We start from the raw sequence: 56409 nt of genomic DNA on the forward strand, positions 1-56409 counted from the left end.
GGAGGAGCGGGCCGAGGACAGCTCGCGCTTCATGCGCCAGGAGATCCAGCGCTACCTCGACAAGTACTGGGGCAAGGAACACGGGAGCGGGCAGCGGTAGCGCGCTTCGGTGGTCGGCGCCGCCACTCGGCGCGGCATCGACGCCTGCCACGCCATCCATGCCGTCCTGTCCGGCAGGACCGTGCTCGCTTCCGGCAGGACAGCTGCATCAGGCGAGCCACCAGCTCCCGAACAGGATGGTGAGCACGGTGAGCGGCGCTCCGACGGCAAGATGCTCCACGAAGCCGATCACGATGCCGCGGGCGGCCGCGCGCTGCACCACGATCAGATTCGCGACCGAGCCCGGGATGGTGAGATTGCCGGCGAGGGTGGAGGCCATCGCCACGGCGAGGAGGTAGGGGACGGGATCGCGCCGGAGCCGCAGCACGAGATCGAGGACGAGCGGGGTGAGGACGAGGCAGACCGCGTCGTTGACGAGGAACGCCGAGAAGAAACCCGAGGCGAAGGTCACCGCCATGAGAAGGGCTTCCTGCCCCAGAAATCGGCCTTCCGGCCGGCCAGCATCGCCATCGGCACCATGACGCGCTGGGCGAGCACGGCGGCCGCAGCGCTGCATGCGGCCTGAATCAGAGCCACGGGCCAGAAGCCCCGGAGCAGCGGCAGGAGCAGCGAGCCACCGGTCACGAAGAGTGCCGCCGCGGCGAGGAGACCGCGTTTCCTGCGGGTGGCATCGACCAGAGTGCCGGCCGGGATCTGGGCCAGGATGCCGGCGATGCCGCCCAGCGACAGGACGACGCCGATCGCGGCCTCGTCCCAGTGCCGGATGGCGAGGAGCCAGAGCGCGAGATGGGACCCGAGCCCGTCGCGGACGTCGGCCAGAAAGAAGTTGAGCCCGTCCAGCGGGCGCTCGAGCCTGTCGGCATCCGCTACCCGGCCGCGGGAACGAGAGGAAAAGGCTGCTGCCGCCATGTCGTCCTGCGATCGTGCCGGCCCGCGACTCGGCGATAACGGGTCGTCGACGTCGTGCACCCGTCGTACCTCCTGTCCAGTGGCGATAGGCTTCCGTTCACCGGCAGTGGCCGATGACTCTCGGGGCGGTGTGGTGGTGACGCGGCGACTCCCGTCGACTGGTCCTGGCTGGGCCCGATCCGGCGCACCTCGATCACCGTTCCGAGCACGGTGCTCAGGCCCGGCCCCCTGGCGATCACCGTCCGGCCCGGGGTCAGCAGGCCGGCGAGCCGCGCCGCCTCGGAGAGCGGCAGGTGAAGCTGCGTGCCGTCCTCGAGCATGGCACCGTTCACCTCGCCGCGTGGTCCATGGAGGACGAGCTGCACCTTGTCCTGCGCCGAGAGCTCGTCGCCGGCAGCAGCGCCGCGCTCGTGTGGCGGGGGCGGCGGACCGGTGTCGACCACCGTGCGCCCGGCGGCGGCGTCGGTGACCGACACCGCCGCGACCAGCGGCAGCCCCAGCATCTTCGGCCCGTGGGCAGTGACTGCATCGCCGGGCTGCACGGCGAACACGAGCCAGGTCCCGAGATGCGGCGGCAAGTGTACTCGGGTACCGTCGCTGAGGGTCAGCCCGTCTACGTCGCCGCGTGGCATCAACGAGTAGCGGGCCACCATGTCCCTGGTGGCCGGCAGCTGGGCCGGATCCTGGACCTGGTCCGGCCGGGCGAGCGCTGTCACGCCGATGGCAAGCGTGAGCAGGCCGATGCCGAGCAGGGGTGCGCGCAGGCTGTTCCGGGTCATCGTGCGGGCTCCTCGGGCAGATCGCGTCCGGGACCCGGACGCAACCGCCGTGCCAGATGCCCGAACGCCTACCCGTCGGTGGCTTCGCCCCGACCGGAGCCGATCCCGCCTGCTGCCGTGTCCGCCTTTGCGACAGGCTCCGTCCGCTCTTCCGACGCATCCGGCGGCAGGAGGCCATAACGGCGCGCCTTGGCGTAGAGAAGCTGGCGGTGGATGCCGAGCCGGCGGGCGGCTGCGGTCCGGTTGCCGCCTGCCGCGCTCAGGGCCTCGGTGATCAGCCGGGCCTCGAGCCGGGCCACCGCCGTCGGTAGGTCGGCCGCCTCCTCTCGACCGTCATTGTCCCCGGCCGCCGGCCCGACCAGGAACCCGAGGTCCTCGGTGGTGACGAGCTCGCTGCGGCACAGCACGGCGACCCGCTCCATGGCGTTCCGCAGCTCGCGGACATTGCCGGGCCAGCTCTGCCGCTCGCGCAGGGGCGGCAGGTGGATCGGCACGACGTCGAGCCGGTAGTAGAGGTCCTCGCGGAAGCTGCCGGCGCGCATCTGTGCGGCGAGGTCGCAGTGGGTCGCAGCGAGGATGCGCGCATCGAGCCGTACCGGCCGGCCACCGACCGGCTGTACCGTGCGTTCCTGCAGCACGCGCAGGATCTTGGCCTGCATGGTCAGCGGCATGTCGCCGATCTCGTCCAGGAGCAGCGTGCCACCCTGCGCATCGCGGCAGGCGCCGGCCCGCTCGGCCGTCGCCCCGGTGAAGGCACCGCGCGCATGGCCGTAGGTCGGAAAGGCGTAAGCGAGCGGGCCGATCTCGCTTTGCCAGATGCCGCCCTCGACCCCGTCGAGGTCGCGCAAGGCCGGCCACACGGCACCGGCCAGGCTCTGGAGGAAGGCGGGATCGTGCAGGTCCGGCACCGGACCTGCCGGCGCCGTTCCGGCAAGCAGGAAGCGGTAGCGCTCGGCGATGGCATCGCAGCCGTGCACGAGCGCGGTCTCGGCGCGACGCAGGCGCTCGACCGTGGATTGCTGGTAGAGGGCCACGAGCAGGACGGCGACCACGACGGCGCCGGCGAGGAACACTCCCCAGCACAGGACGAACCAGCCTAGGATCGAGCGTGGCACGAGATGCCGCGCCAGCGCCGCTCCGATATGGCTGCGCTCCCGCGCCCATGTCGGCCGCGGGTCGGATCCGGATCTGTCGTGGGTGATCATCACAGCAAGAACATGCAAGGAACGACGAGGATGGCAACCAGGGCAGCTGCCGGCCCGGGCCGCTGCACGCCATTCGGCCGGCATCTTCTGGTCGTCGCCACCATGATCCACCATGGCGTGCGAGACGGCCGCGCGGCTGGCGGTCCGACCCGGTATCCCCTGGAACGGGGGGACGATCAGCCGCCGGGCTTCCGGCAAGTTAGCCACTGCTGAAAAGCTTGCCGTAGCCTTATCCCGGCTCGCCGTGCTCTATCCGCCCTCACTTCGATCTCCCCGCCGGGCCGCATGCGGCAGCGCGGGTGCCCTGCTTCTCGAGGTGTGGCTTGGATCGTGCAGCGAAAGCGGCGCTGGGCAGCGTCGCCATCGGCCTTCTCGTGCTGGGTCTGAAGTATGTGGCCTACCGGCTCACGGGCAGCATCGCCCTCTATTCCGATGCGCTCGAGAGCATCGTCAACGTGGTGGCCGCCGCAGCGGCGCTGCTCGCCTTGTGGATCAGCGCGAAGCCGGCCGACGCCAACCACCCTTACGGCCACCACAAGGCCGAGTATTTCTCGGCCGTGCTCGAAGGTGTCCTGATCGTGCTGGCGGCGCTCTCGATCCTGCGCGAGAGCTACCACGGCTACATGGCGCCGAGGCCGCTCGAAGCACCCTTGCCCGGGCTGGCGGTGAACGCGGTCGCGAGCGCCATCAACGGCCTGTGGTCGTGGTTCCTCATCAGCCGTGGCCGACGCTGGTGCTCGCCGGCGCTCGTCGCCGATGGCCACCATCTCCTCGCGGACGTGGTGACCTCGGCGGGCGTGCTGGTCGGCGTCGGCCTCGTCGCCGTCACCGGCTGGCTCGTGCTCGACCCGCTCCTGGCCGCGCTCGTGGCGGTCAACATTCTGTGGTCGGGCTGGCGGATGGTGCGCGAGTCCGTGGGCGGGCTCATGGACGAGGCCGCCTCGCCCGAGGTCCTCGCCCGGATCAAGGCGCTCATTTCCGAGTATGCCGACGGTGCCCTGGAGGCTCACGACCTCCGCACCCGCCATGCCGGGCGCACGACCTTCATCGACTTCCATCTCGTGGTGCCGGCCGACATGCGGGTGGCCGAGGCGCACGAGATCTGCGACCGGGTCGAGACGGCGCTCAAGCAGGACGTCGAGGGGGCGGTCGTCATCATCCACGTCGAGCCCGAGGAGAAGGCCAAGCACAAGGGCGTGCTCGTTCTCTGAGCCCTCGGGTCGGCCCGCTCGTCGACGATCGGCCCCGGCTCAGGCGGACGACGTGATGGCTGCGGCCCACGACGCGCCGGCGCGGGATCAATCCGCGACCGCCGCATGCGCGGCGGCGCCACCCCGGCCGACCCGCCGCATGAGCAGCAGAAGCGGCAAGGACGCCAGTGTCAGCATCATCATCAGCTCGTAATCGTCGGCATAGGCGATGATCTGCGCCTGCTCGGTCACGACCGCGTTCAGCGCGGCCTGACCCATGGCCGTCCAGGCGTTCCAGTAGTGGTGGATCGCGGGCGCGTAGAGCTCGGCGTTGAACGGCGTCACGTGAGCCGCGATCGTGGCATGGTTCACCTGCGTGTTGCTCGAGAGCAGGCTCATCACGATCGAGATGCCGATCGAGCTGCCGATGTTGCGCATCAGGCTGAACAGACCGGTGGCCTCGGTGCGCCATTCCGCCGGCAGCGTGGCGAAGGTGACCGTGCTGAGCGGCACGAAGATCAGGCCGAAGCCCAGGCCCTGCGTGAAGCCGGTGCGGACGATCTCCCCTTGCGGGACGTCGGGCGTGAAGCCGCTCATCTCGTGGAGCGAGCCCGCGGTGATCAGAAGGCCCGTGCCGATGATGAGGCGCGGATCGATCCGGCCGATCAGGCGGCCGACCACGAACATCATCAGCATGGTGCCCATGCCGCGCGGTGCCAGCACCATCCCGGCCGTGAGCACCGGGTAGTCCATCAGATTCTGCAGGTAAGGGGTGAGCAGCGCCAGCGTGGCGAGCAGGATGACGCCGACCACGAAGATGAACACGAGCCCGACCGAGAAATTCCGGTCCGTGAAGATCCTCGGATTCACGAACGGCCGCTCGGCGGTGAAGGTGTGGGCGAGGAAGAGGTAGAACGCGACCGCGGCCACGATGGCCTCGGTCACGATCTCGGTCGAGCCGAACCAGTTGAGCTGCTCGCCGCGATCGAGCATGAGCTGGAGCGAGCCGATGGCGACGCTGAGCGTGACGAACCCGAACCAGTCGAACGGAATCCGTCGCCGCTCGGTCTCACCCAGGAACGTCACGAGCCCCAGGATCGTGAGCACGCCCACGGGCACGTTGACATAGAACACCCAGCGCCAGCTGTAGCTGTTGGTGAGCCAGCCGCCGAGGGTAGGCCCCAGGATCGGGCCCACCATGACGCCGACCCCCCAGAGCGCCATCGCCGAGCCGTGCTTCTCGCGCGGCCAGGTGTCGAGCAGCACCGCCTGCGAGAGCGGAACGAGCGCAGCTCCGCACATGCCCTGCAGCAGGCGGAACAGCACCATCTCCGTGAGCGACTGCGCAGCGCCGCACAGGACCGAGGCGATGGTGAAGCCCGCCACCTGGAAGATGAACAGCCGCTTGCGCCCGAAGCGGGCCGCGAGCCAGCCCGTGGGCGGGGTCATGATCGCTGCCGCCACGATGTAGGAGGTGAGCACCCAGTTGGCCTGATCGAGCGTCGCCGAGAGACTGCCCTGCATGTAGGGCAGTGCCACGTTGGCGATCGTCGTGTCCAGCGCCTGCATGATGGTGGCGAGCATCACGCAGATCGTGATCGGCCAGTAATGCGCTTCGGGCTCGGTTGCGGTCGCGCTCATGAATTAGGCCTCACAGCCACGCGAGCAGATCGCGCAGGTGGCGCTGGTGGCCAGTGTCGATCTCGATCTCGGCGCTCATCCCGGCCCGGAGCTGCGGCTCGCCGGGTCTGGTCCTCACCTGGATCCTGATCGGGATCCGCTGCACGACCTTGACCCAGTTGCCGCTCGTGTTCTGGGCCGGCAGCAGCGAGAACTGGGCCTGGCTCGCCGGACTCAGGCTCGCCACCGTGCCCTCCCAGACATGGCCGGGGTAAGTGTCGACCGTCACGGTGGCCGGCTGACCGGGCCGGACAAAGGTGAGATCGGTCTCCTTCGGGTTCGCCTCGACCCAGACATGGTCGGTCGCGACCAGCGCGAACGCCGCCTGGCCCGCCTGCAGGTACTCGCCGGGCTGGAGCGAGGCCACCTGCGCGGTGATCCCGTCCATCGGCGCCCGCACGATCGTGTGGTCGAGGTTCCTTGCCGCCTGATCGTGCGCCGCGAGCGCTGCCTGGTAGCGTGGATGCCGTTCGACCGGTGCATCGGCATCGCCGCCGAGCTGGGCGGCGATGCCGGCGAGCTGCTGCTTCAAGGCTGCGAGCTGGTTGCGCGCTGCTGCAAGATCATGCTGGGCGGCGTCGAGCTGCGACTGCGGCGCCACGCGACGGTTCACGAGATCGAGCTGACGCTGGTATTCCTTCTCGTAGAAGGTGACATCCGCCTCGGCCTTGGCGATCGCGGCCCTGTTCTGCGCGTAGCTCGCTTTCAGCGCCTCGAGATCGGTGCGGGCGAGCGCCAGGTTGGCTTCGGCCGAGGCCAGTGCGTTGCGGTAGGTCGAATCGTCGAGCGTGAACAGGACGTCGCCTTTGCGGACCTCCTGATTGTCGTGGACCTGGATGGTCTTGACGAGACCTGCGACGTCGGTGGCGACGTTCACGAGGTCGGCCTGGACATAGGCATTGTCGGTCGAGACGTAGCGTCCCCCTGTGAGCCAGAACCAGCCGATCCCGAGGACCACGAGCAAGGGCCCGAGGATCAGGAGCGACCAGCGCACGATCTGTCGCCGACTCTTCCGGTCCAGCCTGGCGCGGCTGCGTCCCGGCGCCGCCTCGCCGCGGCCCTCGCGGGCGGTCTCGTCCTTGCGCAGCGCGGTGACGTTCGCCCTTCCGGCGGTCTCAGCCATGCTCACGTTCCCGCCCGTCCTCACCGAGGGACGAGCTCCTCTGGAGATTGGTCTTGATGACGGAGAGTGTGGCCATGAGCCGCTCCCGCTCCGCTTGGTCGATCCCGGTCAGGGCCTCCTCGCGGACCTCCGCGCCGAGAGCCCGGATGCGCGCGAGCTCGGGCCGCGCCTTCTCGGTCAGGAACAGGTTGCGCTGGCGACGGTCCCGCGGATCGGACCGGCGCTCCACGAATCCCATCGCCTCGAGGCGGTCGATCAGCCGCACCAGGGTGATGGGCTCGATCTCGAGGAGCTGGGCCAGCGCTGTCTGGTTCAGCCCCTCGCTCCGCGCGAGATAAGCCAGGACCTGCCATTGCGCCCGGGTGAGGCCGATACCGGCGGCGCGTGCCCGCTGCTCGAGCCGCTTGCGCAGAAGGCGGGCCACGTCGTGGACCAGGAAGCCGAGAGTCGGTTCGTTCCAGTCCGACTGATCGGAGGACATGCCAAAGCTACCTTATCATAAGCTAGCTTACATATCTCGCGCTGCCCGCTGCGATGAGAAGACGGGCTCCGGCATGGCTCTCTTGCGCAAAGCAATGAGCTCGAGAGCAAAATATCGCTTCTCGCTGGAACTCCGGCCGCTCGCGAGCATCGGCGGACCCTGATCGAAGCTGGTCAGCATGCGCGGATCCGGTGATGGAAAGACGGCATGCCGCCCGTGGAGATGCGTTTCGGCGGCTGGATCGCCTTGCCGGAGGCGTTCCGTCGCAGGCTTCATTTGGCGACGGGCGCCGAGTTCGAGACCCCGGCTCAGGTGAGGGGGGCGGCCCTGCCGTTCAGGAGGCGCAGGGCATCCCCGGGCGCGAGTTCGATCTGCACGCCCCGCTGCCCGCCATTGACGAAGACCCGCTTGTGGGCGAGCGCGGCCTCGTCCATGACCACCGGTACCGCCTTCCTCTGGCCGAACGGGCTGATCCCGCCGACATGGTAGCCCGTGAAGCGCTCCGCATCCCTAGGGCGCATCATCTGCGCCGCTTTGCCGCCGCAAGCGGCGGCGAGCTTCTTCATGCTGACCTCGCGATCGGCAGGCACCAGCACGCAGACCGCCTTGCCGTCGACCCGGGCCATGAGCGTCTTCAGCACCCTGCCGGGCGGAACGCCGAGGCTTTCTGCCGCCTGCAGGCCGATCCGCTCCGCGTGCGGGTCGTAGTCGTAGGTGCGCACGGCATAGGCGATGCCGGCCTTGTCGAGCGTCAGGGTGGCACGGGTGGTCTTCGACATGGCGGTCGTCACCGGGCCCGATCGAGCGGGCAGGCATGCTTCGAGCCACGAGCACGGCGCCGCGCGCGCCCATCGAGCCGGCGCCCGCCCATCAGCGGCCGATCAGCGTTTCCAGACATAGAGCGCGGTGACGACATAGTTCCAGACCGCGCCGACCGCGACCCCGGCCAGGGCCGACAGCAGCCAGGGGGTGCGCTCGGCATGGAGCTGCGCCGCCACGCCGACATTGGCGAGCGCGCCGATCCCGCAGGCGAGCACGAACGAGCCCCAGCCCTCGAGCCAGCGCCAGCCCCGCAGCCGCCGGTCGCGGTAGGTGAGCTCGTTGTTGAGGGCGTAGTTGAAGCTCATCGCCACGAGCGTCGCTGCCGCCTGTCCGGCGACGAACGGCTCGCCCAGGAACCGGAACACGAAGCCGAGCACGGCGAGGTGGACGACGAGGCCGGCGGCACCCACCACGGCAAAGAGGACGAAGCGCGCCGGGATCAGACCGCCCGTGAGCTTGTCGAGGAGCATCAGGGCGAAATCGACCGCGACGCGCGTGTCGAGCTTGCTCGCGCCGACCTCGCGCGGGCGGAAGCTGTAGGCAAGCTCCTTCACCCGGAGCGGCGTCGGGGCGCTCACGAGGATGTCGAGGAGCAGCTTGAAGCCGATACCGGAGAGGCGGCGAACGACCGCTTCGAACGCCTCGCGCCGGAGCATGAAGAAGCCGCTCATGGGATCGCTCAGCTCGACCCCGAGCAGCTTCTGGCCGAGCCTCGTGGCGAAGCGGCTCAGCAGCCACCGACGTTCGTCCCACCCCGGAACCAGGGCGGACTCGGCGTAGCGGCTGCCGACAACGAGGTCGGCCTCGCCGCGGCGCAGAAGCTCGAGCATGCGCGGGAGCAGCGTCTCGTCGTGCTGCAGGTCGGCGTCGATCACGGCGAGGCAGGGTGCCGAGGTGGCGAGCATGCCCTCGATGCAGGCCGAGGACAGGCCGCGGCGGCCGATCCGTTGCAGGCAGCGCACCCATGGGCGGCTCTGGGCGATCGCGCGCACGGCCGCAGCGGTCCGGTCGGGCGAGTCGTCGTCGACGACGATGATCTCGAACGCGGCGACGCCGACGAGGCAGCGCTCGAGCCGCTCGAGGAGCCGGCCGATATTGTCGCGCTCGTTGTAGGTCGGGACGACGACGCAGAGCTCGACGGGCACGACCGGATCGGTCGCCGGTGGGAACAGGAGGCGGGCTTCCTGCGTGGTCATCGCACCGTTCGGGCAGCACGGCTGCTATCCTCTGCACCGAGCTCCGCGACGAGGAGCGGATCCGTGGCGCTGCCAGGTCTCGGCGAGCAGCAGGCTCGGCAGATGGTAGAGATAGCGGCTGATCTGAAACGCACTGCAGTTGTTGAACCATTAGCTCTCGGGATAGTCGGTGAAGCCTGGGATGTCGAGACGGTCCGGCTTGCCGCCGAGCCTCGGGACGAGATGCCCGTTCGGCCGACATGGATTTTCCATAAGAAAGATTAGACGATATACATGCCCGCAACCGGCCCGAGGCCGTGCGTGTCAGAGCCGTCGAGGAGTGCTCCTCACGCGCTGCGCCGGGCCACCTTCCCTCTCTCGGCTGTCCCTCTCCTTGGGTGCCTCTCGTGCCGGCTCAGCAGGCGAGCAGCCGGTCGAGCTCGTCGTAGAGAGCCTGGCTGTGAACGTAGAGTCGGTCGAAGACCGGCTGCATGCGGGCGTAGCGCTCGGTCCAGATCGGGTTCGGCAAGATCTCGGCGCCATAGCGGACATAGGCCGCGATCGCGTCTTCGATCCGGCCGAACCGGCCCGTCGCGGTCGCCGCCATGGCGGCACAGCCGACGACGCCGCACTCGGGCTCTGCCGGCACGACGATCGGGATGCCGTAGATGCTGGCCTTGATCTCGAGCCAGAGCAAGGTCTTGGCACCGCCGCCCGACGCGATCACGCGCTCGACCTTGTGGCCCGCGGCCTCCTCCATGATCCGCAGGTGCCGGGCCGTCGCGAACGCCACGCCTTCCATAACCGCCCGATGCAGGTGTGCCAGCCCGTGCGCGGCGCCGAGGCCGAAAAACTGCGCTCGCGCGTTGCGGTGCGCGCCCAGGCGCTCGCCGGTGAGATAGGGCATGAAGAACAGACCGTCGGCGCCGGCCGGGGCCCCGGCGGCCCTGGTGACGATGGCCTCGTAGCTCAGCGCCTTCTCGTGGAAGGCCCGGCGCGCCCAGCGCATCGCGTCGCCGCCGCTCTCGAGCAGGACGAACGGCCCCCAATGGCCCTCGACCGTGGCGACGTTGCAGATTTCGGGATCGAGCAGCGGTGCTTCGGTGATCAGGGTCAGGATGCAGGACGTGCCGGTGACGTCGGAAGCGAGGCCCGGACGGCAGGCGCCCGAGCCCAGGACGGCGACGGGGTAGTCGGCGCCACCGACGAGGACGGGCGTTCCTTCCATCAGCCCGGTCGCGGCCGCGGCCTCGCGCGTGACGGCGCCCAAGATCTCGAGCGGCTCGCGGATCGACGGCAGCTTTGCCGTGTCGATGCCGAGCCGCTCGATCATGGTGCCCGACCAGGTGCGCGTTCCGGGGTTCATCAGGAAGCTGCAGGACGCGTCCCCGGAGTCCATCGCGATCTCGCCGGTCAGGCGGAGGTTGACGAAGTCCTTGGGCATGAGGACGGCGGCCGCAGCATCGTACGCGGCCGGGTCGTGCTCGCGCAGCCAGGCGAGCTTGAAGCCCGGCCAAGCCGGTGTCGGCGGGTTGCCGGTCTCGGCGAGGTAGCCGGCGGGATCGTTCGCACGCTCGAAGGCGGCGACGAGGTCCGCCGCGCGCTTGTCGTTCCACAAGGGCACCGTAGCGCGGGTCGGCCGGCCCGCCGCATCGACGAGCACCGTGCCGTGCATCTGACCGCAGGCGCAGACCGCGGCGATCCGCGCAGGTGCTCCTTCGACCGCGGCGAGCACGGCCCGGATCGCCTGCACGACGCCGGCCCACCACTCTTCCGGCCGCTGCTCCGCCCAGCCGAACCGCGACACGATCTGGTCGTGCTCGCGGGCAGCGATCTTCAGGACGGTGCCGGTGCGGTCGACCAGGGCCGCGCGCACGCTGCCGGTGCCGACGTCGATCGAGAGGGTGAGGTCGCGGGCCATGTTTTGTAGCGTAGGTACATCCCAGTGTTCGCGTCAAGCGAGCCGGCGCCATGACCATCGAGAGCCGTAGGCTTTCGATGGCCGAGCAGGCACGAGCGATCGCATGGCCGCGCTGGCAAAGATGTAGCATTGCTACAGGTCGGGGCCTAAACTGATGCCACGATCCGCAAGGTCTGTGAGGACGAGGATGGAGCTGCGCGAGCCGGGAGTCTGCACGGTCGACGTCGCGAGTGGCGAGCTGCGCGGGGCGACCGGCCGCTACATGAAGACCTTGCGCGACCTCGAGGGGCTCTACGAAGACCGGGCCGCCTATGCGGCACTGGTGCGCGTCATGGGCGATACGGTCGTCTACGCGGTGAGCGACTATCGGCCGTCGGCCGATGCGGGCGACATGATCGTCGGCGTGACCCGGATGCGGCCGGGCAAGGTCGGCCGCGAGTTCTTCATGACCCGTGGCCACATCCACGCCAGAGCCGACCGGCCCGAGATCTATTACGGCGAGAGCGGCCGCGGCGTGATGCTCCTGGAATCGCCCGCGGGCGAGATCCGGACCGTCGAGATCCGACCGCGCACGCTGTGCTACGTGCCGCCCTACTGGATCCATCGCTCGGTCAATGTCGGCCCGGACGAGCTGGTCATGACCTTCGCCTACCCGGCCGATGCCGGGCAGGACTACGCCATCATCGAAGCGGCCGGCGGGATGCGCTGCCGCATCGTCGACGACGGCAGGGGCGGCTGGGCCACGGTCGACAACGCGGACTACCGCCCTCGCCCGGCCGATCTCGTCGCGCGCATCATGGGCCGGACCGAACGAGCCGGCGCGGAGCGGCAGCCGTGACGCGCTACGTCCCGACCCTTCGGCCGACGCTCTGGTTCATCGGCGTCACGACGGGCAAGAGCTCGATCATGCAGGTCTTTCCGGCCTGGGCCGAGCTTCTGGGCCTGGGAGATGCCGCCATCGCCGGCATCGACTTCCCGCTGCACGCCGAACCCGCCGCCTACCGCGAGGCCGTCTCGTTCATCCGGAACGATCCTCTCTCGCGGGGTGCTCTCGTCACGACGCACAAGATCGACCTGTTCAAGGCGGCACGCGATCTTTTCGACGAGATCGACCCCTTCGCGCGGCTGATGCACGAGACGAGCTGCCTTGCCAAGCGGGACGAGCGGCTCGCGTGCCATGCCAAGGACCCGATCTCCTCGGGCCTCGCCATGGACGGCTTCCTGCCGCCCGGCCACTTCGCGCGGACGGGTGCCGAGCTGTTCGCGATCGGGGCCGGCGGCTCCGCGATCGCGCTCACCTGGCACGTGATGCGCGCCGAGCGCGGACCCGACCGGCCGTCGCGGATCGTCGTCTCGGACAAGAGCCCGGAACGGCTCGACGAGATCCGGCGCGTCCACCGCGAGATCGGTGCTGCGGTTCCGGTCGAGTACGTGCTCGCCGGCGAGCCCGCCGCCAACGACGCGGTCACGGCGCACCTGAAGCCGGGCTCGCTCGTCGTCAACGCGACGGGCCTCGGCAAGGACGCGCCGGGCTCGCCCCTCAGCGAGAGGGCGATTTTCCCGGAAGGCGGCATCGCCTGGGATCTCAACTATCGGGGTGATCTCGTCTTCCTCGAGCAGGCGCGCGCTCAGGCCGGAGCGCGCGGCCTCCGGGTCGAGGATGGCTGGACGTACTTCATCCACGGCTGGACGCAGGTGATCGCCGAGGTGTTCGGGATCGAGATCCCGACCGCGGGGCCACGATTCGAGGCGCTCGCGGCGGTCGCGGCGCGCATCGCCAGGAGCTGACGTGGCTCGGGAGAACGTCCTCGAGCTGGTCCGCAGCCGCAGGCCGGAGCTGCGCCGGTCGGAGCGCAAGGTGGCCGATCTCGTGCTGGCCGATCCCGGCCGCGTCCTGCACGCGACCTTGGCCGAGGTGGCGCGGAGCGCCAGGGTGAGCCAGCCGACCGTCGTCCGTTTCTGCGGTGCGGTCGGTTGCAGCGGGTTCCAGGACTTCCGGCTGCGGCTTGCCCACAGCCTGGCACTCGGCACGCCCGCGACACACTCGGTCCTGCTCGGCACCGACCCGCCCGAGGCCGTCGTCGAGAAGATCTTCGACTATACCATCACGAGCCTCGACTGGGCGCGCCAGCGCCTGGACAGAGCCGCGCTGCGCGAGGCGGTGGCGATCCTCGAGGCCGCGACGGCGATCGAGTTCTTCGGCTTCGGCGCCTCGGCCGTCGTGGCGCGCGACGCGCAGCAGAAGTTCCCGCTGTTCGGCGTGCCGTGCGGGGCCGAGAGCGATTCGCACCAGCAGCTCATGCGGGCCTCGATGCTGCAGCCGGGCGAGGTCGCCGTAGTGATCTCGAACACCGGCCGGACGCGCTCGATCCTCGACCTCGCCGCGATCGCGCGCGCGAGCGGAGCCAGGGTCATCGCCATCACGGGAACACGCTCGCCGCTCGTCCGGCACTGCGACGTGGCGCTGGTCGTCGAGACGCTCGACAACACGGACATCTACACGCCGACCATCTCGCGGATCGCAGCGCTCGTGGTCGTGGACATCCTGTCGACGGCGGTGGCGCTGCGGCGTGGCGACGAGCACTCCCGGCGCTTCCGGGCGATGAAGGACCGGCTGAACGGCCTTCGCGTGAGCGACGACGGGTGAGAGTCCGCCCCGGTTCCGGCAACCGCTCCCTTCCCTCCTCTCTCAGCCGGAACGCCGGCCGGAGGCGTTCGCCTCGGTCGGCGGCGGCGACCGGAACTCGAACGTGCCGCGCACCTGCTCCCAGGCGATCTGCAGATGGCGCCGGAGCGCCGCTTCCGCCTCGTCGGGATCGCGCGCGGCGATCGCCTCGAAGATCGCGACGTGGCCGGCATGGTTGAGCCGGTCGATGTCGGCAGCACGCTCCATCCGTCCCCAGTGGCGCATCAGCCATTCCACGTAGGCCTTGTGCACGGCCGGGTAGATCGGGTTGCGCGGGATCCGGTAGAGGACGCCGTGGAACGCGACGTCCGTGGCGTAGAAGGCGCGCGGGTCGCCGATGGCCGCCCGGTTGCGTGCGAGCGTCTCGCGCAGCTCGGCGAGGTCGTCCCGCTTGGCATGGGCAGCGGCATGGCGCGCCAGTGCCGCCTCGAGGAAGATCCGGCTCTCGAAGAGCGCTCGCATGCCCTCCTCGTCGTGCATGAGATGGCCGACGAGCTGACCCAGGGCGCCGATGGCGGTCTCGTAGCTGGGCTTTTGCACCACGGGCCGGAAGCCCGGACGTGTGAGCAGCAGGCCGCGGCTCGCGAGGCTCGTGATCGCCTCGCGGACCACGGTCCGGCTCACCCCGAACCGCTGCATGAGCTCGCGCTCGGGCGGCAGGCGCGAGCCGCTCGTGAGCTCGCCGCTCAGGATCATCGCGGACAATCGCTCGCCGAGCTGATCGGAGGCGCGGCCGCCACCGCGCTTGGCGGTACCTCGGCCGGCGGGCTCGCTCATGGCATCTTCCACGGTTTCCCAAAAGGACGGCTCCTTCTAGCGCCTCGCTGCCGTGGCGGGAAGGAAGCGCTGCTGCGGCACGTCCGCAAGCCCGTGGCATTCACTACTGCTGCTTGCTTTCGGCCGAGGCGATCTTACCTGAAAAACGAAAGCGTCGCGCTGGACCGCCTCGATTCCGTTATCCGGGCTTCTTCGATACCGAGCGGCTGCAAGCGGCGGCGGCGGAGCTCACCTGCGGATGCCCATCCCTTTCCGGCTCGCTGCTCGAGCCGGTGCCTTCGTTCGCGAGGAGGAACGCCATGATCGAGACGGGAGAGTCGAACCGTGCGCTGCAGGAGCCACTCGACGAGGCGGCGCTGAGGATCATTCTGGAACGGCATCGCACGTGGCTCGAGAGCGGCGGAAAGGAAGGTGCGCGCGCCCGCCTCGTGAACGGCTGCCTGACGGGCCGCTCGCTGTGGCGCGTGGATCTGCGTCGGGCCGAGCTCGATGGTGCGGATCTGCGTCGGGCGAACCTCGATCACGCCCGGCTCGCCGGCGCCTCGCTCGAGCGGGCCCGCCTCGAGGGAGCCTCGCTCTGGGAGGCGGATCTCGCCGGCTGCGATCTGCGCAAGGCGAATCTGCGGGACGCCAATCTCGACCATGCGGTTCTGGAGGACGCCGACCTGCGCGAGGCCGATCTCACCGGCGCTTCGCTCTGGGGCGCCCGTCTCGAGCGGGCCGATCTCCGCGGCACGGCGGGTCCGTCGTCGGTTGCCCGGCCAGAGACCGCCGCTCTCGTGCCGCCGCCCGCTTCCCGGCAGGAAATTCGCATCGGCGCGGTCTATGCGGATGCGCGAAGGCCGCGTCACCGCTGGCGCGTCACCGAGCTCTTGGGCCAGCTCTGTCGGGTCGAGCGGGTGGACAACCCGAACGTGGTCCGCTTTCCGGCGGCCAAGGTTCTGCAGGATGCGACCCGCTACACGGCCGAATGCTGAGCAGGAAGGATTCCACCACCGCGCGGAGCCGGCTGCCGCTGCCGCGGGCGGTGCCCGTGTTTCCACGGTACAGCCCGCGCGAGCGGCATGCCGATGCGCTGGTCCATGCAGTGGGACTCATCGGCGGCAGCGCGGCCTGCCTCGTTCTGGCCGCGCTGTCGGTCGAGGGTACCGATCCGCGACGCCTCGTCAGCCTCGGGCTCTACGCGACCGGGCTGATGGCGATGCTCATCTGCTCGGCGCTCTACAACCTGAGCGTGGACGGGCCGCGCAAGGCTCTGTTCCAGCGGCTCGACCACGCCGCCATCTTCATGATGATCGCCGGTACCTACACGCCCTTCACCCTGGTCGCGATCGGCGGTGCCTGGGGGACCGGCCTCTGCGCCTTCGTCTGGATGGTGGCGGTCATGGGCATGGCGGTCGAGATCCTGGGCCTGTCGCGATCCGACAACCTCCTGGTCGCCGCTTACCTGCTTCTGGGCTGGGTCATCGTCATCGCGCTCGGGCCGCTCGCGGCCGCCCTGTCTCCGGCCGGCATGACGCTGCTGGTGGCGGGAGGCGTTCTCTACACCGTGGGCGTGGTGTTTCATCTGTGGACCCGCCTGCCCTACCAGAACGCCATTTGGCACGGTTTCGTCCTGCTGGCGGCGTCCAGCCATTATGCGGCCGTCCTCCTCGAGATCGCCGCCTGATCCGGCAGCGCCGCTCGGGCCGCATGTCGATCAGCCCTCCTCGCCTTCGGATTCCAGCAGGGCCCGGCGGCTGCGATAGAGCAGCTCCAGGCGCTCCTCGGCGACGCGCAGCATGGCGCCGGCACGGCCCAAGCCTTTCCCGGCATCCTTCCTGTCCTGGACGTCGAGCAGGCATCGATCCCGCATCCGCTCGGCCCGATCGATCACCGCATCGAGCTCGGTGAGCGCACGGCGCCGGCGGTGCTGGACGGGCATAGAAGGCGAGAGGGTGGACATGACGGACTCCCGAGGAAGAAGCCCGCCAGCATAAACGGACCTTGGATAAAAGCCACAGTCAATTCGCAGCCGCCTTTCGGCACCACGGCTGCGATCGGCAGGTGATGTCGCTTTCGTTCAAGCGACCCGCCGCCCAGCTTCTCGCTGCGAGAAGCCCTTTCGACGAACATGCGGGCATCATCGCGGTAGGATCGCACCCGACATGCAGAAGTTCTCCGGACTGGCGCTCCTGCGCCAAGGCCTCGGCGGCCACCTCGGGTGGCAGCCGCAGTGGCGCAACCCCGAGCCGAAGCCCGCCTACGACGTCGTCATCGTCGGCGCTGGCGGCCACGGCCTCGCCACCGCCTACTATCTCGCGAAGGAGCACGGCATCCGCAACGTCGCCGTGCTCGAGAAGGGGTGGCTCGGCGGCGGCAACACGGGCCGCAACACCACGATCATCCGCTCGAACTACCTGTTCGACGAGAGTGCCGCGCTCTACGACCACGCGGTGAAGCTCTGGGAAGGCCTGACCCAGGAGCTCAACTACAACATCATGTTCTCGCAGCGCGGGGTCATGATGCTCGCCCACACCGTGCACGACGTGCAGGTGTTCAAGCGGCACGTGCACGCGAACCGCTTGAACGGGGTCGACAACGAGTGGCTGACCCCGGAGCAGGCGAAGGAGTTCTGCCCGCCGCTCAACATCGCCGCCAACATGCGCTACCCGATCCTGGGTGCCGCTCTCCAGCGTCGCGGCGGCACTGCCCGGCACGACGCGGTTGCCTGGGGCTATGCGCGGGCGGCCGACGCTATGGGGGTCGACATCATCCAGAACTGCGAGGTCAAGGCCATCCGCCGCAACGCACAAGGCGCGGTGGAGGCGCTCGAGACCTCGCGCGGCACGATCCGGGCGAAGAAGGTCGGCGTGGTCGTGGCCGGCAGCACCAGCGTGGTCATGGGCATGGCCGGCGTGCGCATGCCGCTCGAGAGCTACCCGCTCCAGGCCCTCGTGTCCGAGCCGGTGAAACCGGTCTTCCCGTGTGTGGTCATGTCGAACACGATCCACGCCTATATCAGCCAGTCCGACAAGGGCGAGCTCGTGATCGGTGCCGGCACCGACGCCTACACCTCCTACACCCAGCGTGGCGGTCTCCACATCACGACGCACACGCTGGATGCGATCTGCGAGCTGTTCCCGATGTTCCGGCGCATGAGGATGCTCAGGAACTGGGGCGGCATCGTCGACGTGACGCCGGACCGCTCGCCGATCATCGGCAAGACGCCGGTACCCGGACTCTACGTCAACTGCGGCTGGGGCACGGGCGGGTTCAAGGCCACGCCTGGCTCGGGCCACGTCTTCGCCCACACCATCGCGAAGGACGAGCCGCACCCCATCGCCGCACCCTTCAACCTGGACCGGTTCAAGGCCGGCTACCTGATCGACGAGGCGGCAGCCGCCGCCGTGGCACACTGAGGCCAAGCCCATGCTGCTGATTCACTGCCCCTATTGCGGGCCGCGGCCCGAGCTCGAGTTCCGCTACGGCGGCGAGGCGCACATCGTGCGCGCTGAAGACCCGTCCCAGAAGAGCGACGCGGAGTGGGCGGACTTCCTCTATTTCCGCACCAACCCGCGCGGGCTCCACGTCGAGCGCTGGCGGCACGTCCACGGCTGCGCCCGCTTCTTCAACGCCGTGCGCGACACGACCTCGGACTTCATCCTGACCACCTACCGCATCGGCGAGCCCAAGCCCGACCTCGAGGCTCTGGCCGCGAAGAGAGGTGCGCAATGAGCGGGCCGTTCCGTCTTGCGACCGGCGGTCGGGTCGACCGCAAAAGCCGCGTGCGCTTCACCTTCGACGGGCATTCTTACGAGGGCTTCGCCGGCGACACGCTGGCTTCGGCACTGCTCGCGAACGGCATCCACCTCGTCGGCCGCTCGTTCAAGTACCACCGGCCGCGCGGCATTCTCGCCGCCGGCGCGGACGAGCCCAACGCGCTCGTGGGCGTGGGCCGCGACGAGGCGCACTACACGCCGAACCTGCGTGCCACCCAGGTCGAGCTCTACGACGGGCTCGTCGCCGAGAGCCAGAACCGCTGGCCATCGCTCGCGTTCGACGCCGGTGCGGTCAACGATCTCCTCACCCCCTTCATCCCGGCCGGGTTCTACTACAAGACCTTCATGTGGCCGGCGGGGGCCTGGAAGCGCTTCTACGAGCCCAAGATCCGCGCCGCGGCCGGGCTCGGTCGCGCGCCCACGGCAGCCGATGCCGACCGCTACGCCCATCGCTTCGCGCACTGCGACGTGCTGGTGGTGGGTGCGGGGCCGGCCGGTCTCGCGGCGGCCCTGGCCGCGGCCGAGAGCGGGGCGAAGGTGATCTTGTGCGACGAGCAGGCCGAGCCCGGCGGCTCGCTCCTCGCCGACGGCGAGACCACCATCGACGGCAAGCCCGGTGCGGCCTGGGTCGAGGAGATGGTGACGGCCCTCGCCCAGCGGTCGAACGTGCGGTTGCTCACCCGCACCACCGCCTTCGGCTATTTCCCGCACAACCTGATCGGGCTCGCCGAGCGGGTGACCGATCATCTGGCCTCTCCTCCGCCGCATCTGCCGCGCGAGCGGTTATGGCAGGTGCGGGCCAAGGAGGTGGTGCTGGCGGCGGGTTCCATCGAGCGTCCGCTCGTGTTCCCGGAGAACGACCGGCCCGGCATCATGCTGGCCTCCGCCGCACGGACCTACGTCAACCGCTACGCCGTGCGGCTCGGCGGCCGTGCGGTCGTGTTCACCGCGCACGACGAGGCCTACCGCGCGGCGCTCGACCTCGCGCGCGCCGGCATCGAGATCGTGGCCATCGTCGATCTCAGGACCGCGGCCGACGGGCCGCTGCCGACGGCGGCGCGCGCGGCCGGCCTGCCGATCCGGCTCGGCGCCACCGTCACCGGCACCAAGGGTCGCCTGCGCGTGGCCGAGGTCGGGATCGCGCAGGTGGGGACCGATGGGAAGGTCTCGGGTGTCGAGACGGTGGGCTGCGATCTCGTCCTGATGTCGGGCGGGTTCACGCCCAGCGTGCACCTGTTCTCGCAGTCGCGTGGCAAGCTGACCTGGGACGAGGCTCTGCAGGCCTACGTCCCCGGCGTCTCCGTCGAGCGCGAGCGTTCGGCCGGTGCCTGCCGCGGTGTGATGGCTCTCGGGGCCGCGATCGCCGACGGCTGGGCCAAGGGTGCGGAAGCCGCCGAAGCTGCGGGCTTCGCCGGGGTGCCGGCGCGCCGGTTCGCAGTCGAGACCTTGGATGCCGCGCCGGGTGGCTTCGTCGGTGCCACGCCGCATCACCGCGATGCCGCGAAGGTCAAGGCCTTCGTCGACTTCCAGAACGACGTCACCGCCAAGGACCTGAAGCTCGCGGTCCGCGAAGGCTTCCAGTCGATCGAGCACATCAAGCGCTACACGACGACGGGCATGGCGACGGACCAGGGCAAGACGTCGAACATGAACGCGCTCGGGATCGTCTCGGACACGCTGAAGAAGCCGGTTCCGCAGATCGGCCTCACCACGTTCCGCATGCCCTACACGCCCGTGACCTTCGGCACGATCGCGGGCCATTCCCGCGGCGAGCTGTTCGATCCGGTCCGCACCACGTCGATCCACGACTGGGCCGCGGAGCGGGGTGCGGTGTTCGAAGACGTAGGCCTGTGGAAGCGCGCCCGCTACTTCCCGAAGCCCGGCGAGGACATGCATGCGGCCGTGGCGCGCGAGTGCAGGGCCGTGCGCAGCTCGGTCGGCATCTTCGACGCCTCCACGCTCGGCAAGATCGAGGTCGTGGGTCCGGATGCGGCCGAGTTCATGAACCGCATGTACACGAACGCCTGGACCAAGCTCGAGCCCGGTCGCTGCCGCTACGGCGTCATGCTGCGCGAGGACGGCTTCGTCATGGACGACGGCGTGGTGGCGCGCCTCGCTCCCGACCGGTTCCACGTCACCACGACTACGGGCGGAGCGCCCCGCGTGCTCCACATGATGGAGGACTATCTCCAGACCGAGTGGCCCGAGCTCGACGTCTGGCTCACCTCCACGACCGAGGAATGGGCGGTGATCGCCGTGCAGGGGCCGAACGCGCGCAAGGTGCTCGAGCCCCTGGTCGAGGGCATCGATCTCTCGCCCAAGGCCATGCCGCACATGAGCGTGCAGGTCGGCCGCATCTGCGGCGTGCCCACGCGACTCATGCGGGTGAGCTTCACGGGCGAGCTCGGCTTCGAGGTCAACGTGCCGGCCGATTACGGCCGCGCCGTCTGGGAAGCGATCTTCGCGGCCGGCGAGCCTTACGGCATCACGCCTTATGGCACGGAGACCATGCACGTGCTCCGCGCCGAGAAGGGCTACATCATCGTCGGCCAGGAGACCGACGGCACGGCCACACCGGACGATGTCGGCCTCGGCTGGGCGGTCGGCAAGGCGAAGAAGGACTTCGTCGGCAAGCGGGCGCTCGCGCGCGCCGCCATGGCCGATGCCAACCGGAAGCAGCTCGTGGGCCTTCTGACCGAAGAGCCCGAGACCGTGCTCGAGGAAGGTGCCCAGATCGTGGCCGACCCGAACCAGCCCGTGCCCATGAAGATGCTGGGCCACGTCACCTCGGCCTATTGGAGCGAGGTCTTGGGCAAGTCGATAGCGCTCGCCATGGTTGCCGGCGGCCGGTCGCGGATCGGCGAGACGCTCTACGTGCCCATGCCCGACCGGACCATCAAGGTGAGCGTGGTCGCCCCGATCTTCTACGACGCCGAAGGAGCCCGTCTCGATGCGTGACCTTCAGGATCAGCGGCGGAGCCCCTTCGCGGGGCTCACCGCCATCCCTGCTCCCACCGCGGCCCTGGCCCCGCTGCCGCCCATGGCGCGGTTCGTGTTCCGCGGCCGGCCAGCGGCCGTGGAGCTGGCCGGCAAGGCCTTCGGGGTGGCGCTGCCGACCACGGCCTGCCGTGCCGCCGTGGCCGACAGCCGTGCGGCTTTGTGGCTCGGGCCCGACGAGTGGCTGCTGCTCGCGGCCGAAAGCGAGGCGGCTGCGATCGAGCAGGCGTTCGCGACCGCGCTCGGCGACCTGCCGCATTCGCTGGTCGCGGTCGGCCATCGCAACACGGCGCTGGAGCTCGTCGGTCCCGATGCGGCGCGCGTGCTGAACGCCGGCTGCCCGCTCGATCTGTCGCCGGACGCCTTTCCGGTCGACGGCTGCACCCGCACCGTCCTCGGCAAGGCCGAGATCGTGCTCTGGCGCACCGATCCCGACCGGTTCCACATCGAGGTCTGGCGCTCCTTCGCCCGCTATGTCTGGCAGTTCCTCGAGGAGGCGCGGCGCGAGCTCGCGGCCGAGGCGGCGCTGCGCCAGGAGCGGGGGGTGGAGGCCGGGGCGGGCCCGCGCCACGTGCCCGAGCTCGTGGCCGGCTGAACGGTCGAGGAAGGCTATGACACTCTTCGCCCGGGATCTGCTAAGGGAGTGCCAGAGGTGGCCTGCCATGCGCTCCCAGACCATGCCCGGGCGAGGGGCCGACGAGACGGCTCCGGCCGAAGCGCCGGTGCTCTCGGTCGGCTTCGTGCTGGCGGAGAACTTCACGCTCTCCGCCTTTTCGCTGTTCGTCGACCAGCTCCGGCTCGCCGCCGACGAGGGCGACCGCAGCCGGCCGATCCGCTGCCGCTGGTCGATCATGGGCAGCCGGGCGGAGCCAGTCCGGGCGAGCTGCGGGGTCACGGTGAGCCGCACCAGCGGTTTCGTCGACCCGCGCCGGTTCGATTACATCGTCGTCGTAGGCGGCGTGCTGCATCGCGGGCCGCAGGTCGACGCGGCCACCGTCGATTACCTCAAGGCGGCGGCGGCGGCGGGCGTGCCGCTCGTCGGCATCTGCACCGGCAGCTTCGTCCTGTGCCGTGCCGGGCTGATGACCGGCCGGCGCTGCTGCGTGAGCTGGTACCACCACCAGGATTTCCTCGCCGAGTTCCCGCACCACAAGCCGGTCTCGGATCGCCTGTTCGTGATCGACGGCGATCGGATCACCTGCTCGGGTGGCGGCGGGGTGGCCGATCTCGCCACCCTTCTGATCGAGCGTCATCTCGGCCGGGCGGTGGCGCAGAAAAGCCGCCACGTGCTCCTGCTCGACCGGGCACGCGCCGAGACCGAGGCACAGCCTCATCCGCCCCTCGTGGCGGAAGTGGCCGACGAGCGTGTGCGGCGCGCCATGCTGCTCATGGAGCAGCATCTGGCCGATCCCTTGCCGATCGGCGACATTGCGGTTCGGCTCAAGCTCTCGACCCGGCAGATCGAGCGGCTGTTCCAGTCGGCCACCGGCATGAAGCCGGCCGAGTTCTACCGCCGCCTGCGGCTGCGCTACGCCCGCTGGCTGCTCGAGAACACCGAGCGTTCGGTCACGGAGATCGCCCTCGAGGCAGGCTTCGCCGACTGCGCCCATTTCTCGCGCCACTTCAAGGCCGTGCACGGCCTGACGCCGTCCGAAGCGCGCGCGCAGGGTGCTGCCGGCTGGCGCGATGCGCCGGCCGGCGAGGAGCGCACCGCGATGGCGGGGCCCCGCCTCTTCGGCTGAACCGGTCGCCATACGCTCTGTCGGCTGGAGAAAAATGGACGGCGGCTGGAGCGAAGCGCGCTGGCAGCCCGCCTGTCATACCCGGCGCCACGAGGTCCACCGCCGAGCCGTTCCGCTCGCGGGCAAGCCCATCCCGGAAAATTCGTCAGGTCGGCGCGAGCCCACGCGCCGGGGAGCATTGTCGATGTCGGATTCGGTTCCCGTGTCCCTGTCGGCGCTGATTCGCCGGCGCAAGCCCGGCTACAGCCTGGAAGCGCCGTTCTATACGAGCTCGAAGATCTTCGAGCGCGACCTCGAGATCATCTTCGGGCGGCACTGGATCTATGTCGGTGTCGAGCCCGACGTGCCCGAGCCCGGCGACTGCATGGTGGTCGACATCGGCCGGATCTCCGTCGTCGTCGTCCGCGACGATTCGATGGCGATCCGGGCCTACCACAATGTCTGCCGGCACCGCGGCGCCCGGCTCGTCCACGAACCGAAGACGACGGTCGGCAACCTGGTCTGCCGCTACCACCAATGGACCTACGGGCTTGACGGCAACCTGATGTTCGCCGAGCACATGGGCAAGGGCTTCGACACGAGCTGCCACAACCTGAAGCCGGTCCACCTGCGCTCGCTCGAAGGACTCCTCTTCATCTGCCTCGCCGACGAGCCGCCTTCCGACTTCGACGGGATGGCAGCCGCGCTCGGCCCCTACATCGCTCCTCACGACGTGCGCAACACCAAGGTCGTGAAGGAGGTCGACCTGATCGAGCCCGGCAACTGGAAGCTCACGATGGAGAACAACCGCGAGTGCTATCACTGCGGCGGCAACCATCCCGAGCTCACCATCCCGCTCTTCGCCTACGGCTTCGGCTACGCGCCCGAGGAGATGGACGAGGTCCAGCGCGAGCAGGCCGGCCGCTATGCCTGCATGGTGCGCGACTACTCGGCCGCGTGGGAGGCCATGGGCCTGCCGTCGCGCGAGATCGAGCATCTCGACGATCGGATCACGGGCTTTCGCGCCCAGCGCCTGCCGATCGACGGCGAGGGCGAATCGCAAACCATGGACACGAAGGTCGCCTGCCGCAAGCTCCTGGGCCATCTCACCAACCCGAAGCTCGGCGGGCTCACGGTGTGGACGCAGCCCAACTCCTGGCACCACTTCATGAGCGACCACATCGTCACCTTCTCGGTGATCCCGCTCTCGCCCGAGAAGACGCTGCTCCGGACGAAGTGGCTCGTCCACAAGGACGCGGTGGAGGGTGTCGACTACGACCTCGAGCGGCTCACCGAGGTCTGGATCGCGACCAACGCGCAGGACAGCGAGCTCGTCGGCTACACCCAGGAAGGTGTCAGGAGCCCGGCCTACGAGCCCGGCCCCTACTCGCCCTACACCGAGATGCTGGTCGAGAAGTTCTGCAACTGGTATCTGGCACGGCTCGCCGCGCATCTCGACGACCGGCACGCGGTCTGAAGGAGGCTTTGGTCATGCTACAAGCCGAAGCCCTGATGAGCGACCACCTCGCCGAGGGCCTTCCGACCTGGGATCCGGAGCACGACGACGTCCTGATCTGCCGGCAGGTCCGGCAGGAGACGCACGACGTCAAGACGTTCGTCCTCGAGCCGCGCACAGCTTCGCTCTTCCGCTTCAAGCCGGGGCAGTTTCTGACCTTCGACTTCGAGATCGGCGGCGAGCGCATCAACCGCAGCTACACGATCTCCTCTTCTCCCACCCGGCCGCACCTCGTCGCGATCACGGTGAAGCGCGTGCCGGGCGGGCCGGTGTCGAACTGGCTGCACGACCAGATGCGCCCGGGGATGCAGCTCAGGGCGGTGGGTCCCTTGGGCGAGTTCACCTCGCTCGACCGTCCGGCCGCGAAGTACCTCTTCCTCTCGGGCGGCAGCGGCATCACGCCTCTGATGTCGATGGCGCGCAGCTATCACGATCTGGCACTCGACCGCGACATCGTCTTCGTCCACAACGCGAGGACGCCGGCCGACATCATCTTCCGCCACGAGCTCGAGCTGATCGCACGCAACCTGCCGGGCTTCTGCTTCGTGCCGGTCTGCGACAGCGAGGGGGCGAGCGAGCGCTGGGGCGGCTATCGGGGCCGGATCTCCCGGCCGATGCTGGAGATGATCGCGCCCGATCTCCTGGAGCGCGAGGTGTTCGCCTGCGGACCCGCGCCCTACATGGCGGCCGTGCGCGCGATCCTCGCCGAGATCGGCTTCGATGTCGCCCGCTACCACGAGGAGAGCTTCGACTACACCACGCTCGTGGGCGAGAGCGAGGAGACCGTGCGGCAGGCCGCGGCCGCCGAGACCCCGACCTTCCGCGTCGAGTTCACGAAAAGCCGGCGCGTCGTCGAGTGCGACGCCGGCACCACCGTGCTGAACGCCGCCCGCGCCGCTGGGATGCGCCTGCCTTCCTCCTGCGCCAAGGGCTTGTGCGGCACCTGCAAGAGCAGGCTGGTCTCGGGCAAGGTCGAGATGAAGCACGCGGGCGGCATTCGCCAGCGCGAGATCGATCAGGGTTGGGTGCTGCTCTGCTGCGCGAAGCCGCAAGGGGATCTCGTGGTCGAGCGCTGAGGCATCGCCCCATGTCGGGGGGTGGAGGCAGGCAGGGCCGGAAGGTCGATCTCGCGACACTCCGGCGATTCGTCTTCCTCACCCTTCCGAACTACTCGATGATCGCCTGCTCGAACGCGCTCGAGGCTTGCCGGATGGCGAACTACGTCGCCGGCCGGCGGCTCTATGCCTGGCAGGTGGCGACCCTCGACGGCAGGCCCAGCGTGGCGAGCAACGGCCTCAGCCTGCAGCCGACGGTGGCCCTCGCCGAGGCCGGGCCGGCGGATGCCGTATTCGTCTGCGGCGGCGTCGACGTGCGCCAGAGTGTGGGCCGGCCGCTTGAGAAGGCCCTGCGGCGGCTGGCGCAGGACGGCATCGTCTTGGGCGCCATCTGCACCGGCAGCTTCGTCCTGGCCGAGGCCGGGCTCCTCGACGGCTATCGCTGCGCGATCCACTGGGAGAACCTCGCCGCCATCCGCGAGGAATTCCCCTTGACGAGCTTCGTCGAGGATCTGTTCGTGGTGGATGGCGACCGCCTCACCTGCACGGGCGGCGTGGCCCCGCTCGACATGATGCTGTTCCTGATCGAGGCTCGGCTCGGCCGCGACCTCGCCGCGCGCGTCTCCGACCAGTTCGTGCTCGAGCGCATCCGGCGCGCGGACGATCCCCAGCACATTCCGCTCCGCGCCCGGATCGGCCCGGGCCATCTCGCGGTGACGCGGGTGGCGAGGGCCATGGAGAAGAACATCGAGCGGCCGCTCGCGATTGCGGTACTCGCCGCCCGCGTCGGCATGTCGGAGCGGCAGATCGAGCGGCTGTTCCGGCAGCACGTCGGCATGAAGCCGAGCGAATACTACATGACGATCCGGCTCGACCGGGCACGCGAGCTCTTGAGGCTCTCCGATCTCTCGATCACCGACGTCGCGGTCGCCACCGGCTTCACCTCGCCGTCCCACTTCAGCACGGCCTACCGTCGCCGGTTCGGCCACGCGCCACGCGAGGAGCGCAAGACCAGCCCGCCCGATCTGCCGATGGGCGCCGCGTAGGAGGTGCCCCTATCTCGCCCCCGCGCCGTTCGCCCATCGGGTGGATTGGATTCTAGCAATGCGTCCGTGCGTGCCTGCGCCATCGTCCTCTCCCGGTGCTGGCAGGCCCCGCCTTAGCCAAGTGTCCTGCCAGCCGGGGCAGGCTCAATTGGGTTCAGCGGATGCCCTTGGCCGTCAGGTCGATCACCCGTTCGGCGTTCTCCTTGGTGACGAAGGCCGGGCCCGTTCGCACCGTGCCGCTCGGCAGCACGCCGTACTTCGCGTGCTCGGTCAGAAACACGATGGGCAGGTAGCCCTGCAGGTAGGGCTGCTGATCGATGGCGAAGTCCATCTTGCCGTCGTGAACGGCCTTGAGCACGTCCGGCGACAGGTCGAACGTGCCGAACACCACTTTACCGAGCGCTCCGGCGCCGTCGAGGGCCTCCAGGGTCGCCTCGGCCGTGCTCGGGGCCAGGGTGAGCACCCCGCCGATGTCGGCGCCGGCCATGAACCGCGACGCCACGCCGTTGCGGGTCTCGGTCGGGTCGAGTGTCACGGCGAGCACCTCGGCCTTCCCGCCCAGACCATCCGCCAGACCCTTGCAGCGCAGGTCGAGGGCGACGTTGCCGACTTCCGGATTGACGCAGAGCGCCTTGGTCACGCCCTTCGCGGCCATGCGCCTGCCCGCACCGAGCCCGGCCTCGTACTCGGTCTGCCCGACATGGGCGCCGACCCCGAGCTTCTCGAAGACGTCGGATCCGGAGTTCAGCGACACTACCGGAATGCCGCTGGCGACGGCCGAGGTGATCGAATCGCCCAAGGCGTCGGCGTCCGGGATCGACACGGCCAGGCCATCCGGATGGCTCGCGACCGCGGCGTCGATGAGCTGACTCATCTGGACCATGTCGAACGTGTTGGGTGCACGGTATTCGACGGTGACACCCATGTCCTTGGCCGCTTCGTCGACGCCTCTCTTGACCACCGACCAGAACGGGTTCGCCGCCTGACCATGGGTCACGACGACGATCCGGATGGAGCCCTGGGCCATGGCGGCCGAAGAGAGCCCTGCGGCCAGGAGAGCGCACGCGGCCGTGGCCGCGATGGCGAGATGTCGCATCGCATGTTCCTTTCGCGGTGTGGAAAGCGCCGAAGAGCGGCGGGTCCGGGCGCTATTCCGGATAGGCCCCCGGAACGTTCTGGTCGTAGTCGATGAGAGCACCGGTCATGACACCGGCATCGGGGCTCAGGAGGTAGCTCGCGAGCCCCGCGAGCTGATGCGGCTTGCAGAGCTGCCCCATCGGCTGCGCGGCTTCTGCCCGTTCCAGCCAGCCATCGGTCGCCCCGTGGTAGCGGCGCTGGGTCGCGTCCTCGCCGGGCGTGTCCATCCAGCCCGGCAGGATCGCGTTGCAGCGGATGCGATCAAAGCGGTAGGCGTTGGCCACGTTCTTCGTCAGCGTCGCCAGGGCGCCCTTCGAGGCCGAATAGGCCGAGAGGTAGGACTGGCCGCAATGGACGCATTGCGAGAGGATGTTGACGATGGCGCCGCCGCCGCCCTGCGTCAGGCGATGCTTCACGAAGCCCTGCATCAGGAAGAACGGTGCCCGGACATTGGTGGCGAACATCTCGTCCCAGAGCTCGGGCGACGTGTCCAGGAGCGTGCCGCGCGCCCCCAGGGCCGCCGCGTTCACGAGCGCATCGACCGTGCCGAGCTCGACCACGGCCTTCTCGATCAGGCCGAGGCAGGCATCGACGTCCTGGAGATCGAGCGGGACGAAGCGCACCTTGCCGCCGAGCTCGGCAAGCTCGGCCACCGCGCGGGCGCCCTTCTCCGCATCGCGACCAGCGAGGACGAGACGCCGGCAGCCCTCGGCGACGAGCTGGTGCGCGATGGCGAGGCCGACACCCTGAGCGCCGCCGGTGATGACGGCGGCCGTGCTCGCATGGCGCTTGTTCAGGTCAGACATCGCCGAACTCCTGGTCGGGGCCGGTCAGGTGGATGGTTCTTCCCTGCTTGCAGGATGCGGTTGCGGCTTCGGCGAGATAGGCCGCCATCAGCCCGTCCCGGGCGTTGACCGGCATCTCCCTGCCGTCTCGCACGCATTCGAGGAACAGACGGATCTCGGCGGCGTAGCTGTCGCCGTAGCGTTCCATGAAGAATTCGAGGATCGGCGCCGGCGTGCCGGGATGATCGGCAGTGAAGCGTTTCAGCCCCGACTGCCGCGGGTTGTCGGAGAGGACCATCCCGGCCGAGCCGAACGCCTCGATCCGCTGGTCGAAGCCGAAGGCGCAGCGCCGGGCGTTGAGGATCGTGACGATCGCCCCGTCCGCGGCGAGCATGGTGACGCTCGCGTTGTCGATGTCGCCCAGCCGCCCGATCTCGGGATCGATGATGGAGGAGCCGTGCGCGGTCACGCTCACGAACTCCTGGCGGAGGATGGCGCGCGCCATGTCGAAATCGTGGATCATCATGTCCCGGAACAGCCCGCCCGAGCGGGGCACGTACGCGAGCGGCGGCGGGAAGGGGTCACGGCTGGTGATGATCAACTGCTCGAGCCGGCCGATCTGTCCGCCGTGCACCGCCGCGCGCAGGCTCGCATGCCCGCGGTCGAAGCGACGGTTGAAGCCGAGGAAGACCTTGCGCGCCGCCGCCTCGCCGATGGTGGCGATGCAGCGGCGGGCATCCGCGAGGCTGCTGGCCAGCGGCTTCTCGCAGAGCACCGGCTTGCCCGTCCGCACGGCTTCGATCACGAGATCCACATGCGTATCCGAGGAGGTGGCGATCACCACGGCGTCGGCCTGCGCATCGGCCATGGCGTCGGCAGCGGTCGGTGCCACCTTCGCACCGATGCGCGCCGCGAGCGCCTCGGCGGCCGGGGTCACGGGGTCGTAGATCACCGCCAGCCGGGCCCCGGCCGCCTGAATCGCGGCCGCGTGGACCTGCCCCATGCGGCCGGCGCCGAGAAGGGCCATTCCCGTCATCGAGGCTCCCTTCCGATCGTCACGCGCGCGCCGGTCTCGGCGGAACGCTCCATGGCGGCGATGATGCGCTGGTTCTCGAGGCCGAAGCGGAAGTCGGGGAAGCAGTCCCCCTCCCCGGCGATGCCGCGGATCAGATCAAAGACCTCGATCACCTTGACGTCGAAGTAGCCGAGGCCGCCGCCGGCGAAATCGAAGCCGAAGAAGGCGGAGAACTGCGGTACCTGCGATCCCGCCAGGAGGGTCTTGAAGCCCCGGTCGTGCTTGGCATCGCGATAGCTGGCGACCTTGAGCTCGTTGAACCGCTCGCCGTCCATGACGATGGTGCCCTCGGTGCCCGACACCTCCCAGACGATGCCGAAGATCTTGCCCGCCGCGATGCGCGACGCCTCGATGGTGCCGCCCGCCCCGTTCTCGAAGCGGACGAGTGCCTGGAACTGGTCCTCGTTCTCGACCGCGAGGCGGGCACCACTCGCGTCGGCGCTCGCGGCATAGCCCGAGCCGCCGCCAGGTGCCGGGCGCGTGGCGAAGAAGATCTGCTCCTGGCCCACGACGCTCTCGACCGCACCCATCAGGAACTGCGCCACGCTGACGACGTGGGAGCCCAGATCGCCGAGCGCACCCGAGCCCGCCTGCTCGCGCGAGCAGCGCCAGCTCCAGGGCATGTCGGGGTCGTTGAAGAAGCCCTGATCGAACCAGCCGCGGAAACGGGTGGGCGTGCCGATGTCGCCCCGCTCGATCAGTCGCTTCGCCAGAAGTGCCGCGGGCGTTTTGATGTTGTTGAAGGCCACCATGGTCTTGACGCCCGCGCGCTCGGCGGCCTCGACCAGAGCCTGCGCATCCGTGAGCGTCACCGTCAGCGGCTTCTCGCAGTAGACGTGCTTGCCGGCCCGGATCGCCGCCATCGCCATCTCGAAATGCAGGCTGTTGGGCGTGGTGATGTCGACGACGTCGATCTCGGGGTCCTCGACCATGGCGCGCCAGTCCGCCGTGGCATGGGCGAAGCCGAAGCGGCTCGCGGCGGCCTGCGCCAGCTCCTGGTTGGCCTCGGCCAGCGTGTGCAGGACCGGCACCAGCGGCAGATCCCGGTAGAGCAGCGCGGCGCGACGATAGGCATCGGCATGCGCCTGCCCCATGAAGCCCGAGCCGATCAGGCCGATGTTGAGCGTCTTGCGTGTCATTCAGTCTCCTCCCGCCAGACCCGCGCGGCTGGCCGACTGCAGGATCCGTTCGGCGACGAAGCCATGGGCACGGGCGACGGTGGCGGCGGGCGGGGCCTTCATCGGGTCCTGCTCGGCCTCGACCACCAGCCAGCCGGCATAGCGCCCTTCGCCGAGGAAGCGTGCCAAGGGGCCGAAATCGATCGCACCGTCGCCGGGCACGGTGAACATCCCGGCACGGACGGCGTCGTTGAAGCTCAGATCGCGCGCGCGCACCTCGGCCAGCACGTCCGCACGCACGTCCTTGAGGTGGATGTGGTTGATCCGTGGGCCGAACGCCTCGATCAGGCGGGCATGGTCGAACCCGGCGGCCGCCGCGTGTCCGGTATCGAGCAGGAGCCCGACCGCAGGTCCGGTGGCTGCCATCACGGCACGGATCTCCTCGAACGTCTCGGCCACCATCATCAGGTGGTGGTGGTAGGCGAGCGCCAGGCCGAACACATCGCGCAGCGCCTCGGCGAACCGGGTCAGCCGGTCGCCATAGGCGGCCACCTCCTCCGGAGCGAGCCGCAGGCGGGCCGACATGGGTACGTCGAGCGCGTTCTCGGCCATGCGACCGCACTCGCCGTAGACCATGACCTCGACGCCGCAGGCCCGCAGCAGGCCGGCATGCGCGCGGACGGCCTCGAGTTCCGCCTCGACCTCGCGATCCGCGAGGAAACCGCTGTACCAGCCCGAAGCCAGGCGCAGGCCATGCGCGGACAGCAGGCGGGACAGAGCCGCGGGCTCGCGCGGGAAGATCCGGCTCAGCTCGACGCCCGCATAACCTGCGGCTGCCGCCTCCGACAGGCAGGTCGCCGCCGTGGTGCCGCGCCCGAGCTCCTCGAGCACCTCGTTGACCCAGGACAGCGGACTGACTCCGAGCCGCAAGGCGTCCGACGGCGCCTTTCCTCCCTGCATGTTCGCCTCCCCGAATTCGACCTCCTGCCCTATACCTGACGTGTTTCCTGCAGGCCACTTGACGTTTGAAGGTAAACCTTCAAATTGCCCCCATGAGCCGAAAGACCACCTTGATCCAAGTCGCCGAAGCGGCGGGTGTGAGCCTCAGCACCGTCGACCGGGTCGTGAACCGGCGCGGCGGGGTTTCCCCGAAAGCCGAGGCGAAGGTTCTGGAGTGGGCGCGCCGGTTGAATCTCGACCGGCGCATCGACCGCAGCTACCTCAAGACCCTGCGCATCGCGGTGCTGATGCAGTCGCCCCAGAACCCGTTCTATCGTGCCTTGCGCGACGCCTTCGGCGACCTCAGGGCGACGATGGCGGACATGAAGATCGGCTGCTTCATCCACGACATCGACGTCACGGACGTCGCGGGCACCGCGCAGAAGATCGGGGAAGTCTCGAAGTCTTACGACGGCCTGATCGTCACCTGTCCCGACGATCCGAGGCTGTCGGACGCGCTCCGCCTCGCCGCACGGCGCGTACCGATCGTGACGCTGGCGACCGACCTACCGGGCAGCGGCCGGATCGCCTATGTCGGGCCCGACAACCGCCAGATCGGGCGCGTCGCCGGCGAGTTGATGGGCCGGTTCCTCGGCTCGGAGGGCGGGCGCATCCTCGTCGTCCTCGGCATGCAGCGCATGACCGGGCACGAGGAGCGCGAGATGGGGTTCCGCTCGGTGCTGCGGGAGCGGTTCCCCGGCTGCAGCATCGTCGCCTCGCTCGAGAGCGAGGAGAGTCAGGAACGAGCCGGCGAACTCGTGCGCGAGGCGCTCCGGGACCACCCCGGCGTGCGGGGGATCTACAACGTTTCGGCCGGCAACCTGGCCATCGCGCGGACGATCCAGAGCCTGGGGCTCGCGCACAAGATCGTCATGATCACGCACGAGCTGACGCCGGCACGGCGGCAGATGCTGCGCGACGGCATTCTCGACGCCGTCATCGATCAGAACCCGTGGCTCGAGGCGCGGCGAGCGCTCGAGGTTCTCGGGCGGCATTTCCAGCGCGGCGACGTCGAGATTCGGCCGAACGAATACACACCCTACAGCATCTTCATCCGCGAGAATTGCCCCGCGATCGACTAGCTGGGAATAAATACTGCATAGTGTGCTCATGCCCTCCCCACCTGCGGCGGAGGAAGGAGTTGTTCGCGTGGCAGCGCTTTCTCCCTACGGCACGTGGGAAAAGGTTGGGGTGGGGGCTCGTCCGGCCGCGAGCTGCCCTAGCGCTGCGCCGTTTCCCAGTTCGGCGCCACGTAATAAGGCGCGTTCGAGGCCGGCAGCGGGGCCTTGCCCAGGATGTGGTCGGCCGCCTTCTCGCCGATCATGATCGTGGGCGCGTTGAGATTGCCGGTCGTGATCGAGGGCATGATCGAGCTGTCCACGACCCTCAAGCCCTCGAGCCCGATCACCCGCGTCTCGGGATCGACCACCGCCATGGGATCGTCGGGGCTGCCCATCCTGCAGGTGCAGGACGGGTGGTACGCGCTCTCGACCTTCTGGCGGATGAAGGCGTCGATCGCCTCGTCGCTGGTCACGTGCTCGCCGGGCTGGATCTCGCGGCCGCGATAGGGCGCGAAGGCCGGCTGCGCGAAGATCTCGCGCGTGAGCCGCACGCAGGCGCGCATCTCGATCCAGTCGTCGGGATGGCTCATGTAGTTGAAGAACACCCTGGGCTTGTCGAGCGGGTTGTTCGAGCGCAGCCGTACCCAGCCCCGGCTTTTCGAGCGCATCGGCCCGACATGGGCCTGAAAGCCGTGCTCGGAGGCCAGCGACCTGCCGTCGTAGGTCACGGCCAGAGGCAGGAAATGGTACTGGATGTCCGGATACTTGACGCCGGCCCGCGAGCGGATGAAGGCGCAGCTCTCGAAATGATTGGTGGCGCCGAGCCCGTCCTTCGTGAGCAGCCAGCGCATGCCGATCAGCGCCTTGGCCCAAGGGCTCATCGAGGAATAGAGCGTGATCGGCTGGGTGCAGGCGACCTGGAAATAGAACTCCAGATGATCCTGCAGGTTCTCGCCGACACCCGGCAGATGATGCCGGACCTCGATCCCATGGTCCTTGAGCTCCTCGGCCGGGCCGATGCCCGAGAGCTTCAGGAGCTGCGGCGAGTTGATCGGCCCGCCCGAGAGGATCACCTCGCGCCGCACGCGCACCTCGTGCTCGCTCCCGCCGCGCCGGTAGCGGACGCCCACGGCCTTCCGGCCCTCGAGGACGATCCCGGTGGCGAGCGCTCCCGTCACGACCTCGAGGTTGGGCCGCTTCATGGCCGGCTTCAGATAGGCGTTGGCCGCGCTCCAGCGCCGGCCGCGATAGACGGTCATGTCCATCCGGCCGAAACCTTCCTGCTGGTAGCCGTTCACGTCCGCGGTCTCGGGATAGCCCGCCTGCTTGCCGGCCTCGATCCAGACGCGGTAGAGCGGATTTTCGAGCGCGCCGTAGCGGGTATGGAGCGGCCCGTCGCTGCCGCGATACTCGTTGCCGCCCTCCTCGCGCGTCTCGGCGCGCTTGAAGTAGGGCAGCACGTGCCGGTAGGCCCAGCCTTTGGCTCCCTCCTCCTCCCAGCGGTCGAAGTCGAGTGGATTGCCGCGGATATAGACGAGGCCGTTGATCGAGGACGAGCCGCCGAGCACCTTGCCGCGCGGCGTGTGCAGGCGCCGGTTGTCGAGATGCGGCTCGGGCTCGGTCTCGTACTGCCAGTTGTACTTCGCCATGTTCATCGGGATCGAAAGGGCGCTCGGCATTTGGATGAACACCGAGCGGTCCGATCCGCCATATTCGAGAACGAGCACCTTGTTCCGGCCGTCCTCGGTCAGGCGGTTGGCGAGCACGCAGCCGGCCGAGCCGGCGCCGACGATGACGTAGTCGAACGTCGCGGGCGAAGGTGTCGTCATCGGTTCCGCTCCGCTCAGTAGGGGGCTTCGATCTTGGAAAGGGCCACGTAGACGCTCTTGAGCTGCGTGTAATGCTCGATCGCGGCCTTGCCGTTCTCACGGCCCAGGCCGGAAAGCTTGGCGCCACCGAACGGCAGCTCGATCGGCGTGATGTTGTAGTGGTTGATCCAGCACGTGCCGGCCTGGAGCTGCGCCACCACGCGATGACCGCGGGCGAGGTCGCGGGTGAACACGCCGGCGGCGAGGCCGTACTCGGTGTCGTTGGCCCGCTCGACCACCTCCGCCTCGTCGTCGAACGGCAGCACGGTCATGACCGGTCCGAAGATTTCCTCGCGCACGATGGTCATGTCGTCGCGGCAGCCGTCGAACACGGCGGGGGTCACGAAGAAGCCCTTCGCGAGCGGCCCCTCGCCGATGCGCTCGCCACCGATCAGGAGCTTCGCCCCTTCCGCCTTGCCCCGCTCGATATAGCCCAGGACCTTCTCCATGTGCTCCTTGGAGATCAGGGCACCCACTTGCGTTGCGGGATCGAGCGGATCGCCCACGCGCATCGCCTTCACGCGCGCGAGGAGCTTGTCGAGGAAGGCGGCCTTGACGCTGCGCTGGACGAAGACGCGCGTCCCGTTCGAGCAGACCTCGCCCGCGGAGTAGAAGTTGGCGAGGAGAGCGCCCGAGACCGCCTCGTCGATATCGGCGTCCTCGAAGATGATCAGGGGCGACTTGCCGCCGAGCTCGAGCGTCACGTACTTCAGGGTGCTCGCCGCATCGGCCATCACCGCCTTGCCGGTGCCGACCTCGCCCGTGAGCGACACTTTCCGGATCGCGGGATGGCGGGTGAGCAGCCGGCCCGTGTCGGCCATGCCCTGGACGACGTTGAACACGCCCGCCGGCACGCCCGCCTCCACCATGATCTCGGCGAGCTTCGAGGCCGTCATCGGCGTGAGCTCGGCCGGCTTGAAGATCATGGCATTGCCGCAGGCGAGCGCCGGGGCGGACTTCCAGCAGGCGATCTGCAGGGGATAGTTCCAGGCGCCGATGCCGGCGACGATGCCGAGAGGCTCGCGCCGGGTATAGCCGAAGCCGGCAGCGCCCAGATCGATGTGCTCGCCCGACAACCCGGCGGCGAGGCCGGCATAATACTCGATGCAGTCGGCACCCGAGATCACGTCGACGACCGAGGTCTCCTGGATGGGCTTGCCGGTGTCCTTGGTCTCGAGCTCGGCGAGCTCGGCATTGCGCTGCCGCAGGATGTCGGCGACCCGCCGCAGGATCCGGCCGCGCTCGGCTCCGGTCATGGCGGCCCACACCGCCTGGCCCCGGCGCGCGGCCGCGACGGCGCGCTCGACCTCGGCGGCGCCCGCGATCTCGACCCGCGCCAGGACCTCGCCCGTCGCCGGGTTGATCGTCTCGAAGGTCTCGCCGCTCCCGGAGGCGACGTACGCGCCGCCGATGTGGTTGCGGAGCAGGGGTGCGGTCATGGATCTGCCTCCCGAAGCTGTCGGATGGAAGGTGTGGGCGGACGAGACGAGCTGGGAATCCAGGAAATCGCTCGCGATGGCACATGCCTCGGCGCTGCCGGCGCCATTGCGCGCGAGCGTTGCGCGCAGCCAGAGCCCGTCGATCAGCGCGGCGAGGGCGCTCGCGATCCGCTGCGCCCGGTCGGGCGGAACGAGCCGCTTCAGGGCGTGCAGGAGGTTCGAGAGCAGCCGGCGCTCGTAGACGCGCTGCACGCGCCGCAGCCGGTCGGAGTGCCGGACCTGGCTCCAGAAGGCGAGCCAGACGCTGGCCGTGCGCTCGTCGAGCTCCTCGGGGGCCAGATTCGCCTCGATCACCGCCTGCAGCCGGGCACGCGGCTCCTCCGCCGCGGCGAGGCGGCGCGCCGTGCCGCGCCAGAGCCGGGTCGCGAGGCTGCGCATCGTCGCCTCGAGCAGCCCGTCCTTGTCGCCGAAATAGTGCGCCACGAGCCCCGGCGAGGCGCCCGCCCGCTTGCCGATCTGGGCCAGCGTGGTCGCGGCGAAGCCGACCTCGGCCATGACGTCGACCGTGGCCTCGATGAGCTGCTGGCGGCGATCGCCGACCCCGTTCATCTGCATCGTCGCGTTGTCCCTGACCCGCCTGTCCGGCCACCGACCGGACAGCTTTGATCGGACGTTCAATCAAGTAGTCTGCGCAGCTGGAAATTGGCTCTTCGAGGGGCTCGGCGCAAGAGGAATATTGAACGACCGTTCAACGATAGTCGGCCCGCGACCGATGCGGGAATGTCGCCTCCGTTCAGGCCCGCTGCCGATCCTGCGCTGGCAACCCCGCCCTCTCGGCAGCGATCCTTGCCAACCCGCCGAACGCCGGACGACGACGATGAACCCAGCCGAAGCCTATGTCCTGACCGTCACCTGCAAGAGCGAGCGCGGGCAGGTGGCCGAGATCTCGGGTTTCCTGGCCCAGCACGGCTACTACATCAACGAGCTCGCCCAGTTCGACGACGAGGACAGCAACCGGTTCTTCGCGCGCTGCCTGTTCCGTCCCGACGGAGCCCCGACCTTCGGCCTCGAGGCCTTGCGCGAGGCGTTCGCGGCCGGGCCGGCGACGCGCTTTCCCATGGAGTGGGCGATCCACGACGCGCATCGGCGCATGCGCGTGCTCATCATGGTCTCGAAGTTCGACCATTGCCTCAACGACCTCCTCTACCGCCACCGCACGGGCGAATTGCGGATGGACGTGACGGCCGTGGTCTCGAACCATCCCGATCTCGAGCCTCTCGTCCGCTGGCACGGCCTGCCCTACGTCCATCTGCCGATCACGCCGGCGACGAAGGCGGAACAGGAAGCGAAGCTCTGGGCACTGATCGAGGAGACCCGAAGCGAGCTCGTCGTGCTCGCCCGCTACATGCAGGTACTCTCGGACGAGCTCTGCGAGCGCCTGCGTGGACGCGCCATCAACATCCACCATTCCTTCCTCCCCGGCTTCAAGGGAGCGAAGCCCTACCATCGCGCCTACGAGCGCGGGGTGAAGCTGATCGGCGCCACGGCACATTACGTCACGGCCGATCTCGACGAAGGGCCGATCATCGAGCAGGTGGTCGAGCGGGTCGATCATACGCTCAAGCCCGAGGATCTCGTGGCGGTCGGGCGGGATTCGGAGAACCTGGCGCTGGCCCGCGCGGTGCGGCTGCATCTCGAGCATCGCGTGTTCATCAACGGCAACCGCACGGTGGTCTTCCGCTGACCGACGGCTCGGCGCCGCTGCCCCGCCATGCCCAATCCCGGGCTTGGCATCCGCCTTCGCACGCATTACCCCCCTTCCAGCGGTGGCCCGTGAGGGACGCACGGGCCATGGCCGCTTCGGGGAGGGTCGTCCATGCGAGTCCTGATCACGGGCGGGACCGGATTCATCGGCGGGAAGCTCGCGGCCGCGCTCTTGCGCGAGGGCACGTTCACGCTCGATGACGGCGCGGCGCGCCGGATCGAGCGGATCACGCTGTTTGACGCCGGCTCCGGCGAGGGCATACCGCAGGATCCGCGGGTCGAGGTGGTGACGGGCGACATCACGGATGCCGCGACCGTCCGCTGGCTGGCGCGGGATGCCGATCTCGTCTGGCACCTCGCGGCCGTGGTCAGCGCCGCCGCCGAGGCCGACTTCGACCTCGGCATGGCGGTCAACGTCGACGGCACGCGCCTCCTGCTCGAAGCCTTGCGCGCCACCGGGCGCCGGCCGCGGCTCGTGTTCACGAGCGGCTTCGCCGTGTTCGGCGGCGAGCTACCGGGCGTGGTCACCGACGAGACGGCCCCCACGCCGCAGACTTCCTACGGCATGGAGAAGGCCGTGGGCGAGCTCCTGGTCGCCGACTACAGCCGGAAAGGCTTCGTCGACGGCCGCTCCTTGCGGCTGCCCACGATCGTCGTGCGCCCCGGCAGGCCCAACAAGGCGGCCTCGGCCTTCGCGAGTTCGATCATCCGCGAGCCTCTGGCCGGCCACGAGGCCGTCTGCCCCGTGCCGCGTGACACCGCGATCTACATCCTCTCGCCGCGCCGGGCGATCGAAGCGCTCCTGCGCGCCATGCAGCTCGCGGATGCGGCGTGGGGCGTGAACCGCACGCTGTCGCTGCCGGGGATCACGGTCACGATCGGCGAGATGCTGGACACGCTCGCTGCGGTGGCGGGCGAGGCGGTGGTGGGCCGGGTGCGCATCGCCCCCGATCCCGCGATCCAGCGCATCGTCGAGAGCTGGCCGGTCCGGGTCGAGGCGCGACGGGCAAAAGCGCTGGGCTTCGCGGCCGACGGCTCCTTCGAGGAGATCGTCCGCAGCCATATCGAGGACGAGCTCCAAGAGACGGTGCGATGACGGAGCGTCATCGCGCCGGGCTGATCGGCTGCGGGTTCTTCGCGCGCAACCATCTCCATGGCTGGCGGGACCTCGGCGAAGCGGTCGAGCTCGTGGCGGTGTGCGACCTCGATGCGGCGAAGGCGCAAGCCGCTGCGGCGGCGTTCGCGGTGCCGCGCTGGTACACCGACGCGCGCACGATGCTGGAGCGGGAGCGGCTCGATTTCGTCGACATCGTGACCACGATGCCCTCGCACCGGCCGCTCGTGACGCTCGCGGCCGAGCACGGGGTCGCTGCCATCGTCCAGAAGCCGTTCGCGCCGACCCGGGAGGACTGTGTGGCCATGGTCGAGGCGTGCGCGGCCGCCGGTGTGCCGCTGATGGTGCACGAGAACTTCCGCTTCCAGTCGCCGATGCTGGCCGTGCGCGAGGTCTTGACGAGCGGTGCGATCGGCGAGATCACCTGGGCGCGCATCGCTTGGCGGACGGGCTACGACATCTATGCCGGCCAGCCCTATCTCGCGAAGGAAGAGCGCTTCATCCTGCTCGACATCGGCGTGCACGTCCTCGACCTCGCACGCGTGCTCGTGGGCGAGGTCGAGCGGGTCCATGCCGAGACGCAGAGCATCAGGCCCGGCATCGCCGGCGAGGACGCAGCCACCGTACTGCTTCGCCACCGTTCGGGCGCGGTGAGCGTGATCGACTGCTCTTACGCGAGCTACCGCGATCCCGATCCCTTTCCCGAGACCCTGCTCGAGATCGAGGGCCGGGAAGGCAGCCTCGTCCTCTCGCCCGGCCTCGAGCTCAAGGTCCGCGGCCGGAGCGGGACCAGCGTGCGTTCTTTGCGCACCCCTACCCTGCCCTGGACGGCCGAGCCCTGGCACGTGGCCCAAGAGAGCGTGCTCAACACCCAGCGCCACTGGGTGACGTGCCTCGAGGCCGGCCGCGAGCCCGAGACCTCGGGCCGCGACAACCTCAAGACTTATGCCCTCGTCGAAGCCGCCTACGAGAGTGCCAGGATCCAGCAGGCGGTGCGGCCGGGAGCATGAGCGGCACCCGCTTGCCGATGAACGCAACCTTCCTCACAGGAGAACGCCCATGAAGCTGCTCCGCGTCGGTCCGTCTGGCGCCGAGAGGCCGGCCATGCTCGACGCGCAAGGGGTCTTGCGCGACCTTTCCGGCGTCGTGCGCGACATCGACGGCGAGGCGATCTCGCCCGAAGGTCTGAAGCGGCTGGCGTCGCTCGATCCGACCAGCCTGCCCAAGGTCGAGGGCGCCCCGCGCATCGGGCCCTGCGTCGTGCGGCCGATGAACTTCGTCTGCATCGGCCTCAACTATGCCGATCACGCCGCCGAGACCAACGCGCCTATCCCCAAGGAGCCCATCATCTTCATGAAGTCGCCGAGCGCCTTCAGCGGCCCCTACGACGAGGTCAGGATCCCGCGCGGCTCGAAGAAGACCGACTGGGAAGTGGAACTCGGCGTGGTGATCGGCACGAAGGCCAGCTACGTGCCCGAGAACCGGGCCATGGACCACGTCGCCGGCTACTGTGTGGTCAACGACGTGAGCGAGCGCGAGTTCCAACTCGAGCGCGGCGGCACCTGGGACAAGGGCAAGGGCTGCGACACGTTCGGGCCCACCGGCCCGTGGCTCGTCACCAAGGACGAGATCCCGGACCCGCAGAACCTCAAGATGTGGCTCGAGGTCGACGGCAAGCGGATGCAGGACGGCAGCACGAAGACCATGATCTTCGGCGTGGCCAAGCTCGTGAGCTACGTCAGCCACTTCATCACGCTCTACCCCGGCGACATCATCAGCACTGGCACGCCCCCCGGTGTCGGCATGGGCATCAAGCCGGAGCCCGTGTTCCTCGAGCCGGGCCAGACCATCCGCCTCGGCATCGAGGGGCTGGGCGAGCAGGTCCAGAAGGTCGGCCAGGCCTGACGCGGATGGGGTGCAGGGCGTGGCACGGGTCCGCTCCCTGCACCGGCCCGGCCGCAAGGTCGCAGCTTCCACCCGAGCCGACGCTTTCCCCACCAGACAGCGCCCGATGCGACCCCTTGGACTCTTGCTCGATTCCCTGCGGCCATCGAGATCAAGTCGATTGAGCGTTAGATCGAATTGGTTCTTTCTGCTTGAAGTTTTCTCGAGCGCCACGTGAATTGAAGCAGGATGGCATGCCGGCCCTGACCCCCGACAGCTTCACGACAGCGGCCTTCCTGGCGGTGGCGGACGGCTCGGAGACCATCGGCATCACGGCGAACGCTGCGTTCGCCACGCTCGTGCGCCAGAAGCCGGGCGAGCTCACGTCCCCGCCGGAGCTGGCGCAGAAGCTCCGGGACTGGATCACGGGACAGGCCCCTGCCGCGATGTGCGAGCTGGTGCTGGCGCCAGGATGCTCGGCCACGGTGGCGCTCCATCGGCTGACCGACGACGAGCACGGACGCGCTCGGATCCTGGGCCTTGTGATGGGCGAGCCCCGCCCGATCGCTGCCGAGATCCCGGCCGGGACGGAACCGCCGCGGGCACGGATCGGCCGGATCACGATCTGGGAGCGCGACCTCGGCGATGGCACGGGCGCGGAGGCGCAGCCGATCCGCAGCTTCGAGCTCGGCGTCCGGCCGCCCGGGGCTGCGGCCGACCAGCCCGGCGTCTTCATCCATCCCGAGGACCGGGTGCTGCTCAACGCCGCCTTCGCGCGGGTGCGCGCCGGCGCTCCGGGCTGCAGCGTCGATGTCCGGCTCTGCTGCCCGGACGGTTCGATCCGCACGCTCCAGATCGAAGGCGCGGTGAGCCGGCGCGATGCGGCCGGTCGCCCGATCCGGCTGATCGGCGCCTCGATCGACGTGACCGAGCTGCGCGCCACCCAGGCGCGGCTCGAGGCCAGGGAGGAGCAGGCCCGGCAGCAGGTGGCGGAGTTGGAAGCACTCTACGAGCGGGCACCGATCGGGCTCGTCCTGCTCGACCGCGAGCTTTCGGTGCTGCGCCTCGGCCGCTGGCTCGCGGCGCGCGGCCTCGTGTCGGGCGATGGGCAGCGCGGCCGCAAGCTCGGCGAGGCGGCACCGGCGCTGGTGCCGATCATGGAGCCCCACCTGCAGCGCGTCCTGACGACCGGCGAGCCCGTCGACGGCGTCGAGGTCGAGATCGAGCTGCCCGGCACCCCCGGCAGGAAGCGCCACTGGCTGGAGCAGTTCTACCCGCTGCCCGCGGCGAGTGCCGTCGGCGGGATCGTGCAGGACGTCACCGAGCGCAAGGAGGCGGAAGCCCGCCTCAAGGAGAGCGAGGCGCGCTTTCGCCACCTCATTGCGACCCTCGTTCACGCCTTCGTCCTCGAGGAGCTGGCACCCGAGCGGCGGCTGCTCTACGTCAGCCCCGGCTACGAGCGGCTCTGGGGCCGCCCGATGGCCGAGCTCGAGCGCGATCCGGGGGCGTGGCTCGCGGCGGTCCGGCCGGCGGACCGGCCCGAAGTGGAGGCGGCGCTCGCCGCGCTCGCCGCCGCCCGCGAGCCCGTGCACCGGCAGATCGAGTACCGGATCGTGCGTCCCGACGGCACGGAGCGCTGGATCCGCGATCTGATGCTCTCGCTGCGCGAGCCCGACGACCACGGCCATCGCCTGGCGCGACTGGCGCAGGACGTGACCGAGCTCAAGGAGGCCGAGGCGGCGCTTCACCGCGCGCAGGCCGAGGTGGTCCGTCTTCTGACCGACCTGCAGGCGAGCCTGAGCTTCGTCGACCAGTTCCTGCCCGGCGTGCTGTTCCGGATGTCCTACGGACCGGACGGCGAACCGCGCTACAGCCGGGTCTCGGCCGCGGTCGAGCACTATTACGGTGTCGAGCCCGAGGCCGTCATCCGCGACGGCCGGCTCCTGCTCGAGCGCGTGCATCCCGAGGATCGGCCCGGCCTGCCCGTCGCCGCCAGCGAGCCGGGCCCGCGGCGGGCGCTCTATCGGGCCCGGGGGGCGGACGGGCGCTGGCGCTGGATGCAGGCCACGGTCATGCCACGCTGGCTCGAGAGCGGGGAGCTCGTCTGGGACGGGATCGCGATCGACGTCACCGCGCTCAAGGAGGCCGAGGAGGCATCGAAGGCGGCAGCGCTCGCCGCCGAGCGCGCGCGGGCGGCGGAGGCCCTGAGCAAGCGTCTGGCCGAGGAGGGGCGTGCCAGAGCCGAGGCGGCCGATCGGGCGAAGTCGGCGTTCCTCGCCATGATGAGCCACGAGATCAGGACGCCGCTCACCGCCGTGCTCGGCTTCGCCGATCTCCTGGCCAAGGCGCCGCTCGCGGACGAGCATCGCAACCATGTGCGCATCATCCAGGATACCGGCCGCGCGCTCCTCACCATCCTGAACGACATCCTGGATTTCTCGAAGCTCGAGGCGGGCAAGCTCGAGCTCGAGCTGCGGCCGCTCGAGCTCGGAGCGCTGCTCACGGATGTCATGGCCGCGACCCGGCTCCTCGCCGGGGAGAAAGGCCTCGACTTCCGGCTCGAGATCGCACCCGAGCTGCCGGCGAGCGTGCTGGCCGATTCGGTCAGGCTGCGGCAGCTCCTGAGCAACCTGCTCTCGAACGCGGTCAAGTTCACCGAGCACGGCTCGGTCACGCTGCGGGCCCGCGTGCTCGGTACCGACGGGCACGTGCTGACCGTCCGAATCGAGGTCGAGGATACCGGCATCGGCATCGGCGAGGCGGAGCAGCAGCGCCTGTTCAACGCGTTCGAGCAGGCCGACCAGAGCATCAGCCGGCGGTTCGGCGGCACCGGGCTGGGCCTTGCGATCGCGCGCCGGCTCACGGAGCTCATGGGCGGACGGATCGGTGTCACCAGCACGCCAGGGATCGGCAGCACGTTCTGGGTCGAACTGCCGTTCTCGCTGTCGGCGGCGTCGCCGCGAGCGGAGACCGCCATCGCCGACCAGCCGCAGGCGATGGTCCAACCGGCGCGCGTGCTCGTGGTCGACGACGTCGCCACCAACCGCCAGCTCATTGCCGCCCTGCTCAAGGCGCTGGGCCATGTGGTCACGCTGGCCGTGGACGGTGAGGAAGCGATCGCCAAGGCCGAGGCCGAGGACTTCGACCTCATCCTCATGGACGTCAACATGCCGAAGCTCGACGGGCTCTCGGCGGCGCGGGCGATCCGTGCCGGTCAGGGCCGCAACGCGCGCACGCCCATCGTAGCGCTCACCGCGAACACCTTTCCCGAGGAGATCGCCGCCTGCCGTGCCGCCGGCATGAACGGCCATCTCGCCAAGCCCATCGACCGGCGCTCCCTGTCCGCGATGCTGGCCGACCAGCTGCCTGCCCGAGTGGATCGCATGGTGCGCACCGGGCCTTCGACACCCTGATCGTCTTGCGCGTGGATCGGAGCGGCGGCCCGATTGTCTTCGGGTCGGCAATCGAGTAGCAGTCGGAGCCCCGACGGAGGAGAATGGCGCTTCCGCCCGGTCGGATGGCATGTGCCCTATCCACGCGCCGCCGGCGGACGGGAGCGGGGCGGACATCACGGCGGCGCGTAGGGAGGTTCCGGTGAGCGAGCCCAGGTTCATCTTGCATTTCGTCACTCCGCTCAAGAACGTGAGCCCGTTCGACGTCAACATGGCGGCGGACGCCGGCTTCGACGTGATCGTTCCTTATACCGACGTCGATCTCAAGGAGGTGGCCGGCCTCGTTCAGGATGCGATCTTCAGCCGGGCACCGCAGGACGGGAAGCGCACGGCCGTCCTGATCGGCGGGCGCGAGCCGCTGCTTGCGATCGACATGCTGGAGGCGGCGAAAAACGCCATGGTGCCGCCGCACTTCGAGATCTCGGTGATGGCCGACCCCTCGGGTGCCTTCACCACCGCCGCCGGCATGGTGGCCGTGGTCGAGCGGCAGCTTCAGACCAAAGGCCTCAAGCTCGAGGGCAGGCGCGTCGCGGTCTTCGGCGGAACGGGCCCGGTCGGCCGGATCGCGGGCCTCATCGCGGCCAAGGCCGGGGCGAAGGTGACGCTCGTGGGCTATGACGGGCTCCACCGCGTCACCGCGACCTGCGATCAGTTCGGCGAGCGGTTCGGGGTCGCCATGACTCCGGCCGACGGCAGCGACGACGCCAAGAAGCTGAAGGTGGTCGAGGACAGCGAGATCATCCTCGCCGCCGGACGCGCCGGCACCCGGATCCTGACCAAGGACCAGCTCGGGGCCGCACGTCGGCTGCTCGTGGCGCTCGACGTCAACGCCGTGCCGCCTGCCGGCCTCGAAGGCCTCGACGCCTTCGCCAACGGCACGCCGATCGAGGGTACGCAGGGCGTCGGCTTCGGGGCGCTCGCCGTCGGCAACGTCAAGTTCCGCACCGAGCACGAGCTTCTGGCTTCGATGCGCGATGCCGCGCCGCGCCGCTACATCGGCGTCGACGAAGCGTTCGAGGCCGCCCGCCGCCATGCCGCCGGCTGAGCCGGTCCTGATCTGCGCGCTTTCCGGGCGGGCGCTGGCCCAGTCGGCGCGGGCGGCGGGCTTCGCTCCGATCGTGCTCGACGCCTTCGCCGATCTCGACACGCGCGAGGCGGGAGCACTGTGCCGGCGCATCCCGGTCGATGCGCACTGGCGCCTGCGGCGAGGAGCGCTCCTCGCCGCCGCGGCACGGCTGGCGCCGCCGCCGATCCCGCTGGTCTGGGGCTCGGGCTTCGAGCGCGCGCCGGACTTGCTCGCGGAGCTCGCGGAGGGGCGCCCGCTCTGGGGCACCGAGCCCGCCGTCGTGCGGGCGCTCAAGGACCCGATCCGGTTCGCCGCCACGGCACAGGTGCTCGGCATCCCGCATCCCGAGACCCGGGCCGAGCCGCCGGCGCACCCACGCGGCTGGCTCTGCAAGCGGAGCGGCGCCGCCGGCGGCGGGCACGTGAGGCGCGCACCGGCCGCCGGCCGGCCGGCCGGCCACGGCTGGTACTGGCAGCGGATCGCCGTCGGCCGGCCCGTCTCGGCGCTGGTGGCCGGCAACGGGATCGAAGCGCTCGTGCTGAGCTTCAGCGAGCAGTGGCCGGCTCCTGCACGCGGGCGGCGCTTCCGCTTCGGCGGCGTGCTGGCCCCGGCGGGCCTGTCGGCCACCGCACGGGAGCGGCTGGGTGCAGCCGCGGCGGCCCTCGCCGCCCATTACGGCATTCGCGGGCTCGCCAGCGTCGATGCCCTCGTCGCCGGCGACGCGGTCACGATCCTCGAGCTCAACCCGCGGCCCGGCGCCTCGCTGGAGGCGTACGAGCAGGCGCACGGGGTGAGCCTGTTCGCCGTGCACCGCGCGGCCTGCGCCGGCGAGCCGCTGACGGCACTGCCGCCGGCCGGCCGGATCGCCGGCACCGAGATCGTCTATGCGTCGCGCGGCATGGTCGTCCCGCCGGGCTTCGTCTGGCCGGACTGGACGGCCGATCGTACGCCGGACGGGAGCATGATACGGGCGGGCGAGCCCGTCTGCACCGTGCGGGCGAGCGGCGCCGATCGCGCCACGGTGAAGCTGCTGTTGCGGGAGCGGCGCCGGCGCGTCTCGGCGCCGGCGCTGCGACTCGCGGCTTGAGCGGTGCAGCCACGTCGCACCGAGGACAGAAGCTCTTCGCGAGCGAGCTAATATCGACCTCGAGGCCCGACAGGCCCGGGAACGAGGCAGGCAGGTCGTGCGCTTTCGCTCACGCCCGAGGTGCGGAGCAGGTCCAGCGGCGGACCACCCAGTCCGGGTGCTCCTGGCGCCACTGAACGATCTGTAGCTGTCCGGTGATGGCGCACTCCATGAGGCCCATATGCTCGGCCGTCGGAACATAGTGCCGCTCGCAGCGACTCGGCTCCTTCAACAGGCACGCGAGGAGAACCAGCTCAATCATGACAGTCAGCTCTTGATCGACGTCTGGCCATCAGAACCCTGGATCCGTCACGGGGTTCCTCGATGCTGCCGCTCCCCTTGTGTCGTATCGCCTCATCTGCTGATGACCAAGCTCCGGAATCGCCAGCCCATGACCGACGAGGTGCCGCCGAAAATGTCCGAAGCACGCCCGAGCCTGGGGCAGGCCGCGCAGCCGCTCGTGGCGGCCCTCGTCGCCGATGCGGCAGCGCTGCGCCTCGAGGTCGGGCGCAGCGCTACCGGTGCCACGATCGTCGACGGCGGGATCGCCGCACCGGGCGGCATCGAGGCCGGCCGCCGCATCGCCGAGATCTGCCTCGGCGGCCTCGGCCGGGTCGAGATCACCGCCGGCTCGCCGTTTCCGGCCTGGCCGTTTCGCATCGGCGTCACGGCGAGCGATCCCGTGCTCGCCTGCCTCGGCAGTCAGTATGCCGGCTGGAGCCTGAGCCACGGGGAAGGCGAAGGCGCCTACTTCGCCATGGCGTCGGGCCCGGGCCGCGCCCGTGCCGTCAAGGAGGAGCTGTTCGGCGAGCTGGCCTATGCCGACGAGGCGGCGCCCGGCGGCTTCTTCGTGCTCGAGACGGATCGCGTGCCGCCCGAAGCGCTGATAGAACGGGTGGCGGCCGACTGCAGGCTCTCGCCTTCCGATCTCGTCTTCGTCCTGACGCCGACCACGAGCCTCGCCGGGGCCGTCCAGATCACCGCCCGCGTCCTCGAGGTGGCGCTGCACAAAGTGCACGCGCTGGGCTTCCCGCTGCGTCACGTGCGCGACGGGCTGGGCTCGGCCCCGTTGCCGCCGCCCTCGCCGGACTTCCTCACCGCCATGGGCCGGACCAACGATGCCATCCTGTTCGGCGGCGAGGTGCAGCTCTTCGTCGACGGCCCCGAGGATGCGGCCCGCGAGCTCGCGGAGAAGCTCCCGAGCTCGGCCTCGCGCGACTACGGCAAGCCGTTCGCGACGATCTTCAAGGAGGCCGGCTTCGACTTCTACCGGATCGACCCCATGCTGTTCAGCCCGGCCAAGGTGCTGGTGACGGCGCTCGCGAGCGGCCGCACCTTCACGGCCGGGATGCTGGCACCCGATCTGCTCGCCCAGTCCTTCGATGGCGCGGTCTGAGGTCGTCATCCTCGGCAGCCGGACGGAAAGCTGGCACGGGATCCGCCTGCGCCAGGCGCTGGAGCGGCACGGGCTCGCGGTGCGCCGGCTCGGCTTCGACCAGTGCCGGCTCGATGCCGGTGGCGGGCCGGGCGGCCCCGTCCTCGGCGATCTCGACGACCTGCCGGCCGCGGTCGTGGTCCGCTCGATCCCGGCCGGCAGCTTCGAGCAGGTGACGCTGCGGCTCGGCCTCCTGCACGCTCTCGCGGAGCTCGGTGTCCTGGTCGTGAACACGGCCCGCGCCATCGAGCGCTGCGTGGACAAGTCGATGACGAGCTTCCTTCTCGCCCGCGCCGGCCTGCCGACCCCGCCCACCTGGGTGACCGAGACGGCGGAGGAGGCCGCGACGATCGCGGCCCGCGAGCAGGCGGCGGGCCGGGCGCTCGTCGTGAAGCCGCTGTTCGGGGCGCAGGGCAAGGGGCTCCGGCTGGTCCGCGAGCCGGGCGAGCTGCCGGATCCTGCGGAGGTGGGCGGGGTCTACTACCTGCAGCGCTTCGTCGGCCGGCCCACGGCCGACGGTGCGGGCTGGCGCGACTTTCGCGTGTTCGTCGTCGGTAGCGAGGCCGTGGCGGCCATGGCCCGGCAGGGTACCACCTGGATCACCAATATCGGCCGGGGTGGACAGCCGGTGCCGGTGCCGGCGCGGGGTATCCTCGCCGAGCTCGCGGTCGCCGCCGCCGCCGCCGTCGGCGCCGATCATGCCGGGGTCGACCTGATCGAGACGGCGGAGGGAGGCTTTCTCGTCCTCGAGGTCAACTCCATGCCGGCCTGGCAGGGTCTCCAGAGCGTCACCCCGACCGACATCGCGGACCGCATCGCCGCGCACGTCGCGGCCCGTGTCCGGCCGGTGCTGGAGGTGGCATGACGCGCATCCGGCCGGGCGAGATCGCCGCGGCGTTCGTGGCCGCCTGCCGGGCCGAGCTCGAGGCGCTGAAGCCCGGCAACGTGCACGTCCACGCGGACGGGCACGGCATGACGGTCATGGATTTCGTACGCAGCGCCGAGGTCTCGGCCCCGTTCATCGCCGATCCGGGCTCGGGCATCGGCGCCCGCGTCCTGGCCGCGGTCGAGGCGACGCGCGCGGCCTGCGGCCAGAACACCAATCTCGGCATCCTGCTGCTCGCGGCACCGCTCGCGGCGGCGGCACAGGCCGGGGGCAGCCTGCCGGATGCACTGGCACGGCTGCTGGCCGGCCTCGACGTCGCGGACGCGGCATCCGCCTATCGCGCCATCCGCCTCGCCTCGCCCGGCGGACTCGGCCGCAGCGAGCATCACGACGTGGCGGCCGAGCCCGTCGTGACTCTCCTCGAGGCGATGCGCACGGCCGCCGGCAAGGACCGGATCGCACGGCAATACGTGACCGGCTTTGCCGACGTGCTGACGCTGGGATTGCCGCGGCTGCGCATGGCCCGTGCCGCGGGCTGGCCGGAACCTTGGGCCGTGACGGCGACCTTCATGGTCTTCCTCGCCCGCTTCCCCGATACGCACATCGTCCGCAAGCACGGGCCCGACGTGGCCGAGAAGGTACGCGCCACGGCCGCCGGACTCGATCCGCTGCTGCTGGCGGCCGACGACCCCACGGCGCTGCAGCCTCTGTTGCTGGCGCTCGACGGCGAACTCAAGCGGGCCGGGATCAATCCGGGGACCAGCGCCGACCTCGCGGTGGCGAGCTGCTTCGCCGATCTGCTCGTCGGGCTCGCCGAGACGGGCCCGATGCCGGGCGATCCCCCTACTCGACGGTGACGCTCTTGGCGAGGTTCCTGGGCTGATCGACGTCCGTACCCTTCAGCACCGCGGTGTGATAGGCGAGAAGCTGCACCGGCACCGCGTAGAGGATGGGGGCCACGAACGGGTCCACCTCGGGCAGGGTCACCGTCTTCCAGGCATAATCGCCCAGCTCCGCCACCCCCGCTGCGTCCGACAGCAGCACCACCTTGCCGCCGCGGGCCACCACTTCCTGCAGGTTGGACGCGGTCTTCTCGAACAGATGATCCCGTGGTGCGACCACGATCACCGGCACGTGCTCGTCGATGAGCGCTATCGGTCCGTGCTTCAGCTCGCCCGCGGCATAAGCTTCGGCATGGATGTAGCTGATCTCCTTGAGCTTCAGCGCCCCCTCGAGCGCGATCGCATAGGACGTGCCGCGGCCGACATAGAGCACGTCCCGTGCGGCCATCAGCTCGGCGGCGATGGCGCGGATCTCCTGATCCTTCTCCAGCACCTGCAGGATGCGCGCCGGCAGCTCGTCGAGCGCCTTGGTCAATGCCGCCTCGCGCTCGGGATCGAGCCGGCCGCGCGCCCGCGCCGCGCCCACGGCGAGGCAGGCGAGCGTCGCGAGCTGGGTCGTGAACGCCTTGGTCGAGGCCACCCCGATCTCCGGTCCCGCCAGCGTGCGCAAGGTCGCGTCGGCCTCGCGCGCCAAGGTGCTTTCGGGCACGTTGACCACCGCCAGCGCCGGGCAGCCCTCGCCCCGCAGATGGCGCATGGCTGCCAGCGTGTCGGCGGTCTCGCCCGACTGCGACACGAACAGCCCGACCTGGCCCGGCACGAGCGGGCTCGCGCGGTAGCGGAACTCGCTCGCGATGTCCCAGTCGACCGGCAGCCCGGCCAGGCTCTCGAGCCAGTATTTGCCGACGAGGCAGGCGTAAGAGGCGGTGCCGCACGCCACCGCCGCCACCCGGCTCACCGCCTGGAAGTCGAACGGCAGCTCGGGCAGGGTGATACGATGCGTGGCGGGATCGGCGAAGGAGCGCAGCGTGTCGCCGAGCACGGCCGGCTGCTCGAAGATCTCCTTCTCCATGAAGTGGCGGTGATTGCCCTTGCCGATGAGAGCACCGCTCAAGGCCGTCTGCCGGATCGGGCGCTCTGCCTCGTTGCCCTCGGCATCCAGGATCATGGCGCCCCGGCGCGAGAGGAAGGCGACATCGCCCTCCTCGAGGTACTGGATGCGCTCGGTCAAGGGTGCCAGCGCCAGCGCGTCCGAGCCGACGAACATCTCGCCCTCGCCGTAGCCGATCGCGAGCGGGCTGCCTTTTCGCGCCACGATCAGGAGATCGTCGCAGCCCTCGAACAGCATGGCGAGCGCGAACGCTCCTTTGAGCCGGCGCACGGCGGCAACCGCCGCCTCCTTGGGATCGAGGCCGCGGGCGAGCCCGGCGCCGATCAGGTGCGGGACGACCTCGGTGTCGGTCTGGGTGGCGAAGTGGTGGCCGCGGGCGACGAGCTCGGCGCGCAACTCCTGGAAGTTCTCGATGATGCCGTTGTGGACGACGGCGACACCTTCGCTCAGATGCGGATGGGCGTTGGTTTCGTTGGGCACCCCGTGGGTGGCCCAGCGGGTATGGCCGATGCCGGTGGTGCCGGGCAAGGGCTCGCTTGCGAGCCGCTCGGCGAGGCGGTCGAGCTTGCCCTGGGCGCGGCGGCGCTCGATGCGACCCTCGACCAGGGTGGCCATGCCGGCGCTGTCGTAGCCGCGGTACTCCAGCCGCCGCAGCGCGTCCAGCAGCAGCGGCGCCGCCGGCCGGCGGCCGATCACCCCGACGATGCCACACATGCGACGTCCCTCCTTCCCGCGTCTTTCACACCTGGCGCCCGTTGTCCGACGATAACGGGCATCGTGTCGTGGTGCAGCAAAAACCGTCGGCGCTGCGGCCGCATGGGCGATCAGCCCGGAAAGATGTAGCCGGCACCCCGCACCGTCTTGATCAGCTCGGGCCTGGCGGGATCGCGCTCGAGCTTTCGGCGCAGTCGTGTGATCCGGTTGTCGATCGAACGGTCGAAGCTGTCCTCGCCGCGCGGCGGGGCGAGGCGCAGGAGGTCCTCACGACCCAGCACCTTGCCCGGATGGGTCGCGAACGCGGCGACGAGGTCGAGCTCCATCTCGGAGAGCGGCACCTCTTCGCCCGCTGCCGTGCAGAGGCGAAAACGGCGCGTGTCGAACCGGTAGGGGCCGAAGGGCAGGAATCCCTCGGGCAGGCTCGCCGCCTTGGGCCGGCGACGGCGGAGCACGGCATCGATCCGGGCGCGCAGCTCGCCGAGATCGCAGGGCTTGGTGACGTAGTCGTCGGCCCCGACCTCGAGCCCGACCACCCGATCGATCACCGTATCCGCGCCGGTGAGCATGACGATGCCGGGATCGTGCCGCTCGCGCAGCCAGCGCGCGAGCTTGAGCCCGTCCTCGCCCGGCAGGCCCACGTCGAGCAGGACGAGATCGGCCGGGCGCTCCTCGAGCAGCCGGCGGAGCTCGCCGCCGTCGGCCGCGAGCCGCACCCCGTGTCCTGCGAGGCCGAGATAGTCGGCGAGCATCAGCCGGAGGTCGGCTTCGTCGTCGACGACGATCAGCTCCGCCATGGACTCCTGCCTCCCGCCGCCAGCCACGCGAGCTGCCATGAGATCAAGCCCCAATTCGCGCCGGCCAACAAGCCCGGCGTGGCGGTGCCTATCAGCACGACGGGGCGGCGGCGGGCTGTGGGGATTCGCACAGCCCGGCTTCTCGTACCCCGCTATGAGGAAGGGGCGCCGGTGCCGTGGCCGGCGCTTTCGGACCTGCGGTGTGACGGGGGCAGCTCGCGAGGGCTGCCCTTTCCCGTCCCGCCAGCCGACTACAGCACGAAGTCGGCGAGGCTCAGCACTTTCGTGCCGGTGAGCTGGATCTCGAATTCCCAGGCGGCATCGCCGTCGACGTTGCCGTGGATCACCGTGTTGCCGCCGACGATGGCATAGCCCAAAGAGCCCGCAGTGCCGGCCGGACCGGTGCCGACCCAGCGCGTGAAGGCCTGGTCGCCCGCAGCGCTCGTGTTGGCGTCGATTCCCGAAAGGTCGATCCGGTCCTCGCCGCGGGTGAAGTCGGTGATCACGTCGCGGCCCGTGCCCACCGGGCTGTCCTGCAGGCTGTCGTAGTCGAACGTGTCCCGGCCCGCACCACCGGTCAGCGTGTCCTTGCCCGGCCCGCCCCGGAACAGGTTGGCCCCGGCATCACCGATCATCCGGTCGGCATTGGCCGAGCCGATCGCACCCTCGATGCCGACGAGGCGGTCGGTCTCCGTACCGCGGCGGGCGACGTCGGTCGTGCCGCTGAGATCGACTGTGACGGCGCCGCCGAGCGCGAAGCTCGCGAGGTCGAACCCGGCACCGCCGTCGAGCACATCGTTGCCGAGCCCGCCGGCGAGGATGTCGTCGCCCTTGCGGCCGTAGAGCGTGTCGGCGCCGTTGCCGCCGCCGAGCGCGTTGGCGAGGTGGTCGCCGTAGATGACGTCGGCGTTGGCCGTGCCGTCGGCGTTCTCGATGCCGATCAGGATGTCCGTCTCGGTGCCGCGGGTCATCAGGCCGTGGCGCAGGTCGATGGTGACGCCGGCGGTGCCGCCGTCGTTGGCCCAGCTCACGAGGTCGATGCCGGCGCCGCCGTCGATGACGTCGTTGCCGAACCCGGCCTCGAGCAGGTCGTTGCCGCTGCCGCCATAGAGCCAGTCGTCCCCATCCAGGCCGTAGAGCTTGTCGTCGCCCTGCTGGCCGCCCAGCGTGTTGGCGCCGGCATGGCCGGTGAGCGTGTCGGCGTAGGCACTGCCTTCGAGGCTCTCGATGCCGACCAGCGTGTCGACGCCGAGGGCACCCGAGGAGCGGCCCGTGAGCAGGCTCACCGTGACGCTGGCCGTGGCATCGCGATAGCTCGCGGTGTCGATGCCGTTGCCGCCGTCGAGCAGGTCGTTGCCGAGGCCACCGCGCAAGGTGTCGCTACCCTCGCCGCCGCTCAGCGTGTCGTTGCCGGCGAGGCCGAGGAGGAGGTCGGCGCCGGCGAGGCCGGAGAGGGTGTTGGCCTTGGCGGTGCCGGTGAGCACGTCGTTGCCGGCCGTGGGCCTGGTCGAGAGGGCGCTCTGCGCCAGCTCGAAGGCGCCGATGTCGGGGCTGGAGGTGCCGGGCTGCGCGCGGGCGAGGCCGCGCTGGTCGGTGGTGCCTGCGGCAGCCGGGTCGGCGCCGCCCAGCGCCGGGTTGTCCAGCGCGTTGCGCAAGGCCACGGTGGGTGTCGGGCCGCCATTGTAGGACAGCAGGCCGCCATCGCTGTAGCTATTGACGTCGGCGAACAGGAGCGATCCCGAGACGTTCTCCAGATCGCCTGCGACATTGCCGGCGACGAAGGCCCCGAAGATGTTGTGGCCGTTGCTCGATGTGATCACCCCATCGATGCCATCCCCGTCGGAGTAGTAACCGATATTATTGCCGGCGACGATCGAGTTGCCGATCGAGAACTGCCCGCCAGCTTCTATGACGGATCCGCCCCAATCGGCGTGATTGTTCGTGATCGTGCTCCCCGAGATGGTCAGTTGGCCGCCGGCCGAGATGGCCGACCCGGAGCCGTAGCCGTATCGCATGGTCGCCGAGTTGCCGGCGATCGTGCTGTCGACGATGGTCAACTGGCTGGAAGCGGCCTCGATCCCACCGCCGCCGGCGGCATGGTTGCCGACGATGGCGCTCCTGCTGATGAAAGCGCTCCCGCCAATCAGCTCGATGGCGCCGCCGAAACCGTACTCGTAGAAGCTGGCGCAGTGATTCCCACTCAGCAGGCTGGACTCCACCCGCAGTGTGCTGCCGTTCTCCAAATGAATGCCGCCGCCACCGAAATAGGCGCCGTTGCCGCTGATGGTACTGTTCGTTATCGAGATCGTGGTGTAATTGCCTGCCGTGATGCCGCCTCCCACCCCAAAGGCATCGTTGTCGCTGATCGTGCTGTCCACGATCGTCAGGATGTTGCCGGAGCCCGCGTCGATGCCTGCGCCGTTGCCTCTGGAGCCGTCGCCATCCCCCAAAAAGGCATTGTCGCCCGTGATGTTGCCGGTGACCGTACAGCGCGTCAGGCTCAACTGGGCGCCACCCTCCATCTGGATGCCGGCGCCATCCCCTTCGTCCAGCTTGCCGCCCGTGACGGTCAGATCCTCGAGGCTCACCTGCGCTCCGCTGCCGCCGATCAGCATCACCCGGCTGCCACCTGCCGCATCGATGGTGATGCCGGCCCCATCACCGTTGCCGTCGCCATCGATGCGGAGGTGATCGGTGATCGTGAGCTGGCTGCCGCTGAGCACGACCCGGCCGCCCTCGAGCGCGGCAGCGAAATTGATCGTATCCATGCCGGCGTTGCCGTTGGCGAGCTCGATCGCCTCGCGCAGGCTGAGCCGGCCGTCGCCCGCGTCGACCACGTCGTCGAGCGTGGTCACGGTGAACGTCGCCATGTCCTTCCTCCCGGGCCTCTATGAATTTTCCGCAATAGGTCGCCTATAAAGCGCTCCTGCCTCGGCGGCAATCCAACCCAGCGGTTGGCCACCTTGACAGAATGGCGAGCGCGCCGCGTGCTCTCGGGGCCGATCCCGCCGCTACGGAGCCCCGCCATGCGCCCCAAGCTGCACTTCATCTCCGGCCTGCCGCGCTCGGGCTCGACGCTCTTGGCCGGCATCCTGCGCCAGAATCCCCGCTTCCATGCCGCCATGACCGGACCCATGGGCAGCCTGTTCGGGGCCCTGCTCGCCGCCATGGGGCCGCAGAACGAGACGGCGCTGTTCCTCTCCGAGGCGCAGAAGCGGGATCTCCTGCGCGCCCTGTTCGAGACCTACTACCGGCCGCAAGCAGACAAGGCGGTCGTGTTCGACACCAACCGTGCCTGGTGTGCGCGGCTGTCCCAGCTCCTCTCGCTGTTCCCCGAGGCCAAGGTCCTGTGCTGCGTGCGCAACGTGGCCTGGATCATGGACAGCATCGAACGGCTCGTGCGCCGGAACGCGTTCGAGCCCTCGAAACTGTTCGCGACCCCCGAGGAGCGCGCCACCGTGTTCAGCCGGGTGGAGGCGCTGGCACACCGCGACCGGCTCGTGGGCTTCGCCTGGTCGGCGCTCAAGGAGGCCTATTACGGCGAGCACTCGGGCTCGCTTCTGCTCATCGAGTACGACATCCTCTGCCAGCGGCCGCGCGAGACCCTGGAGCTCGTCTACCAATTCCTGGGCGAGCCCTGGCACGAGCACGACTTCGACAATGTCGAGTACGCCGAGCCCGAGTTCGATGCCCAGCTCGCCACGCCGGGGCTCCATACGGTGCGGCGCAAGGTGGAGTTCCGCCCACGCCGGACCGTGCTGCCCCCCGATCTTTTCGAGAAATATGCCGGTCTCGCCTTCTGGCGCGATCCCAAGGGCTCGGCCGCCTGGCG

The 56409-nt window shown here is 69.7% G+C and carries 49 protein-coding genes (1 of these 49 only partly in view); 26 read left to right on the forward strand and 23 right to left on the reverse strand.

Annotated features, from left to right (window positions below):
• Positions 1-208 precede the first annotated feature (208 nt).
• From U1T56_RS07480 to U1T56_RS07495, 4 genes are all read right to left on the reverse strand, one after another.
• Complete coding sequence (locus U1T56_RS07480) at positions 209-517, reverse strand: SLC13 family permease (protein WP_418158831.1); 309 nt, start codon at positions 515-517, stop codon at positions 209-211.
• Entirely contained in the window at positions 508-969 is a 462-nt protein-coding gene (locus U1T56_RS07485) for a hypothetical protein (protein ID WP_418158832.1), read from the reverse strand. Before U1T56_RS07485 ends, U1T56_RS07480 begins: the two co-directional genes overlap by 10 nt.
• Positions 927-1748, reverse strand: a complete 822-nt coding sequence (locus U1T56_RS07490; RefSeq protein ID WP_418158833.1) for a hypothetical protein — start codon at positions 1746-1748, stop codon at positions 927-929. The genes U1T56_RS07485 and U1T56_RS07490 overlap by 43 nt, the downstream gene beginning before the upstream one ends.
• Before the next feature lie 68 nt (positions 1749-1816).
• On the reverse strand, positions 1817-2863 hold the full coding sequence (locus U1T56_RS07495; protein ID WP_418158834.1) for a sigma 54-interacting transcriptional regulator: 1047 nt from the start codon (positions 2861-2863) through the stop codon (positions 1817-1819).
• A 413-nt stretch (positions 2864-3276) separates the two neighbouring features.
• On the opposite strand from U1T56_RS07495, the gene U1T56_RS07500 reads away from it, so the two are divergent.
• A complete protein-coding gene (locus U1T56_RS07500; protein ID WP_418158835.1) occupies positions 3277-4164 on the forward strand; it encodes a cation diffusion facilitator family transporter in 888 nt (295 codons plus the stop codon).
• Between the two features lie 87 nt (positions 4165-4251).
• Here U1T56_RS07500 and U1T56_RS07505 read toward each other — a convergent pair whose 3' ends face one another.
• The 6 genes from U1T56_RS07505 to U1T56_RS07530 all read right to left on the reverse strand — a co-directional run bounded on the left by U1T56_RS07505 (position 4252) and on the right by U1T56_RS07530 (position 11345).
• Positions 4252-5784 carry a DHA2 family efflux MFS transporter permease subunit gene (locus U1T56_RS07505; protein ID WP_418158836.1) on the reverse strand — a complete coding sequence of 511 codons (1533 nt, stop codon included), beginning with the start codon at positions 5782-5784 and terminating at the stop codon, positions 4252-4254.
• Positions 5785-5794: 10 nt separating this feature from the next.
• Positions 5795-6946 carry an HlyD family secretion protein gene (locus U1T56_RS07510; RefSeq protein WP_418158837.1) on the reverse strand — a complete coding sequence of 384 codons (1152 nt, stop codon included), beginning with the start codon at positions 6944-6946 and terminating at the stop codon, positions 5795-5797.
• Positions 6939-7427 carry a MarR family winged helix-turn-helix transcriptional regulator gene (locus tag U1T56_RS07515; protein ID WP_418158838.1) on the reverse strand — a complete coding sequence of 163 codons (489 nt, stop codon included), beginning with the start codon at positions 7425-7427 and terminating at the stop codon, positions 6939-6941. Before U1T56_RS07515 ends, U1T56_RS07510 begins: the two co-directional genes overlap by 8 nt.
• A 308-nt stretch (positions 7428-7735) precedes the next feature.
• Positions 7736-8206, reverse strand: coding sequence for a Cys-tRNA(Pro) deacylase (ybaK, locus tag U1T56_RS07520; RefSeq protein WP_418158839.1), 471 nt, complete (start codon positions 8204-8206; stop codon positions 7736-7738).
• Positions 8207-8308: 102 nt separating this feature from the next.
• Positions 8309-9445, reverse strand: a complete 1137-nt coding sequence (locus U1T56_RS07525) for a glycosyltransferase (protein ID WP_418158840.1) — start codon at positions 9443-9445, stop codon at positions 8309-8311.
• 394 nt (positions 9446-9839) lie between these two features.
• A complete protein-coding gene (locus tag U1T56_RS07530; protein ID WP_418158841.1) occupies positions 9840-11345 on the reverse strand; it encodes a xylulokinase in 1506 nt (501 codons plus the stop codon).
• 187 nt (positions 11346-11532) lie between these two features.
• Here U1T56_RS07530 and U1T56_RS07535 point away from each other — a divergent pair, with 187 nt between their 5' ends.
• The 3 genes from U1T56_RS07535 to U1T56_RS07545 are packed head-to-tail and all read left to right on the forward strand — an operon-like array spanning position 11533 to position 13992.
• Entirely contained in the window at positions 11533-12183 is a 651-nt protein-coding gene (locus tag U1T56_RS07535) for a glucose-6-phosphate isomerase (protein ID WP_418158842.1), read from the forward strand.
• A complete protein-coding gene (locus U1T56_RS07540; RefSeq protein ID WP_418158843.1) occupies positions 12180-13133 on the forward strand; it encodes a shikimate dehydrogenase family protein in 954 nt (317 codons plus the stop codon). The genes U1T56_RS07535 and U1T56_RS07540 overlap by 4 nt, the downstream gene beginning before the upstream one ends.
• A 1-nt stretch (position 13134) precedes the next feature.
• Positions 13135-13992 (forward strand): SIS domain-containing protein, encoded by an 858-nt coding sequence (locus U1T56_RS07545; protein ID WP_418158844.1) that lies wholly within the window; start codon positions 13135-13137, stop codon positions 13990-13992.
• A 42-nt stretch (positions 13993-14034) separates the two neighbouring features.
• On the opposite strand, the gene U1T56_RS07550 is transcribed toward U1T56_RS07545, so the two are convergent.
• Complete coding sequence (locus U1T56_RS07550; protein ID WP_418158845.1) at positions 14035-14808, reverse strand: FCD domain-containing protein; 774 nt, start codon at positions 14806-14808, stop codon at positions 14035-14037.
• Positions 14809-15107: 299 nt separating this feature from the next.
• Between U1T56_RS07550 and U1T56_RS07555 the strand changes: the two genes are divergently transcribed.
• Both U1T56_RS07555 and trhA read left to right on the forward strand, forming a co-directional pair.
• The gene (locus U1T56_RS07555; protein WP_418158846.1) at positions 15108-15785 is read left to right on the forward strand and encodes a pentapeptide repeat-containing protein; all 678 of its coding nucleotides are present in this window, start codon (positions 15108-15110) and stop codon (positions 15783-15785) included.
• A complete protein-coding gene (gene trhA / locus U1T56_RS07560) occupies positions 15779-16477 on the forward strand; it encodes a PAQR family membrane homeostasis protein TrhA (RefSeq protein ID WP_418158847.1) in 699 nt (232 codons plus the stop codon). Before U1T56_RS07555 ends, trhA begins: the two co-directional genes overlap by 7 nt.
• Positions 16478-16507: 30 nt before the next feature.
• Here trhA and U1T56_RS07565 read toward each other — a convergent pair whose 3' ends face one another.
• Positions 16508-16753 (reverse strand): hypothetical protein, encoded by a 246-nt coding sequence (locus U1T56_RS07565; RefSeq protein WP_418158848.1) that lies wholly within the window; start codon positions 16751-16753, stop codon positions 16508-16510.
• Positions 16754-16955: 202 nt separating this feature from the next.
• Here U1T56_RS07565 and U1T56_RS07570 point away from each other — a divergent pair, with 202 nt between their 5' ends.
• From U1T56_RS07570 to U1T56_RS07605, 8 genes are all read left to right on the forward strand, one after another.
• Positions 16956-18209, forward strand: a complete 1254-nt coding sequence (locus U1T56_RS07570; protein ID WP_418158849.1) for a sarcosine oxidase subunit beta family protein — start codon at positions 16956-16958, stop codon at positions 18207-18209.
• A 10-nt stretch (positions 18210-18219) separates the two neighbouring features.
• Positions 18220-18525: a sarcosine oxidase subunit delta gene (locus tag U1T56_RS07575; RefSeq protein ID WP_418158850.1), complete on the forward strand. Its 306-nt coding sequence runs from the start codon at positions 18220-18222 to the stop codon at positions 18523-18525.
• Positions 18522-21527 (forward strand): sarcosine oxidase subunit alpha, encoded by a 3006-nt coding sequence (locus tag U1T56_RS07580; protein WP_418158851.1) that lies wholly within the window; start codon positions 18522-18524, stop codon positions 21525-21527. The genes U1T56_RS07575 and U1T56_RS07580 overlap by 4 nt, the downstream gene beginning before the upstream one ends.
• Positions 21520-22161 carry a sarcosine oxidase subunit gamma gene (locus U1T56_RS07585; protein WP_418158852.1) on the forward strand — a complete coding sequence of 214 codons (642 nt, stop codon included), beginning with the start codon at positions 21520-21522 and terminating at the stop codon, positions 22159-22161. Before U1T56_RS07580 ends, U1T56_RS07585 begins: the two co-directional genes overlap by 8 nt.
• 67 nt (positions 22162-22228) lie before the next feature.
• Positions 22229-23308, forward strand: coding sequence for a GlxA family transcriptional regulator (locus U1T56_RS07590; protein ID WP_418158853.1), 1080 nt, complete (start codon positions 22229-22231; stop codon positions 23306-23308).
• 184 nt (positions 23309-23492) lie between these two features.
• Positions 23493-24764, forward strand: a complete 1272-nt coding sequence (locus U1T56_RS07595) for an aromatic ring-hydroxylating oxygenase subunit alpha (protein WP_418158854.1) — start codon at positions 23493-23495, stop codon at positions 24762-24764.
• A 14-nt stretch (positions 24765-24778) separates the two neighbouring features.
• Positions 24779-25879, forward strand: coding sequence for an FAD-binding oxidoreductase (locus tag U1T56_RS07600; RefSeq protein WP_418158855.1), 1101 nt, complete (start codon positions 24779-24781; stop codon positions 25877-25879).
• Positions 25880-25890: 11 nt separating this feature from the next.
• A complete protein-coding gene (locus U1T56_RS07605; protein ID WP_418158856.1) occupies positions 25891-26904 on the forward strand; it encodes a GlxA family transcriptional regulator in 1014 nt (337 codons plus the stop codon).
• 154 nt (positions 26905-27058) lie between these two features.
• On the opposite strand, the gene U1T56_RS07610 is transcribed toward U1T56_RS07605, so the two are convergent.
• From U1T56_RS07610 to iolE, 5 genes are read right to left on the reverse strand one after another with little or no spacing between them, the layout of a single operon-like run.
• Complete coding sequence (locus U1T56_RS07610) at positions 27059-28000, reverse strand: sugar ABC transporter substrate-binding protein (RefSeq protein ID WP_418158857.1); 942 nt, start codon at positions 27998-28000, stop codon at positions 27059-27061.
• A 52-nt stretch (positions 28001-28052) separates the two neighbouring features.
• A complete protein-coding gene (locus U1T56_RS07615; RefSeq protein WP_418158858.1) occupies positions 28053-28847 on the reverse strand; it encodes an SDR family oxidoreductase in 795 nt (264 codons plus the stop codon).
• A complete protein-coding gene (iolG, locus tag U1T56_RS07620; protein ID WP_418158859.1) occupies positions 28840-29862 on the reverse strand; it encodes an inositol 2-dehydrogenase in 1023 nt (340 codons plus the stop codon). Before iolG ends, U1T56_RS07615 begins: the two co-directional genes overlap by 8 nt.
• Positions 29859-31040, reverse strand: coding sequence for a Gfo/Idh/MocA family protein (locus U1T56_RS07625; protein ID WP_418158860.1), 1182 nt, complete (start codon positions 31038-31040; stop codon positions 29859-29861). The genes iolG and U1T56_RS07625 overlap by 4 nt, the downstream gene beginning before the upstream one ends.
• The gene (iolE, locus tag U1T56_RS07630; protein WP_418158861.1) at positions 31041-31979 is read right to left on the reverse strand and encodes a myo-inosose-2 dehydratase; all 939 of its coding nucleotides are present in this window, start codon (positions 31977-31979) and stop codon (positions 31041-31043) included.
• Positions 31980-32071: 92 nt separating this feature from the next.
• Here iolE and U1T56_RS07635 point away from each other — a divergent pair, with 92 nt between their 5' ends.
• On the forward strand, positions 32072-33100 hold the full coding sequence (locus U1T56_RS07635; RefSeq protein WP_418158862.1) for a LacI family DNA-binding transcriptional regulator: 1029 nt from the start codon (positions 32072-32074) through the stop codon (positions 33098-33100).
• Positions 33101-33237: 137 nt separating this feature from the next.
• Here the strand turns inward: U1T56_RS07635 and betA are convergent, their stop codons facing one another.
• Positions 33238-34908 (reverse strand): choline dehydrogenase, encoded by a 1671-nt coding sequence (gene betA, locus U1T56_RS07640; RefSeq protein WP_418158863.1) that lies wholly within the window; start codon positions 34906-34908, stop codon positions 33238-33240.
• Positions 34909-34922: 14 nt separating this feature from the next.
• A complete protein-coding gene (gene betB / locus U1T56_RS07645) occupies positions 34923-37001 on the reverse strand; it encodes a betaine-aldehyde dehydrogenase (protein ID WP_418158864.1) in 2079 nt (692 codons plus the stop codon).
• Positions 37002-37263: 262 nt separating this feature from the next.
• Between betB and purU the strand changes: the two genes are divergently transcribed.
• The 7 genes from purU to U1T56_RS07680 all read left to right on the forward strand — a co-directional run bounded on the left by purU (position 37264) and on the right by U1T56_RS07680 (position 46753).
• The gene (purU, locus tag U1T56_RS07650; protein WP_418158865.1) at positions 37264-38130 is read left to right on the forward strand and encodes a formyltetrahydrofolate deformylase; all 867 of its coding nucleotides are present in this window, start codon (positions 37264-37266) and stop codon (positions 38128-38130) included.
• Between the two features lie 132 nt (positions 38131-38262).
• Positions 38263-39246 carry a D-erythronate dehydrogenase gene (gene denD / locus U1T56_RS07655; protein WP_418158866.1) on the forward strand — a complete coding sequence of 328 codons (984 nt, stop codon included), beginning with the start codon at positions 38263-38265 and terminating at the stop codon, positions 39244-39246.
• Positions 39243-40274 carry a Gfo/Idh/MocA family protein gene (locus tag U1T56_RS07660; RefSeq protein ID WP_418158867.1) on the forward strand — a complete coding sequence of 344 codons (1032 nt, stop codon included), beginning with the start codon at positions 39243-39245 and terminating at the stop codon, positions 40272-40274. The genes denD and U1T56_RS07660 overlap by 4 nt, the downstream gene beginning before the upstream one ends.
• A gap of 49 nt (positions 40275-40323) precedes the next feature.
• The gene (locus U1T56_RS07665) at positions 40324-41169 is read left to right on the forward strand and encodes a fumarylacetoacetate hydrolase family protein (protein WP_418158868.1); all 846 of its coding nucleotides are present in this window, start codon (positions 40324-40326) and stop codon (positions 41167-41169) included.
• Positions 41170-41402: 233 nt separating this feature from the next.
• Positions 41403-44561, forward strand: coding sequence for a PAS domain-containing hybrid sensor histidine kinase/response regulator (locus tag U1T56_RS07670; RefSeq protein ID WP_418158869.1), 3159 nt, complete (start codon positions 41403-41405; stop codon positions 44559-44561).
• Positions 44562-44742: 181 nt separating this feature from the next.
• Complete coding sequence (locus U1T56_RS07675; RefSeq protein WP_418158870.1) at positions 44743-45645, forward strand: NAD(P)-dependent methylenetetrahydromethanopterin dehydrogenase; 903 nt, start codon at positions 44743-44745, stop codon at positions 45643-45645.
• Positions 45632-46753: an ATP-grasp domain-containing protein gene (locus U1T56_RS07680; protein ID WP_418158871.1), complete on the forward strand. Its 1122-nt coding sequence runs from the start codon at positions 45632-45634 to the stop codon at positions 46751-46753. The genes U1T56_RS07675 and U1T56_RS07680 overlap by 14 nt, the downstream gene beginning before the upstream one ends.
• Positions 46754-46862: 109 nt before the next feature.
• Here the strand turns inward: U1T56_RS07680 and U1T56_RS07685 are convergent, their stop codons facing one another.
• Positions 46863-47054 (reverse strand): hypothetical protein, encoded by a 192-nt coding sequence (locus U1T56_RS07685; protein ID WP_418158872.1) that lies wholly within the window; start codon positions 47052-47054, stop codon positions 46863-46865.
• 153 nt (positions 47055-47207) lie between these two features.
• Here U1T56_RS07685 and mch point away from each other — a divergent pair, with 153 nt between their 5' ends.
• Genes mch through U1T56_RS07700 form a run of 3 tightly spaced genes read left to right on the forward strand, consistent with a single transcriptional unit; the run spans position 47208 to position 49970 of the window.
• Positions 47208-48188 carry a methenyltetrahydromethanopterin cyclohydrolase gene (mch, locus tag U1T56_RS07690; protein ID WP_418158873.1) on the forward strand — a complete coding sequence of 327 codons (981 nt, stop codon included), beginning with the start codon at positions 47208-47210 and terminating at the stop codon, positions 48186-48188.
• Positions 48175-49092, forward strand: a complete 918-nt coding sequence (locus tag U1T56_RS07695) for an ATP-grasp domain-containing protein (protein WP_418158874.1) — start codon at positions 48175-48177, stop codon at positions 49090-49092. Before mch ends, U1T56_RS07695 begins: the two co-directional genes overlap by 14 nt.
• Positions 49089-49970, forward strand: coding sequence for a triphosphoribosyl-dephospho-CoA synthase (locus U1T56_RS07700; RefSeq protein ID WP_418158875.1), 882 nt, complete (start codon positions 49089-49091; stop codon positions 49968-49970). Before U1T56_RS07695 ends, U1T56_RS07700 begins: the two co-directional genes overlap by 4 nt.
• Here U1T56_RS07700 and glmS read toward each other — a convergent pair.
• The 3 genes from glmS to U1T56_RS07715 all read right to left on the reverse strand — a co-directional run bounded on the left by glmS (position 49957) and on the right by U1T56_RS07715 (position 55447).
• Complete coding sequence (gene glmS, locus U1T56_RS07705) at positions 49957-51780, reverse strand: glutamine--fructose-6-phosphate transaminase (isomerizing) (RefSeq protein ID WP_418158876.1); 1824 nt, start codon at positions 51778-51780, stop codon at positions 49957-49959. The genes U1T56_RS07700 and glmS overlap by 14 nt on opposite strands.
• A gap of 110 nt (positions 51781-51890) precedes the next feature.
• Positions 51891-52577 carry a response regulator gene (locus U1T56_RS07710; RefSeq protein WP_418158877.1) on the reverse strand — a complete coding sequence of 229 codons (687 nt, stop codon included), beginning with the start codon at positions 52575-52577 and terminating at the stop codon, positions 51891-51893.
• Between the two features lie 251 nt (positions 52578-52828).
• Entirely contained in the window at positions 52829-55447 is a 2619-nt protein-coding gene (locus U1T56_RS07715; protein ID WP_418158878.1) for a M10 family metallopeptidase C-terminal domain-containing protein, read from the reverse strand.
• Between the two features lie 156 nt (positions 55448-55603).
• Between U1T56_RS07715 and U1T56_RS07720 the strand changes: the two genes are divergently transcribed.
• On the forward strand, positions 55604-56409 hold the 5' portion of the coding sequence (locus tag U1T56_RS07720; RefSeq protein ID WP_418158879.1) for a sulfotransferase family protein. It continues 40 nt past the right edge of the window; 806 of the gene's 846 nt are visible here — the first part of the coding sequence; the start codon lies at positions 55604-55606; its stop codon lies off the right edge, out of view.

It is taken from the genome of Benzoatithermus flavus (genome assembly GCF_037908215.1).
GTDB lineage: Bacteria > Pseudomonadota > Alphaproteobacteria > Geminicoccales > Geminicoccaceae > Benzoatithermus > Benzoatithermus flavus.

Bases quoted from the DNA above. Each gene is read 5' to 3' on its own strand.
- U1T56_RS07480 (WP_418158831.1), bottom strand. From the start codon at position 517: ATGGCGGTGACCTTCGCCTCGGGTTTCTTCTCGGCGTTCCTCGTCAAC.
- U1T56_RS07485 (WP_418158832.1), bottom strand. From the start codon at position 969: ATGGCGGCAGCAGCCTTTTCCTCTCGTTCCCGCGGCCGGGTAGCGGAT.
- U1T56_RS07490 (WP_418158833.1), bottom strand. From the start codon at position 1,748: ATGACCCGGAACAGCCTGCGCGCACCCCTGCTCGGCATCGGCCTGCTC.
- U1T56_RS07505 (WP_418158836.1), bottom strand. From the start codon at position 5,784: ATGAGCGCGACCGCAACCGAGCCCGAAGCGCATTACTGGCCGATCACG.
- U1T56_RS07510 (WP_418158837.1), bottom strand. From the start codon at position 6,946: ATGGCTGAGACCGCCGGAAGGGCGAACGTCACCGCGCTGCGCAAGGAC.
- U1T56_RS07515 (WP_418158838.1), bottom strand. From the start codon at position 7,427: ATGTCCTCCGATCAGTCGGACTGGAACGAACCGACTCTCGGCTTCCTG.
- ybaK (WP_418158839.1), bottom strand. From the start codon at position 8,206: ATGTCGAAGACCACCCGTGCCACCCTGACGCTCGACAAGGCCGGCATC.
- U1T56_RS07525 (WP_418158840.1), bottom strand. From the start codon at position 9,445: ATGACCACGCAGGAAGCCCGCCTCCTGTTCCCACCGGCGACCGATCCG.
- U1T56_RS07530 (WP_418158841.1), bottom strand. From the start codon at position 11,345: ATGGCCCGCGACCTCACCCTCTCGATCGACGTCGGCACCGGCAGCGTG.
- U1T56_RS07535 (WP_418158842.1), top strand. From the start codon at position 11,533: ATGGAGCTGCGCGAGCCGGGAGTCTGCACGGTCGACGTCGCGAGTGGC.
- U1T56_RS07550 (WP_418158845.1), bottom strand. From the start codon at position 14,808: ATGAGCGAGCCCGCCGGCCGAGGTACCGCCAAGCGCGGTGGCGGCCGC.
- U1T56_RS07555 (WP_418158846.1), top strand. From the start codon at position 15,108: ATGATCGAGACGGGAGAGTCGAACCGTGCGCTGCAGGAGCCACTCGAC.
- trhA (WP_418158847.1), top strand. From the start codon at position 15,779: ATGCTGAGCAGGAAGGATTCCACCACCGCGCGGAGCCGGCTGCCGCTG.
- U1T56_RS07565 (WP_418158848.1), bottom strand. From the start codon at position 16,753: ATGTCCACCCTCTCGCCTTCTATGCCCGTCCAGCACCGCCGGCGCCGT.
- U1T56_RS07570 (WP_418158849.1), top strand. From the start codon at position 16,956: ATGCAGAAGTTCTCCGGACTGGCGCTCCTGCGCCAAGGCCTCGGCGGC.
- U1T56_RS07575 (WP_418158850.1), top strand. From the start codon at position 18,220: ATGCTGCTGATTCACTGCCCCTATTGCGGGCCGCGGCCCGAGCTCGAG.
- U1T56_RS07580 (WP_418158851.1), top strand. From the start codon at position 18,522: ATGAGCGGGCCGTTCCGTCTTGCGACCGGCGGTCGGGTCGACCGCAAA.
- U1T56_RS07585 (WP_418158852.1), top strand. From the start codon at position 21,520: ATGCGTGACCTTCAGGATCAGCGGCGGAGCCCCTTCGCGGGGCTCACC.
- U1T56_RS07590 (WP_418158853.1), top strand. From the start codon at position 22,229: ATGCGCTCCCAGACCATGCCCGGGCGAGGGGCCGACGAGACGGCTCCG.
- U1T56_RS07595 (WP_418158854.1), top strand. From the start codon at position 23,493: ATGTCGGATTCGGTTCCCGTGTCCCTGTCGGCGCTGATTCGCCGGCGC.
- U1T56_RS07600 (WP_418158855.1), top strand. From the start codon at position 24,779: ATGCTACAAGCCGAAGCCCTGATGAGCGACCACCTCGCCGAGGGCCTT.
- U1T56_RS07605 (WP_418158856.1), top strand. From the start codon at position 25,891: ATGTCGGGGGGTGGAGGCAGGCAGGGCCGGAAGGTCGATCTCGCGACA.
- U1T56_RS07610 (WP_418158857.1), bottom strand. From the start codon at position 28,000: ATGCGACATCTCGCCATCGCGGCCACGGCCGCGTGCGCTCTCCTGGCC.
- U1T56_RS07615 (WP_418158858.1), bottom strand. From the start codon at position 28,847: ATGTCTGACCTGAACAAGCGCCATGCGAGCACGGCCGCCGTCATCACC.
- iolG (WP_418158859.1), bottom strand. From the start codon at position 29,862: ATGACGGGAATGGCCCTTCTCGGCGCCGGCCGCATGGGGCAGGTCCAC.
- U1T56_RS07625 (WP_418158860.1), bottom strand. From the start codon at position 31,040: ATGACACGCAAGACGCTCAACATCGGCCTGATCGGCTCGGGCTTCATG.
- iolE (WP_418158861.1), bottom strand. From the start codon at position 31,979: ATGCAGGGAGGAAAGGCGCCGTCGGACGCCTTGCGGCTCGGAGTCAGT.
- U1T56_RS07635 (WP_418158862.1), top strand. From the start codon at position 32,072: ATGAGCCGAAAGACCACCTTGATCCAAGTCGCCGAAGCGGCGGGTGTG.
- betA (WP_418158863.1), bottom strand. From the start codon at position 34,908: ATGACGACACCTTCGCCCGCGACGTTCGACTACGTCATCGTCGGCGCC.
- betB (WP_418158864.1), bottom strand. From the start codon at position 37,001: ATGCAGATGAACGGGGTCGGCGATCGCCGCCAGCAGCTCATCGAGGCC.
- purU (WP_418158865.1), top strand. From the start codon at position 37,264: ATGAACCCAGCCGAAGCCTATGTCCTGACCGTCACCTGCAAGAGCGAG.
- denD (WP_418158866.1), top strand. From the start codon at position 38,263: ATGCGAGTCCTGATCACGGGCGGGACCGGATTCATCGGCGGGAAGCTC.
- U1T56_RS07660 (WP_418158867.1), top strand. From the start codon at position 39,243: ATGACGGAGCGTCATCGCGCCGGGCTGATCGGCTGCGGGTTCTTCGCG.
- U1T56_RS07665 (WP_418158868.1), top strand. From the start codon at position 40,324: ATGAAGCTGCTCCGCGTCGGTCCGTCTGGCGCCGAGAGGCCGGCCATG.
- U1T56_RS07670 (WP_418158869.1), top strand. From the start codon at position 41,403: ATGCCGGCCCTGACCCCCGACAGCTTCACGACAGCGGCCTTCCTGGCG.
- U1T56_RS07680 (WP_418158871.1), top strand. From the start codon at position 45,632: ATGCCGCCGGCTGAGCCGGTCCTGATCTGCGCGCTTTCCGGGCGGGCG.
- U1T56_RS07685 (WP_418158872.1), bottom strand. From the start codon at position 47,054: ATGATTGAGCTGGTTCTCCTCGCGTGCCTGTTGAAGGAGCCGAGTCGC.
- mch (WP_418158873.1), top strand. From the start codon at position 47,208: ATGTCCGAAGCACGCCCGAGCCTGGGGCAGGCCGCGCAGCCGCTCGTG.
- U1T56_RS07695 (WP_418158874.1), top strand. From the start codon at position 48,175: ATGGCGCGGTCTGAGGTCGTCATCCTCGGCAGCCGGACGGAAAGCTGG.
- U1T56_RS07700 (WP_418158875.1), top strand. From the start codon at position 49,089: ATGACGCGCATCCGGCCGGGCGAGATCGCCGCGGCGTTCGTGGCCGCC.
- glmS (WP_418158876.1), bottom strand. From the start codon at position 51,780: ATGTGTGGCATCGTCGGGGTGATCGGCCGCCGGCCGGCGGCGCCGCTG.
- U1T56_RS07710 (WP_418158877.1), bottom strand. From the start codon at position 52,577: ATGGCGGAGCTGATCGTCGTCGACGACGAAGCCGACCTCCGGCTGATG.
- U1T56_RS07715 (WP_418158878.1), bottom strand. From the start codon at position 55,447: ATGGCGACGTTCACCGTGACCACGCTCGACGACGTGGTCGACGCGGGC.